Genomic DNA, 57,671 nt, shown 5'->3' on the forward strand with positions numbered 1-57,671 from the left:
AGCAGGTATCTATTTATATATCCAGCTTAGCTGATTTCACGTTAGTTACTTTATCTCTCCATAACAATATATCTCGATCACAAACACCCGCTATTACAGCCTATCTCCATCACAGCGATCGCCATATCAGCATCTCCCCAGCCCACCACCACCCAAAGGGTGAGGAAACTACTCCCAAAGTAGCGCATGCAGTACACGCCACCAGTGCTTAACTTAAAGAGTGGGCTTGGCAGTAATCTCCAATCCCGCTCGATGTAACACTTATAGCAATACTCACAGCAACACTCACCACAGCATGCTTAACAACGCAGGAGAGTTTTCTATGTGGACGAAACCGACTTATCAGGATATGCGCCTAGGCTTTGAAGTAACGCTATATATCTCCACCCGCTAGGCCGCAGCCCCTACCCACCCTTCCTCGGGTAGGGGCTTAACTGGCAATGCACACATGAGAGGCCCGTCTATGCAGGTTTTAGTACTAGGGGCCGCCGCAGGTGGCGGCTTTCCTCAATGGAACTGCAATTGTCCAAACTGTTTCAATGTCCGCCAAGATAGCGCTGATCATCAGCCACGTACTCAGTCATCCATTGCGTTAAGCGTGGATGGAAAACAGTGGTTGCTATGTAACGCTTCACCCGATATCCGCGCCCAGCTCAACGCCAACCCAGAACTATGGCCGGGCGAGCTGCGTGGCAGCGGCATTCGAGGTGTGCTGTTAGTAGATGCACAGATTGATCATGTCACCGGGTTACTTTCCCTAAGAGAGGGCTGCCCGCTGGATGTGTGGTGTACCCCTAATGTACATAGCGATCTGTCTAGTGGGTTCCCGCTGTTCCCCATGTTGGATCACTGGGGTGGGCTGCGCTGGCAGCCAATTGGCTTGGAAGATAACCGCGATGTTGCTGAGTTTTCGATTCCTTTTCTACCCGATATCGCGCTAACCGCCTTTGCGCTACACAGCAATGCCCCACCCTACTCACCGCGACGCGGTTCGCCCTCCTGTGGCGATAATTTAGGGCTGTATATTGTCGACCGACGCAGCGGCAAGTCACTGTGTTATGCCCCTGGGCTTGGCAACCCCACACCACTGGCCATGCGTTTTCTGAACGCCGCTGATGTGGTGATGGTAGATGGCACCTTATGGGAAGACGATGAAATGCAGAGGCTAGGCGTTGGCACCTCAACTGGTCAGCAGATGGGCCACTTAGCGCTCAATGGCAGCGGTGGTATGTGTGAGCTGCTTAACGAGTTACCCAGCAGTACACGGCGCATTTTGATTCATATCAACAACACTAACCCGATTTTAGACCGCGCGAGCCATGCGGCAAAAACACTCCAGGCCTCAGGCATCGAAACCGCTTATGACGGTATGAAATTTACGCTTTAGCCGTACCTTGCATAGCAATGAAACCCGTGAAAATAGCCATCAGGAGGCCAAACATGGTGCTGACAGCGATAACTCCCTGTGGTTCTTCTGCTCCACTCAGCCGTGAGGCGTTCCGTGAAGCGCTGATGAGTAAAGGGCAGTACTACCACCTTCACCACCCCTTCCAGCAAGCGATGGCCAACGGAGAGCTTAGCCGCGAACAGCTCCAAGGTTGGGTGGCTAACCGTTTTTATTATCAGTTGATGATTCCCCAAAAAGACGCCGCGCTACTGGCCAACTGCCCAGATGCCGCTACTCGCAGACGCTGGGTGCAGCGTCTACTAGACCATGACGGCCATGCAGGAGATGAGGGCGGGATTGAAGCATGGCTGGCGCTCGGCGAAGCAGTGGGCCTCCCCCGCCATACGCTGCTCTCCCAAGAGCACGTGCTACCTGGTGTTCGCTTTGCGGTGGATGCCTACCGCCACTTTGTGGCCAGCGCGCCCTGGCAGGAGGCAGCGATCTCTTCGCTTACAGAACTGTTTGCCCCACTTGCCCACCAAAACCGCTTGGACACCTGGCCTCAGCACTACCCGTGGATTAACGAGCAGGGCTATCGCTATTTTCGTAAGCGGCTAAGTGAAGCCCGCCGAGATGTGGAACACGGCCTGGAAATTGCGCTCAACGTATGTACCACGGTAGCACTGCAACAGCGTGCACTGGAAATCCTACAATTCAAACTGGATGTGCTGTGGAGCATGCTGGATGCCATGACCATGGCCTATCAGTTAGACCGCCCTCCCTACCACACCGTCACTCAGGAAGCGGTGTATCACCGTGGACTTGAACGCTCAACTTATTAAGCTTTGATTGACCGGCTTTGGGGAATTCACCATGTCACAGCAGCTTACTCAGACACAAAAACTCGCCCAGATACAAAAGAACCCAGTAGCCCAGCAAGACATTTACCAACTGCGACGCGGCTGGCGATTACAGTGGGAAGCTATACAGGGCTGCCACGTCATTCTCTATCCCGAAGGCATGGTCAAGCTCAGCCCAACCGCTGGGGCGATTCTTGAACAGCTTGATGGCCACCAAACCATCGCCGATATTATTGCCATACTGCAACAGCGATATCCGGATGCCGATAGCCTGGCAGACGATGTGTTGCAGTTTATCAATGAAGCCCGTGACAACGGCTGGCTGGCCGTGAAGGAGGTTCATTGTGGTCAATGAAAAAAACACAGTGACTCATAACGGCGTTAATCCAAGCGCTGAACCCACCTCACCTCCCTTATGGTTGTTGGCTGAGCTTACTTACCGCTGCCCGCTGCAGTGTGCTTACTGCTCTAACCCGTTGGCCTTTACCCGCTACCAAAACGAGCTGGATACCGAAGCGTGGTTTAGTGTGCTGCGCCAGGCACGGGCCATGGGTGCGGCTCAGTTAGGATTTTCCGGCGGCGAGCCTCTGATCCGAAAAGATTTAGAAGTGTTGGTCAGCGAAGCGCGCCAGCTAGGGTTTTATACCAATCTGCTAACGTCTGGCGTGGGTCTTACTACCCAGCGGGTAGACGCCCTTGCAGAGGCGGGTCTGGATCATATCCAGATTAGCCTGCAAGCTGCCGACCCCGAACTGGCCCAGGCACTAGCAGGCTCTGCCAAGGCGCACGCCAACAAATTAGCCATGGCCAAAGCCGTCAAGGCCGCTGGCTATCCCATGGTGCTCAACGTTGTACTGCATCGGCATAATATTGATCAAATTGGCGCGCTAATAGCACTCTGCGATGAGCTTGGGGCAGATGCTGTTGAGCTGGCCAACTGCCAATATTACGGCTGGGCGTTTTTGAATCGCCAAGCGCTGATGCCCACCCGTGAACAGCTGATACGCGCTGAAGCGGAAACCAACCGCTGGCGGGAAACACTGGCAGCACGGGGCCGTGATATGTCGCTACTGTTTGTAGTGCCCGACTACTTTGAGCAAGCACCCAAAGCCTGCATGGGAGGATGGGGTAGTATCTTTATGACGGTTGCCCCCGATGGCGCAGTGCTACCCTGCCATAGCGCTCGGGAGCTACCTATGGCATTTCCCAACGTAAAAGAGACCTCACTGCAGGACATTTGGTACCAAAGTGATGCCTTCAACCGCTTTCGCGGCACTCAATGGATGCCGACGCTTTGCCAACAGTGCGACGAGCGCGATAAAGATCATGGTGGCTGCCGCTGCCAAGCCTATTTGTTAACCGGCGATATGACCGCCACCGACCCAGTGTGCCAGCACTCTCCCCAACATGGGCTGCTAGAAAACCTGATAGCGGATAATCTCCAAAGCACGCCGGATCAAGCACCTCTTATTCCCCGTAATGCCCGCCAATCAAAGCACTTACAGTCGCAGGATGGTTCAGCGATATCCACCCACCGCCAAATACCCGAGCTGATTTATCGTCAATAACCGTGTTATCAATAACTTTGCCATCAATGACTGTGCTATCAATAACCAGGCCATCATTAACCAGGCCTGACTGATTAAGGCCCGCAGGTTTCCCACTCAGCATGAGCGGGTAACTGTGGGCAAACCGCCGCTAAAGCGCCGCCACTCGCCTGCCAGCCATCCACCCCGTTGGCATACCAATAAACCTCTTCATAGCCCAGCGCTTGGGCACGGCGAGCTGCGTTCCAAGCCAGCCAGCAGTCGGCACGACAGAAGAATACCAGCGGTGCTGCCGGGGTTTGCTCACGCAGTGCATCAAGTGCATCGGTGAAGTAGTCGATCCACTCATCAGCTAAAGCAGGGGAGCCAACGTTGGGCAGCCAAATACTGCCAGGGATGGTTAAGTGGGGACGATCTTGTAAAAACATGCCGTCATGCCAGGTCAGCATGTAAACATCCACCAAGATGACCGGCGGTGACGCCACTAATTCATGAAAAGCACCATCGTCCAGCTCGGTAACCCCGGGCAACGGCGCAGTCACCGGCGTACGATAAGGCGGCAGGCGGTAGCCTTGCTGGTTAAACAGCGCTGATGGCTCTTCGGCAGTTGCTGTCACATTGACAAGCATTCCACTTAGCCAAACAACCAACGCCACGTTGCGGCGCACTACGTGCGCCGTGCGTTTGGTCGCCATACGCTATTCAATCCCAATCAAATGGGCAGGCAGTACACCCCTCCATTTGCGCTAGCTGGAAGTTACCATAGTGGATGCGTGCACCGGTCATATCGGCATTATTCAGGCGGGTAATATTCATTTTAGCCTCCTGCAGATTAGCATCACGCAGATCGGCACCGATGAGATTGACCTTATTCATCCAGGCCATTTCCAAATTACTGCCTAACAGAATAGTCTCTTGCATGCTGGCCCCCGTTAGGCGAGCAAACTCAAGATTGGCACCGGTTAAGTCGGCATGGTCAAAGGTCGCGCCTTGGGCGTAAATACTCCAGCTATCTAGCCCGACTAAGCTGGCGTATGAGAGATCCGCACCACGCAGGTGAGTGTTGGGCATACGCGCCCGGTTGAGATTGGCATGGCGTAGCGACGCACCTTCGAAATCAACGCTGCGTAGATTACTGTGGCGAAAGTCCGCATTATCTAAATTACTGCCCGCAAAGTTAGCACCTTGCAGATCGAGGTTGGAAAAATCACCGCCGGATAGATCCATATTGGCGCACTGCGTACCAGGCACCAGTTCACAGCCATTAAATACCGGAGGCTCAAAATCATCATAACTACTATAGCTATAATCACTATCACTACTGGTTGCTGAAGCGCTGGCGGCAGTGCCGACCGCCCCTATACAGAGTCCCCCTATACAGAGTCCCCCTATACTGAGTAAAAAACCTACTAGGGGACGCGCTAGATGTCGAGCAGTGTGGCAGCGGTATGGATGTTTGGCGTTACGATTTTTCATTATTATTCTCTCCATCTAAAAAAGGGCGGCTAATGCCGCCCAAGCACACGCAAATAGCTTAACGATTAGCCAAATCTTGGACGAAGGAAGGCAGCTTAAAGACCCAGAACGAGCCACCTTGTGCAATCGGCCGTGTCAGGTCAGCCATATCACCACCCCACAGCGGGACAGCACCGCCATAGCCTGCTGTGACACCGATATACTGCTCACCATCCATTTCCCAGGTAATGGGTGGTGAGATGATGCCGGTGCCTACCTGGAATTTCCAAAGCTCCTCGCCAGTTTCAGCATGGAAGGCTTTGAAGTAGCCATCCCCAGTGCCGGTAAATACCAGATTACCGTGGGTAGCTAACACCCCTGCCCACAGCGGCATCGGCTCTTTGTGCTCCCAGGCGAACTCACCTGTTAGCGGATCAACGGCACGTAAAATACCGACATGGTCGTCGTACATACGCTTAATACGGAAGCCCATGCCCAGGTAAGCAGCCCCTTCCACGTACTCAACCTCTTCGGTCCAGTAGTCTTCCTTCCAGTGGTTACCCGGTACGTAGAACAGTCCTGTGTCTTGGCTATAGGCCATGGGATTCCAGTTTTTGCCGCCAAGGAACGGTGGCGACACCTCAACGACTTCAGAGCGGGTTTCACCCTCTTCAAGACGCGCTGGACGCTGACCCTCCACCTCCACCGGGCGCCCTGTTTCCAGGTCAATGTGGGTTGCCCAAGTGATGTTATCGACAAACGGGAAGGCATTAATCAGCTCGCCATTGGTACGGTCGGTGATATAGAAGAAACCATTGCGATCCGCGTGGGCACCCGCATTGACCGTTTGGCCACTTTCATCTTCATATTCAAACAGCACGATCTCGTTATTGCCTGAGAAATCCCATGTATCATTGGGCGTGTGTTGGTAGAACCACTTCACTTCACCGGTTGATGGGTCAATTCCAAGCTGGCCTGACGTATAGAGGCTGTCATAGTCAGCCGGGTCGCCATCTTCCGAGGTGCGTGCCCAGCCATTCCAGGGCGCAGGGTTGCCTGCACCGATAATGATCGTGTTGGTATCGGGGTCAAAACTGGCACTCTGCCACGGCGCACCACCACCTTGGCTCCAGGATTGCACTTTGCCGGTTTCGCTATCTGGGTCATCGGGCCAGGAAGGTGCACTGGCATCACCGGTTGGCGTGCTCTCTTCACCGTTCAAGCGCCCCACATGGCCTTCAACGAAGGGCCGCATCCAGATCTCTTCACCAGTCTCGACGTCACGGGCGTAAAGCTTGCCGACAATGCCAAATTCGTTACCTGAAGAGCCATGTATAAGCATTACACGGCCTGTTTCCTGGTCTTCCACAACGGTGGGCGCCCCGGTCATGGTGTAACCCGAACGATGATCGCCAAAGCGCTCGCGCCATACCACATCCCCCGTATCTTTATTCAGCGCCACGATGCCCGCATCCAGCGTACCGAAGAACACCTTATCGCCGTATATGGCCGCGCCGCGGTTAACCACATCACAGCAGGGGCGAATATCACTGGGTAGGCGGTGGTTGTAGGACCACAGCCGCTGGCCGGTACGCGCATCAATGGCGAAAATACGAGAATAGGATCCGGTAACGTAAATCACCCCGTCATGGATTAGTGCTTGGGACTCCTGGCCCCGCTGCATTTCATCACCAAATGAGTGCGACCAAGCGGGGGAAAGCATTGCTACGTTGTCAGCATTAATTTGATCAAGTGGGCTGTAGCGCTGCGCTTTCACGCCCATGCCATACATCAACACGGTTTCAGTGTTGTTATGGTCATTGAGAATATCATCCCAGGTCACTTGGCTAGCGTTAGCTGTCATGGCAACGCCGCCTACGCCTAGCGCAGAGGCATAAGCAACGGCGGCGGTGAGCGTACGCAGGCGAAAGGGCCACGAAATTTTGCGAACTAACGTGTTGTTATTGGAAGCGTATGTCATGGGTTTTCCATCCGAGTAATGATCACAATGCAATGGCTATCAAGCGGCCAAGCTGCTGCTTGCGTGGTGTTTGCAAGACTAAGCTCAGCTTAGAAGCTCGGATAAAAAACCAACCTACCCCTCCAGTCGCGTTCTCATCCTGATTTAGCACTACTTCCAAAGGAGGAGGCTAGCGATGCCTAAGGTGCTATAGGTGTTGCAAGTCGGCCTGCCTATGCTCACTCAAGTGATGTGACACTGACCCCTTGAGGAGTTTTCCCATGACGCTACTTATTACAAAAACGCTACTTACAAAAACAGCATGTACAAAAACAGCACGTACAAAAACGGCGCTTATAAAAACCATACCGACAACAACGCCACCTACGAACAGCTTCACAACTGCTTCCCAGCGCTTCACAAACCTATCCGGCCAAGTAGCTGCTATCGCCCTTGCTACTCTGCTGGCAGCCCCGCTGGCTTGGTCACATGGTGATGTCACCCCCCAGCCAGTTGATATTAAAGGGCTAGAGCTCCTTGGTGACGAGTGGCTGGAAGAGAACCCCTACCGTGAAGACCATCCCCAGCACGAACTAGCGGTGGATATCGGTGCCCGTGCCTATAACAGTAATTGCGCTGCTTGCCACGGGCTAGAGGCAAAATCCGGTGGCATTGCTCCTGATCTACGCGAGTTGGAAAACGGCACGTGGGGCGATGAGTGGTACAAAGAGTTGGTCACCAACGGAGCCGAACGCAACGGTCGCGTACTGATGCCACGTATGTCCGATTACGTTAGCCAAGAAGGACTATGGGCCATTCGCACTTGGCTGGAAACGGTCAGTATGGAAACTACTCAAGGCCAATAGCACACATAGCGGGAGGCATCATGGCTCTATCAACCCAGGCGTTTATCCCTTATCGACTCGCCATGACCTACGTGGCGCTGACCTGCTTATTGGTCACCTCATTGGCACCGATGGCTCACGCAGCATCGGCTAGCAGCGCCGAGCAGGACCCGCTTAATTCGTTTATGTGGCCCGTCCACCGTGAAAGGTTTCTGGGTGACTCCCCAGTGGTATTTGATGAGCGAGTTATCGTTAACGCGCCAGGGTTCGCCGAGGACTCAGGACAAGTGCCTATTGAGTTAGACGCCAGCGCTCTGGAAGTCAGTGACGAGCCGATTACCAACATCGTCGCCTGGGTGGATCTCAACCCTATCCCTCAGCTGTTTAGCTACTCACCAATGAGTCACGGCCTAGCCAAGCTATCGCTGAATATTCGCTTGGAACAAGCTTCCGCCGTGCGGGTAGCGGTGAAACAGGGGGGGACCTGGTATGTAGGAGGCACTTACATTGAAGCAGAAGGCGGCGGCTGCACCACTCCCGGTATCGCCACCGCCGACAACGACTGGGAGAACACCTTCGGCGAGCTACAGGGCCGCTTGTTTGCCAATGACGCAGAACAGCGCCTACGGGTGCGGCTGTCTCACCCGATGGATAGCGGCTTGATTCCCAGCCAGCCGGCCTTCTACGTGCAGTCCTTTGAGCTGCTCGACCAACAGGGCCAGCAGGTTGCTACACTGGATATCGAAGCATCGGTGAGCGCTAACCCAACCTTAGGGTTACATATGCGCCCCTCCCCAGGCGGCTATGTGATTGGCGCCAAGGACAACAACGGCAACCGCTTTGCCATTGGTTTACAGCCATGAAAGCATGTTTTCTGGCCGCCTTAAGCACACTGCTGATCACGCCGCTGGCGGCCAGCGAATCCGTCATGTTTTGCGAACGTCCACTCATGGCGCAACAGGTCGCGGAAAACACCTGGATGGTGGAAGGCTTAAAAGAAGAGCTTTCTAGCAACAACTGCGGCCATATCGGTAACCAAGCGTTTATTGTCACGCCCAACGGCGTCATTCTCATCGACAGCGGCAGCAGTCCGGCATTTGGCGAAGCATTAAAAACACTGATTGCTCAATACACCTCCCAACCCGTACGCTGGGTACTCAATACCCATCACCATCCCGACCACTTTTTTGGTAACGCCGCCTTTGGCGAGGCACAGCATCTCACCTTAGCCAGCACTCGCGCGTTAATGTCACGGGATCGTGAAGCACTGATTGATAACGTAGAGCGACTGACCGGACGCACCCTTGAGCGCTCCCACATCGCGTTGCCCGACGTAGTCGAAGCAGGCGAACTCATGCTGGAGAGCTACCCACTCACGCTTTTCGCTCTGGGCGGCCACAGCGGTGGAGACTTGGTCATTATGGATGACTCCACCGGCGTGCTGTTTCTAGGTGATATGGGTTTCTACCAACGCGCGGCTGCCACCGCTCATACCCCTGGCCTCCACCAGTGGCAGGAAGAACTGAACGAACTACGAACCCTAGATGCCAAAATTGCTATACCGGGCCACGGCCCCAGCGCGCATCCCGACACAATTATTGATCAAACGGCGGGCTATCTCGCCTGGTTGGACCAACACTTAAGCGCAGTGGCGAGCGAAGGGTTAGGGGCAAATCACGCACTGGCCGTCGAGATCCCCGGCGCGTTCAGCGCCCTGGCACTCGCCGAATACGAGCTCACCCGCAGCATTATGCAGCTTTATCCCCGTTACGAAGCTCGGCTGCTGTGGGACACTCCACCATAAGGAGCACACCAATGCTGCTTACCCTGGCAGATGCCGCCGAACCCACCGACACATTGGCCGAGCTGCACAGTGACGCCCAGGCTATTTACTGGCTGGCCCGTTGCCCACTGACCGGCACCATGCAGCTTTGGCAATGGCGTGCCGACAGCAGCGAGCCGCCGCACTGCTTGGTAAACGATGCGGTAGGTAGCCGTGTGAACCAGTATGGTGGCGGCAGCTATACGCCCCTGCTAGGTGATGTCATATGGGTACGCCAGCATGACCAGGCCATCATGCACACCGACGACCAAGGTGTCAGCCACTGCTGGCAGAAGCGCCCGCAAACCGCCTACGGCGGACTATGCGCTGACCCTAAACGCCAACGGATATTGGCGGTGGAAGAAGATGTCCATGGGCAGCGTCTGGTGGCCATTACAGGCAGTAATCGACAGATATTGACAGAAGGGGCTGATTTCTACGGCGCGCCGATATTAAGCGACGATGGCAACTATTTAGCCTGGGTACGTTGGTCACTACCCCATATGCCTTGGCAGCGCAGCCAAATATACCTCGCCCAGATGACACCCAGCGGCCAGCTCACAGAGACTCAGCATTGGGATTTTGGCGCAGCACTTAGCCAGCCGCAATTCGGCCCTCGCAACGCGCTGATCTGTATGAGTGACCACACTGGCTGGTGGCAACCCTGGCAGGTTAACTTGACCACCCCACGTTGCCTCAGTGATGACCCCGTCGATCACATCTCCACACCGTGGCAGTTGGGCGAACGTCAGCACGCCTGGCGAGACCATCGGCAAATCTACTGCCAGTTGCACCAGGGAGCGGCTCACCTTTACCGGCGCACCGGCGAGCAGAAGGCAACTCTCCTAACCGAGCCTGGCCGCGTGGCGAGCATCGCGCTGGCCGAGCACGGCGACTACGCGATTGTGCAAAGCGCTACCAGTGGCGCCCAGCTTATACGCTTTGCTGAAGAGCACTCACACCATCGCCTGGTGGGCCGGCCATTGACACTGACGACGACCCCTGCCCAGTGGCTGGAAGCCCCGGTTGGCAACGCAGGCGAAACGGTTCAAGGTTTTTTCTACCCAGCGCTTGCCGACGACTCTGCACCACTAATCGTGCGCGTTCACGGCGGACCAACCGCCGCCACTTACCCGATCTACGACCCGCTGGTCGCTTATTGGCAGCAGCAGGGCTTTCATGTACTGGATATCAACCCACGGGGCAGCGGTAACTTTGGCCGCCATTACCGAGAGTGTTTAGCAGGCCAGTGGGGCATCAGTGATACCGACGATGTGACTGCCCTGGTTGATGCTGCCTGCACACGCTTTCCGATAGACTCAGCGCGCTGCTTTATTCGTGGCCAAAGCGCTGGCGGGTTCACTGCACTCAATGCCCTGGCGGCCACCTCGCTATTTGCTGCGGCGACGAGCCTGTACGGCGTGACCGATGCGTTAACGCTAGCGGCAAAAACGCACCGTTTTGAGTCCGGCTACTTGAGTTGGCTAATTGGCAACGACTCTCTGCTCACCCAGCGCAGTCCTGCCTATCAGCTCACCCGCTGCAAACGCCCTTTGCGGGCACTGTTTATTCAGGGTGGCCAAGACACTGTCGTGGTGCCGGAACAGACCCACGCCATGGCGCGGCACATTGAGCACTATGGTGGCCAAGCTCACACGCTGCTGTTTGCTAACGAACGCCACGGTATTCGCCACCCGACAGCCCGCCAAACCATGCTGGACCGTGAGCTACGCTTTTATCAACATTTCTAACAACGCTTGCCTTAGTACTTGCATCAGTACTTGCATCAGTACTTGCATCAGTACTTGCATCAGTACTTGCATCAGTACTTGCATCAGTACTTGTATGAGCACTTGTATCAACGACGCACGTTTACCCTATAGCGACAGCACCAAGGTCGTAGCGCCACAACCCCCGAAGGTGCTTAAGATAATGGTTAACAACGATAAGCAGGACCGACCCATGACATCGCCACTCACACAGCTGCGTAAGTTTGTCGCTCCTGAAATTATTTTTGGCGACGGGGCACGCCACGCTGCAGGCAACTACGCCACCACCTTTGGCGCAGAAAAGGTGCTCCTGGTATCCGACCCAGGCGTGCTGCTGGCAGGCTGGGTTGCCGATATTGAAGCTAAACTGCTGGAAGCCAACATTGCTGTTGAACGCTTTACTGCCGTATCGCCCAACCCACGGGTCGATGAGATTATGGCCGGTGCCGAGATCTATCGAGAAACCGGCTGCAAGGCGATTGTGGCGATAGGCGGCGGCAGCCCCATGGACTGCGCCAAGGGGATTGGCATCGTCACCGCCCACGGCGGCCACATTCTCGACTTCGAGGGTGTGGATACCATTCGCGTGCCGATTCCTCCACTGATTTTTATTCCTTCAACGGCGGGCACCTCGGCGGATATTTCTCAGTTTGCGATTATTTCCGATCAGCAGCGCCGCATGAAGTTCTCAATCATCAGCAAGGCAGTGGTGCCGGATGTGTCGCTGATCGACCCTGAAGTCACCATGACCATGTCGCCCTACCTCACCGCCTGCACCGGGGTTGACGCGTTAGTGCATGCCATTGAAGCCTTCGTTTCAACCGGCAGTGGCCCACTCACTGATGCCCATGCTTTAGAAGCTATGCGTTTGATTAGCAGCCATCTCGAAGCGCTGGTCGCCAACCCCGCCGACGGCGAGCTGCGCGCCCAGGTAATGCTGGGCAGCATGCAAGCGGGGCTAGCATTTTCTAATGCCATCCTGGGAGCGGTACACGCTATGTCCCATAGCTTGGGCGGCTTTTTAGATTTACCCCATGGCCTGTGCAATGCGATGCTGTTAGAACACGTGGTCGCCTATAACTACGAAGCCGCACCAGAGCGCTTTAAACGGGTCGCCGAGGCAGTCGGCATCGACTGCCGGGGGCTGTCACAGCAGCAGGTCAAACAGGCGCTGTTCCAGTACCTAGTCGATTTAAAGCACGCAGTTGGCCTAGGGGGGACGCTTGGCAAGATGGGTGTCTCACGCAGCGACGTGCCGTTTCTTACCAACCATGCGCTAGGCGATCCCTGCATATTGACCAACCCTCGCCGCTCCAACTCACGAGACGTGGCAGTGGTGTACGAAGAGGCGCTATGAAAAAAGCCAACGACCCGTCAGGTTTTTCGGTCAGCGACCTGCTCGGGCTCGGTCAGCAGTCAGCACGCAAAAGCTACTATCGTGAGCTTTCTGTGCGTTTAGAAGAGCTTGAGGTTGAGCGCAACCGCTATAAATGGCTATTTGAAAACGCGCTACACGGTATTTTTCAAGCATCGCTTTCCGGCACGCTGCGCGCTGCTAACCCCGCGCTCGCCGCCATGCTCGACGACCCTAGCGTAGCGCATACGCTAGAGCGTTGTGCGCGCTTTGACGCGCTATTTGTCAGTAGCACAACTGGCCAGCAGCTACGCGACCTGCTGATCGTTCAAGGACACGTAACATGCCAAACCACCTTGCTACAGGGGGCTTCTGGTAACCAAGTGCCCGTCGCCATTACGCTGATCAAGAAGCCCGCCGAACTTGCCGGCGACGAAGACCTGATCGAGGGCTTTGTGGCAGATATTACCGAACGTGAGCGTGCCCGCCAGCATTTAGAAACACTCAATGCCCACTTGGAAGCACGGGTAGCTGACCGCACCCAGGAACTTGAACGGCTCAACGAAGCGCTTAGAAGCGCCCGCGATGCCGCTGAGTTTGCGAATCAGAGCAAAGACCGCTACTTAGCCGCCGCTAGCCACGACCTATTGCAACCGATGAACGCTGCACGGTTACTCGTGGCTTCGCTGCAGGAACGGCTGACCGACAGCGATAACTTAGCCTTGATTGAAAGCGTGCAAAATTCATTGGAAGGTGCCGAAGCGATTCTTTCCGACCTGCTGGATATCTCCCGTCTGGACCATGGTCAAGTGCAACCCCAACTGCGCCACTTTAAACTCGACGATATCCTGTGCAATCTCGCCGATGAGTTTGCTCCAGTAGCGCAGCGCAAGGGGCTAACGCTGCGCTATGTACCTTCACATCAAGCGGTAACCAGCGACCCTTATCTACTCAGCCGTATTGTGCGCAACTTTCTTGCTAACGCCTGTCGCTATACTCAGCGCGGCGGCATCTGCCTAGGCGTTCGCCGTCATAGTGACGATAGGCTGGCCATTCAAGTGGTCGATAGTGGTATCGGTATTCCCGAAAGTGAATATCAGCTTATTTTCCGTGAGTTTCACCAGCTCAACGCCACCCGCGCACGGGATCGCCAAGGTGTAGGTCTGGGGCTTGCCATTGTGGAACGGATTAGCCAGCGCCTCGAGCATCCGCTTGCTGTACGTTCAGCGCCGGGCCAGGGCTCCTGTTTTGCAGTTGAGGTGCCCCGAGCCAGCGGCATCTCCTTTAGCCAAATACCCTCCCCCAGCGCACCGCCTTCGGCTGGCGATGAGTTCGAAGGGCTTCGCGTACTGATACTGGATAACGAGCCGACTATTCTCGAAGGTATGGCACTACTGCTAAGCGAATGGCAAATCAGTTGCGATACCGCACTGGACCTGGATGCTGCAAAAGCCTGCCAGGAGGCACCAGATATGCTGTTAGTAGACCTGCACTTAGACGACAACGTCACTGGCCTGGAGGCCATTCGACAGCTGCGCCAGCACTGGCATGACCCACACTTACCAGCCGCTATTCTCAGCGCCGACCGCTCCGACCACTGGCAACGCCGACTTCGCCATGCGGGCGTGCCGCAGCTAAACAAGCCGGTACGCCCTGGAAAACTACGCGCACTGCTGCGTAGTCTGCTCAATGGCTAGGCTGAGCTTTCCCCAGGCTTATACCTCACTGCCTAACGGAGCGCAGGGAGTACTGGCCCACGCGCCACACTTAGCCCGCGCTCACGTCAGTATCGCTATTTCGGCAGGCTATCTGGATGAGCCACACGCCCTACCAGGGTTGGCCCACTTGCTGGAGCACGTGCTCTCCACTGCCCCGCTGGCTGCATCACCTAATACCAGTCTGCTAGCTTGGTTTACCCAGCACCAGGGCAGACTGAACGCCCGCACGGATGACTACGTCACCGATGTGCACTTTTCGATACCGGTCAGCAAGCTAGCAGCGGCAGCGATAACGGTTGCCGCCCAGCTGGCCAACCCACGTATGCCCCTACCGACTATTCACGCCGAGGTCGCGGCCATTGATGCCGAGTGGCAAGCTCGCCAACATAGCCGCCAGATGCAGCGCCTGGATGCTCTCGCGGCATTGGCTAACCCACAGCACATCGGTGCAGGCTGCCGTCACGGCAACGCACAAACGCTGGGCCAGGACGCAGAGGCACTATTAAAGATGCTGACCAGATTTCACCGCGACCATTACCACGGCGGCCGCGTTAGCATCGCGATGATCAGCTCCTGGCCCATGGAAGAGATGGGCAGCCTTGCCGAACACATGGCAGCGTTGTTTACCCCACCGCCACCTCAAGCACCAACGCTAGCCATAACGCCCCGCTGGGGCCGCTTACCCAACGCAAAGGTGAGAGAGTCTAACGAGAGAGGGGCTAACAATAACGTTGAGTATTTCTGGCCACTGCCGTCGGTCACTTCATATCATCAGTTTAGCGCCCTTATCAACTTAGCTGATTCGCTAAACCAGGGCCACTTAGCTGAGCAGCTGCCTGATTCGGTTACTCACTACCACGCCACTACCGCCCCTGCTGGGGCAACGGATAGCTTTAGCCTGCAGCTTAGCGGTGCTTTACAACCAGACGCAGTGCTGGCACCGCTGACCGACCAGCTCAACCAATGCATCAGTGGTCTAGGCTTTGACATACTTCGCGAACGTGGCAACGCTTGGCAACCACCTACCGATACCGTACAGCTAGCCCCTGCTTGGTTTGCACACGCCCGCCACCAAGCAGTTGCTCGCCGCTACGCCACGCTACCTGCTAACCACCAGCCATTAGCGGGTTCTATGTTCACCATTGGCAATGCTCGCTGGCTAATAGGAGATGCGCCAACGGCCCCTGCTGCTGCCACTTTTGACATAAAGCCAACACCTCCCCCCACAGTGCAGTGTTGGTATGGCCAGTACGATGTTCAGGCTGATTTCAATACGCTTACCGATGATGCCTGGGCGGCCTGCTTTATACCTGGAGCAGTGATCGTACCCAGCCCACTAATCGCTCAGTGGCTAGCCCGTCAGGGTATGGTCTTCAAGCAGGAGAACTCGCCTCGCGGCAGTTGGGTGATGGTCGTCGGCAGCAGGGCGAACCATGCCATGCTGGCGCTGTTGGAAGCAGCGACATTAGCGCTACCCGCAGCCCAAGAAGGGCTGCTAGCTCAACAATTGATACAGCGCCTAATGTCACTGCCTGCCACGCCAGCGGTATGGGTCTCCCATCAGGCGGAGTCAGGCACAATCACTCAGGCAGTTGCCGACCTCGTTAGTCGCTTACCAACCTATGCTGGCAACATATCTGGAGGCACTCCATCAGCCGCCGGTTCCCACCCAGCGAGTACCGCAGTAATGCGCACGCTGCGTTTACCAGGCACGCCTGTTCAACGCTGGCTATTAGCGGTCGCGGAAACGCATCACAGCGCACTATTTTTTCAACAGGCACGCGACAAACATCGCTTGGGCTATGTGGCAGCGGTTCGTAGGGGCGATGGTGCGCCCTGCTCGCTGGGCTATGTGGTGCAAACCCAAACCAACGAAGACGTAGGCTCTATTGAGGAAACGCTTAAGGCGATTACCGGTGCCCTATGGCAAGGGACGAATAGCACTCAGTGGAAACAACCAGCCACTCCAACAGCGCCTGAAACGCCGTTGGCCGCGCTGATCATCCAGTGGCAAAGCCTACTTTCCGGTGCCGTTCAGCCGTTACATCGGCTAGCGTGGGAAAACCTTACCCCGGAAGCATTTACCGAGTTACTAACTCAGCTAAACACCTTCGGACGCTGGCAAACCCACCGACTGGATAGCACTGGCCACTATCTCGTCAGCGATTGAGGAACTGTGAAAAATCGATATCGTTAGCCGATAAAACTGCCTGTACGCGGCTGGTAACCCCCAGTTTGCGCAAAATAGCCGACACATGGGCCTTCACCGTGGTTTCGGCAATATTCAGGTGATAAGCAATCATCTTATTGGATTCGCCACGGGTCATGTGCTCTAGCACTTGCAGCTGTTTACGGGTGAGCAGTCGTAGCTGCTCTGCAGTAAAGCCCTGCTCCTGGTGACGGCGCTTGTGAATGCTATCTGGGGCACGCATGGCCTCGGCAGGCAGAAAGATATTCCCCTCCAGCACCTGGGCAATGGCGAGGCACATCTGATCACGAGGCAATGACTTGGTAATAAACCCCGCCGCACCACAGGAGACCGCCTGAAGGATAATCTGCTTATCCTCTTCAGCCGAGACAATCACCACTGGAATAGTGGGTTGCTCGTTGCGCAGCTGCAAAAGTCCCGTTAAGCCGTTCATTCCCGGCATATTTAAATCTAGCAATATCAAATCAATATCAGAGTCTTGCTGAGCATGGGCGAGGGCCGCATCGAAGTTTTCCACTTCGATAACGTCAGCATCTGCATAAGCCTCACGGACCACACGTGCCATAGCCTCGCGCACCAGGGGATGGTCGTCGGCAATCAGGAATTTGTAAGTCGCTGTCATTATTATGGTTGCCTATGGTTAAGCTAAATCCCGCTTACGGTATCCTGTTTAACACTTTACTGATTCGCCCGCTTTTATTGAAGTAACTTCCACGCCTTTATCATGCACTAACGCTGGCCTGTGGTGGCTTCTACTGGCTGGCGGACACTACTATGCAGCGCCAGGCCATACTGGAACAGGACCGCAGGGCGGTTCGGTTCCAGCTTGTGTCCCGCACAATTGGCGGAGGTTTACGCAGAATTTTGCTACATGCACTCTCGGCTCTGATCACTCTCATCAACAGTTTTGTTTAAAAATAATCTTCCGAGCTGGTAAATATCATGCATATACATATCAAGCCTTGAAATAACATAAGTTAATAAGATCAGTGCATAAATGGATAGCATGACTATTAACGGATCATTCAGCCAGACCAACAGGGGCATCGACACTTCATAATGAACGGTATAGATACTCATAGCACCTAGCAATTGGATCAAGAAGCAGTTCACAATCACCAGGGTAATTAACATCCCGCGAACATCCACGCTAGGTAGTCTGGTCCTCCAGAAAGGAAGATGACGAACTTTCACATTACCGTTATAACTTAGTCTTGCTTTCCTTCGTAACAAGGGGATCGCATAAGTACTCTCCTCTTTTTCAGTAAATGCCTTTAATGCTACTTTCCGGTCAAACTGAGGACCGAAAATATTATCAATCATTTGGCCAAAATCTGAATACACACTTGGTTGCGTGGTAACTTTTGCCTTTTCAGAGAGCTCTTTTAAATAGTTTTTATCAGTATCTGACAACCTCTTTTGATTACCAGCATTTATACTGTAGTGCGTTTCATATACTTGGTATAAAGCGGTCGTCACACCCACAAATATCATGAAAAAAATAGCGAACATCAGCATATTACCGAATACCTCCTGAACACAAATTCAGCCAGCTGGTAAAACCAGCTGGCAATTTGACGGCAATCTCTACACACCGACCATACCGACACGCACACCATGCCCACACCCCTATCACATGTACAGGATCAGAACGCCTTTATAAAAGCGGATCAGATCCAGTGATCGCAGGCCTTCGATAAGATTCATGGCGTCAGGAGGTTACGCACCTGGGCTTCACCACTTTCACCACTACTCTTCACGTGCCAGAGCTACATCAAAAGAGACGTCAATATCCATCGTATCACTGTGGTCATGCCCCTCTGACATAGAAGTCACATGGGTAAGCGAAGCCGTAATGTGCCCTTTTGCTCGGCCAGTATCGCCGTCAATATCGAGCAATTCTAACTCGATTGGCACCTCATCCTCGGTTCCATAGTGGGGCAGGATTGAGCTTTCTGGGAAATAAGTCACCACGGCACTGTTGGCTTCACCGTCCATCACCATAAAGCTAATGCTCAACGTGCCCTGAGTTGCGAATTCCTGTTCTCGATGGCCTTGGATGGTGACATCCGTCATGCCTGGCATCAGTTCACTAAAATTAGCGGTTGAACCATCTGCATGAGTAATAACATGCCACTGCTTAGGCTCTCCACCCAGTGTTCCACTGATCTCATCAGCCAGCACATGCCCAGCCGCCAACATCAAACCGCCCATTAGTAGTGCACAACTCATAAGCCGTTGTTGATTTATCATTGCACTGCTCCTCTTTGATAGTCTGTTTAGTCAGTGGTTAGATACTCTGACCAGCGTCCCTAGCGAGCGCTTTGCTCACGCACAGCAGCAAGATCCCAGTCACGCATCAGATCAATCGCAACATCCTGTGAATCGAGGTTTTCACCACTCACCTGCAACATGATGCGCCCATCGAGCATTAGTGTAACCTCTGCGCGGGAGCGTTCAGGTTCCCATTTCACTACGGCGGCTTCACGCCCCAGGCGAATACGCTCCATATCGGGTTGAGCGGCAATCATTGCAGGATTGTTGAACAGCGCCCCCATGCTTTGTATCAGAGGACTATCAAGCATCATGCTGGCCGTTAACTGACCATTGCCGTCATTCTGCTGATAAATACGTTCAAGTGAAGTACCGCCAGCGCCAAACATGGCCGCTGCTCCACTACCTGCACTACTTGACGTTGCTTCCTGTGCCGTCCAACCATCCGGGGCATCCGGGAAAGTTTGCGCAATCTGCCCAGACATCAATTTGCGCATATCTTCAATGGCAAACTCCAGCTCGGTAATCGCTGCGCCATACTCTTGTTCGTTATACAACTCAAGACCCAGTTCGATCTGTTCAACAATGTCATCCGCCAGGACACTTTGTGCGGCTGGAAACATTAGGACGCTAGCCAATGCAACAGCCTTGAGACGGTGAGTTAATAAGGTAGTATTAGTTTTCATGGCCCTTCCCTCTTTAGTTGGTTTTGTTGGGTATTTCGAGCACACCAAGCCATTTTGCTACTTTTATCTGACGCCTCTTTCCTCTGCCTACCTCACATCATTTGCTTGTGTTACTTTCTCAATCTTCTCCATAGCCACTTTTAACATTAGCTGGTGAATTTTGTTTCGACATTTCCTTTAGCTCCAACGCCTTCTCTCCTGGTAGTGAAAATATTGATGAAATATTGGATACAGTGCACGAGCAATCACATGAAAACATGCTCAGCAGCAACGTCCCTTGGTAGGCAGACGCCCTGCTGTTGTCGGTGTGCTACTGGAAGTGGACCGCGCGTGCAACGGCACATGATCGCGGCATCAATGCCGCGATCAGGCAGGGGATTATCCAATTACAGGCCGAAGGACTATCGGTTCCTGCCAATGGAGGCTTGCCCACCTGGGAAGGAAGCAGTCACATAAAAAGCGTCGGCAGCTAACTGCTAAGTCAGAGGTGCTCTACCCTTGAGAAGCCGCTAGAGCTTGATCAATATCCGCCAGCAGGTCGTCGATATGTTCAATACCGATCGACAAGCGCACCATATCCGGAGTGACGCCAGCGGCCTTTAATTCTTGCTCATTTAACTGGCGGTGCGTAGTGGAGGCCGGAATAGAAGAACAGCTCTTGGCATCACCAATATTCACTAAGCGCAGAATGAGTGATAGAGCATCGTAGAAGCGCTCACCTGCGGCCTGCCCACCTTCAATACCAAAGCTAAGAATCCCCGAGGCATGGCCATTCATGTAATGCTGGGCCAACGCATGATCGGGGTGATTTTCCAAGCCTGCGTAGTGCACCCACTTCACTAACGGATGACTTTCCAGGTGCTTGGCAACGGCTAACGCATTGGCACAAATGCGTTCAATGCGCAGCGACAGCGTTTCTAGCCCCTGCAGCAGGTTCCAGGCGGCCTGGGCAGAGAGCGCCGCGCCCATATTGCGTAGCGGCACTACGCGAGCCCGGGCAATAAACGCCGCTTCTCCCACATCACGGGTATAGCTAACCCCATGATAGGAGATATCCGGCTCGTTAAGCAGCGCGAAACGTTTCGCATTTGCCGCCCAGGGGAATTTACCTGAGTCAACAATCACACCGCCAACCGTGGTGCCGTGGCCGCCAATATATTTGGTCGCAGAGTGAACGACAATATCTGCTCCATGTTCAATTGGCCGACACAAAAACGGTGTTGCAGTCGTATTATCAACAATCACCGGCACCCCATGGCGATGCGCTGCTTCAGCCAGTTTTTGCAGGTCTACCACACCACCAGATGGATTACCGATGCTCTCGCAGAAAACCGCTTTAGTGTGCTCATCAATCAGCGCTTCAATGCCACCGATATCGTCCTTGTCAGCAAACCGCACCTCAATGCCTTGGCGTGGCAAGGTGTGGGCAAACAGGTTGTAAGTACCACCATACAACTCGCTAATCGAGACGATATTATCTCCTGCTTCAGCGATGGTCTGGATGGCATAGGTAATCGCCGCCATGCCAGAGGCCACCGCCAAACCAGCAATTCCCCCTTCCAGCGCAGCCACTCTCTGCTCCAACACAGCGCAGGTTGGATTCATAATGCGCGAGTAAATATTGCCTTCCACTTTCAGATCAAAGAGATCCGCTGCGTGCTGGGCGTTATCAAATGAAAACGACGTTGTTTGATGAATCGGCACGGCAACAGCATTTTGTGAGTCAGGCGAATAGCCATGATGGAGGGCAATAGTTTCAGGCTTCATGAGAGCGGCTCGCTAGTTTTTTATTAAAGGACAGCATTAATCCTAAACAAGCGTCACACTGAAGGCCAGCAATCGTTCATCAATCCCTTATTAACACTCAATGGCATTAACGGCTAATCCGCCTTTGGATGTTTCTTTATACTTATCCAACATATCTCTGCCTGTATCGCGCATGGTCCGAATTACCTTATCTAACGATATGAAGTGAGTACCATCGCCACGCAAGGCCATTTGAGCGGCATTAATCGCCTTTACCGTTGCAATGGCATTGCGCTCAATACAAGGAACCTGAACCAACCCACCAACAGGGTCACAAGTTAATCCTAAATTGTGCTCCAAGCCGATTTCGGCCGCATGCTCGACTTGTTCGGGCGTTCCCCCCATCACATCAGCCAAGCCAGCAGCTGCCATGGCACAAGCTGAGCCAACCTCTCCCTGGCAGCCTACTTCGGCTCCGGAGATCGAGGCATTTTTCTTGCAAAGAATGCCAATGGCGCCTGCCGCCAATAAAAAATCCACCACGCTTTTCTCACTGGCATTGGGCTGAAACTTCATATAATAGTGTAAGACGGCTGGAATAATGCCCGCCGCACCGTTGGTGGGCGCCGTTACCATGCGCCCCCCTGCAGCATTCTCTTCGTTAACGGCGAGGGCAAAAATATTCACCCACTCCATCGCTGAGAACGTTGAGGCTATCAGGCAATCGTTCTGCTCTGCCGCTTGAAGACGCTGGTGAAGCAGCTTAGCCCTGCGCTTAACTTTTAACCCGCCCGGCAGTATCCCTTCGTGGGTTAATCCATTGTCGATGCATTCACACATCACTTGCCAGATACGCCACAGTTCGTTTCTGACCTCTTCCTCCGTCCGCCATACTTTCTCATTTTCCAGCATCAGCCGGCTGACACTTAGCTGCTCTTTTTTACATAGCGCCAAGAGTTCGTCTGCCGTATCGAAGTTGTAAGGAATGGTAACGCCACCCAAATCGTCTAGCGGCATATCCACCTGGGCTTGTTCAACCACGAAGCCGCCACCCACCGAGTAATAGGTATTTTCATACACCAATTCGCTCTGGTGCGTAAAAGCCGCCAGCTTCATGGCATTAGGGTGGTGAGGCAAGCTCTCTTCATGGAAATACAGGTCACTCTCCCAAACAAACTTCACTGCTTTTTGTCGGCCAAGCTGTAGTGATTGGCTCTCTTTAAGCGCCTGAATGGATGGCTCAATAATCGAGGGGTCTATTGTGCTAGGGCGTTCGCCCATCAATCCCATAATAATCGCGTTATCGGTGGCATGTCCGATACCCGTGGCGGATAACGAGCCATAAAGATGGACTTCAAGATGCCCTACCTCATCGAGCAGGCTGTTTTCGCGCAGGGTTGTTACGTACTTAAAAGCTGCCTGCATGGGCCCGACGGTATGGGAACTGGAGGGGCCTACTCCAATCTTAAAAAGGTCGAAAACACTGATAGGCATTGGAGCACCTCTTGACGTATAAACAGGGGAAAATCAGGCGGCGCCTGAAAAGTTTAATAAGTTATTGATATGATAATAAATGAAACTTAACTATCTTCTATTTATGTTATTTTTATACTTATCAAATAACACTTTTAAGTAATACTTATCACGATTACGCATAACAAAGGGCTACTTAGTGCACTGGAAAAAGCTTAGCAGCAACAGCAACCCAATTATAAAAGCGCGCTCTAACTGTTTACGTTTACCAACAACAGCATTATGTAGAAAGCGTTAGTTCTTAAAAACTAGTTACCAAAAACCACCGTGCGCCCTGAATAAAAAAACACGCGCCGTTCTAAGTGATAGCTAATCGCTCTGGCCAGGGTTAGACACTCAATATCACGTCCCTTGGCAACCAGATCCTCGGGATAATGGGTGTGATCCACAGGCTCGACCCCTTGGGCAATTATCGGCCCTTCATCAAGGTCATTATTAATATAGTGCGCCGTTGCACCAACCAGTTTGACCCCCTTTTCGTAGGCCTGATGATAAGGCTTGGCGCCCTTAAAGCCGGGTAGTAGCGAGTGATGAATATTGATCGCCCGTCCAGCTAATAGCTCACACATGGAAGGTGAAAGCACTTGCATATACCTTGCCAGCACCACCAGTTCAGCATCGGTATCCGCGATGATTTCGCGTACCTGGGCCTCCTGCTGCAGTTTCGTCTCGGGTGTGATCGGCAGATAGTGGTAGGGCAAATCATGCCATGCGGCCAATGGCTCCAGATCAGGATGATTGGAAATCACCGCTTTGATATCCAGAGGAAGCTGCCCTGTCCGATAACGGTAGAGCAGATCATTCAAGCAGTGATCGGCCTTGGAGACCATAATCACGGTGCCGGTGCGTTTGCCAGGGGCCGTCAATTCGAACTGCATATCGAATTCGCTTGCCCGCGCTGAAAAATCGGTGTGAAAGCGCTCTTCATGAAACTCATCTCGCTCTGGGCGAAACTCGGCGCGAATAAAAAAGCGCCCGCCAAGCCGGTCATCGAAAGAGTTGAGTTCAGTGATGTAACACTGCTGCTCTTTTAAAAAGCGTGTGACGACATCCACCGTCCCCAAACGACTTGGGCACTGGGCGGCAAGAATCCAGGTATCACTCATTCGGCTCATAGTGCATGTATCTCTATTAGCGGCAGATGATAGCGGCCGGAACGCTGTTCCGGCCTGCCTGCTTATGGTTGTACGTTGACGTCATACTCTGCTGCTGCATCCAGTAGCCAGCGGTAGCAGTAGTCGGCAAAACTGCGCCGTACCACTAACTCCCAGCGCTCTTCACTAGGGCGACGAAGGATAGTAGTCGCCTTAGCGAAGACAGTAGTGACGCCCTTCCCCACCGGGAAATTGCTAGGATGAACATCGTAGACCACCGTTTTCATCAACAGCTCTCGGGCCGCCTCACCGGAAAGCTCTAGCAATGTCTGGCCACCGCTGACATCACTAATCGCAAAATGGGCGTCCCCCAGACGCTCACGCAACTGCGTCTCTAATGGGAACTCCTCGCCACCGGGTACGATGACCAGCCACTCATCTGGGGAAAGCCACTGGATAGAACGTTCACCGCTGGCATCTTGCACCAACGCCTGGGGTTGGCCTGGTAAACTAATTCCCAGCACGTCGCGCACCGCCTCGTCGAGAACGATGGCGCCCCCCCGCAGGATCAGATGCCCAAGCATTGCCCTCTCGCGTAGCTGAAGTCGGCTTGAGCTGCCGGCCCGAGGAGCGCCGCTATGACGATAGCTATAAGCTAACGGGGACTCTACCGGGATAGCGGTATCAGTACGGGTGTCGAAGGTGGCCGCGTTAGACATTCTGGCGCTCTCCCTTGGGGTCATAGAAAACGGTGCTGACAATTTCGGCTTCAAAGGTCTGGCCGTCCGCCATCGGTAGGTAGACTGTTTCGCCCAACTTCTGGAGGCCACCCTTAACCACCGCTAGCGCAAACCCTGACTTCAGTGTCGGGCTGTAGTAGCTGGAAGTGACATGTCCGACCATCGGCATAGGGATCGCATGCTTAGGATCAAGCACGATCTGGGCTCCCTCTTCGAGTACCACCTTCGGGTCCTTCGGCCTGAGCCCCACCAACTGCTTGCGATTTTCGCGTTTGGTATCACTGCGCGTCAGGGCTCGCTTGCCAATCCATGAGAAGGGCTTGTCGTAGCCTACGCACCATTGCATACCCAGGTCTTCCGGAGTAACGGAGCCGTCGGTTTCCTGACCAACAATGATGAAACCCTTTTCAGCCCTCAGGACGTGCATGGTTTCGGTACCATAGGGCGTTAAGCCATACTTCTCACCATGCTTAAACAGAGTCTGCCAGACGTGCATGGCATAGTTGGCTTGCACGTTGATCTCGAAGGTCAGCTCACCAGTAAAGGAGATGCGGAAGACTCGGGCAGGCACCCCCGCCACTTTCCCGGACCGCCAATCCATAAACTTAAAGCTATCGCGGTCAAGATCAATATCAGTGATCTCAGCGAGCAACTTGCGCGCTTCCGGACCAGTGATGGTCATGGTGGCCCAGTGGTCAGTCACTGAAGAGAAGTAGACATCCAGTTCCGGCCACTCGGTCTGATGCCATAACTCCAACCATTCCAGGATCGCTGCAGCGCCACCGGTGGTGGTGGTCATCAAAAAGTGGTTTTCAGCAAGACAGCTGGTCACGCCGTCATCGGTGACCATACCGTCATCTTTGCACATCAGGCCGTAGCGGCACTTGCCGACTGCCAACTTCTCCCACTTGTTGGTGTAAATCCGCGCCAGGAATTCACGCGCATCTGGCCCTTGAATATCGATCTTGCCAAGCGTCGAGGCATCGAGGATACCGACCTTCTCGCGCACGGCCAGACACTCACGAGCCACCGCCTCGTGCATCGTCTCGGTCGTGCCATTCACCTTCTGTGGATAGTACCAGGGGCGCTTCCACTGACCGACGTCCTCAAACTCAGCCCCGCGTTCTACGTGCCACTGATGAAGTGCGGTGTAGCGTTCAGGGTCGAACAAATCACGACAGTGGCGACCGACGATGGCACCGAAGGTGACCGGGGTATAGTTGGGACGGAACACCGTAGTGCCCACTTCTGGGATGGATCGCCTCAGGCTGCGGGCTGCAATCGCCATACCGTTGATATTGCCCAGTTTTCCCTGATCCGTACCGAAGCCCATCGCGGTGTAGCGCTTGATATGCTCAATGGACTCGAAGCCTTCCCGGGTCGCCAGCTCGATACCCGCCGCAGTAACGTCGTTCTGCAAATCGACGAACTGCTTGGGGCCGCGCAGCGTTGGCTTCTCGTGAGGCACCTGGAAGAGAGCCACCGCTGGTCCCTGCTGGAGCCGTTCGACGCTAGGCAGATTGACTGCCTGAGCAGCATGCCCCGTGGCAGCTGCTGCTTTGATGCCCGCCTCAACACCTTCGGCGAGTACCTCACCCAACGCATAAGTACCATTAGCACCGCCACACGCCTGCACGCCCTTCACCAGCCCCGGCACAAAGCCGATAATATCGTCACGCCAAGTAGGCCGCGCGCCGGTGTGGGAAGCCAGGTGAATCACCGGACTGTAACCTCCGGAGCTGGCGATGGTGTCGCAGGCCAGTTCCTGAACCGGGCCGCTCACTTTGAAAGCTTCAATATCGATCTTGGCGACTCGTGCTGCGGTGACCCGATTGCTGCCCTTCGCCTCGATAACGGCGCTGCCGGTAATAATCTTGATGCCCTGGGCGCGCGCGGCATCGACCCAATCGCCCGCCGGTGCCTCGCGGGCATCCACGATAGCGACAACCTCGCAGCCAGACTCTTTCCAGTCCAGGGCAGCGCGGTAGCCATAGTCGTTGCTGGTGGAGAGTACCAGTTTACGGCCCGGTGCCACGCCGTAACGGCGAATGTAGGTCGATACAGCGCCAGCCAATAGGTTGCCCGGCACATCGTTACCCGCATACACCAATGGCCGCTCGTGAGCACCTGTGGCCAGAATCACCTGACCAGCACGTACCCGGTGCATGCGGGAGCGCACCGGGCGATGGCCATTGATCACAGAGGCCGTTTCACCCAAGTGCTCAGTACGCCGCTCATGCAGAGTCACAAAATTGTGATCGTGGTACCCGTTAACGGTAGTGCGTGGTAGCAGCGTGACATTCTCATGCTCGGCTAACTCCTCAAGCACTTGAGCAACCCACTGATCTGCCGACTTACCATCCAGAGTTTCGCGACTATCCAGCAGCGATCCGCCCACCTCCTCCTGCTCATCGGCAAGCATCACTCGTGCACCACTGCGAGCAGCAGCCAACGCCGCAGACAAGCCAGCCGCACCAGCGCCAACGACCAGCACATCGCAGTGCTGATTAAAGTGATCATAGCTATCCGGATCAGCTTCCATGGGACTACGGCCCAGACCAGCCGCCTTACGAATATACTTTTCGTAGGTCAACCACATCGACGCTGGGGCCATAAAGGTCTTGTAGTAGAACCCCGGCGGCATAAACTGCCCCCCAAGCTTGCCGAACAGGCCCATCAGGTCACGTTGAACATTAGGCCAGCCATTGGTGCTTCGAGCAGTCAAGCCGTTAAACAGCGTCTGCTGAGTGGCGCGCACATTAGGCACCTGGGCCGCTTCACTGCTACCCAATTGAACAATGGCATTGGGTTCTTCAGCACCTGCGGCAACGATGCCTCTGGGGCGCGAGTATTTAAAGCTGCGGTTAACGATATCAACACCGTTAGCCAATAGCGCTGAAGCCAGGGTATCCCCTGGATGCCCTTGGTAATGTTGACCGTTAAAGGTAAAGCTCAGCGTGCGGGAGCGATCGATACGGCCGCCTGCGTTAAGGCGGAACACTTGTTGCTTGGACTGGCTCATGCCCGCACTCCTTCTTTTTGGCTTACCGCGGCGGCCTCACGAGACGGGCCCTGGCTGTCGGCGGTAATCGACGGCTGCTCGCCCATTTTGTAGGTCTCGAGAATTTCGTAGCTCACCGTGTGGCGCGTTACGTTGAAGAATTTGCGGCAACCCACAGCATGCACCCACATTTCGTGATGCACACCTCGGGGGTTGTCGCGGAAGAAGAGGTAGTCCCCCCACTCTTCGTCACTACACGCCTCGGGCTCCTTGGGTCGCTCGATATGCGCCTGGCCCTTGGGGTGGAATTCCTCTTCCTCACGGTGTTCGCCGCAGTAGGGGCAGTAAATATAGAACATGCGGATACTCCTCTCGTATGAACCCTAGTGGGCCACGCCGGCAGCGCCGTGCTCGTCAATCAGCGCACCGCTATGGAAGCGGAACATGGAGAACGGCTCAGCGATGGGGTGCATCTCACCCTTGGCCAGGCTGGCGGCGAACACATGCCCCGATCCTGGAGTAGCTTTGAAACCACCGGTACCCCAGCCGCAGTTGAAGTACAGACCCTTCACCGGCGTTTTAGAGATAATCGGACAGGCATCTGGACAGGTATCAACAATACCGCCCCACTGACGGTTCATGCGCACCCGCGAGAAGATCGGGAACATTTCAACGATAGCCTGGAGAGTGTGCTCCACAGTGGGATAACTGCCGCGCTGACCATAGCCGTTATAGCCGTCAATACCCGCGCCGATGACCAAGTCGCCCTTATCTGATTGGCTGATATAGCCATGCACGTGATTGGACATCACTACAGTATCGAGGATTGGTTTGATTGGCTCAGAGACTAGGGCCTGGAGCGGATGGGACTCCAGCGGCAAATTAAAGCCACCCATCTTGGCCAGCACACTGGAATTACCCGCAGCCACGCAACCCACCGTCTTGGCCTCAATGTCGCCACGGTTGGTATGGACACCATAGATCTGACCATCACGAATTTTGAAGCCAGTGACTTCGGTCTGCTGGAGAATATCCACGCCGTGAGCATCGGCGCCGCGGGCATAGCCCCAGGCTACGGCATCGTGGCGTGCCACACCGGCACGCGGTTGCCAGGAGGCTCCCATCACCGGGTAGCGAGCGTTCTTGGAGCAGTCCATGATCGGTACAAGCTCCTGCACCCCTTTGGCGTCTAATACTTCTCCGTCAATGCCATTCAGCCGATTGGCATTAACTCGACGCTGGATATCACGCATATCCTGCAGGGTATGCCCTAAGTTGAGCACCCCTCGCTGGGAGAACATGACGTTGTAGTTAAGATCCTGGGAAAGCCCTTCCCATAGTTTCATGGCGTGTTCGTAAAGGGCAGCCGCTTCGTCCCATAAATAATTGGAACGCACGATGGTGGTATTACGGGCGGTATTACCACCGCCCAGCCAGCCTTTCTCAATCACCGCCACGTTCTTGACGCCGAACTCTTTGGCCAAGTAATAGGCCGTGGCCAAGCCGTGACCGCCACCACCGACGATGATTACATCGTACTGCTTCTTGGGTGTGGGGTTGCGCCACTGGCGCTCCCAGTTCTCGTGGTGGCTCAGCGCGTGCTTGACCAGGCCGAAGCCGGAATAGCGTTGCATAGTGGTCTCCTTAGTTCAGCCGCGCCGGGCCCTGCCGGCAAGCCGATTCAAGCAATAGATACGGCGGTTTCAGCAACAGCTTCAGCATAAACAGGATGCCGTGCACATATATCGGTCACCTTGGCCCGTACCTCAGCCTCGATGGCATCGGTATCACTACCTGCTGCCAAGGCATCTAGAATGTCGCAGATCCATCCAGCCAGCTCGTTACACTCCTGGGCATCAAAGCCGCGAGTAGTTACCGCCGGGGTGCCGATACGCAACCCAGAGGTTACGAAGGGGCTTTGGGGATCGTTGGGTACCGTATTCTTATTAACCGTAATATGCGCACGACCCAAGGCAGCATCCGCATCTTTACCAGTCACGCCCTGCTGGATAAGCGACACAAGGAAGAGATGGTCATCAGTTCCGCCAGATACCACATCATAGCCACGCTCGACGAACACCTTGGCCATAGACTGAGCATTATCAATCACTTGCTGCTGATAGCGCACAAAGTCCTGATTCATGGCTTCCTTAAATGCCACTGCCTTAGCGGCAATCACATGCATCAATGGGCCACCCTGCTGGCCTGGGAAGACCGCACCATTAAGCTTTCTGTAGAGATCTTCGTCGCCATGAGCGGAGAGAATCAGACCCCCGCGTGGGCCACGCAGCGTTTTGTGGGTCGTCGTGGTCACTACATGGGCGTAAGGCAGCGGGCTCGGATAAAGGCCAGCAGCCACCAGGCCTGCGACGTGTGCCATATCGACCATCAACCAAGCGCCTACCTCATCGGCGATGTCGCGAAAACGCCGCCAATCCACTACTCGAGAGTAGGCAGAGAAGCCAGCGATAATCATCTTAGGCTGGTGTTCACGAGCCAAACGCTCAACCTCTTCGTAGTCGATCTCACCGGTTTCCGGCTTAAGGCCGTACTGTACAGCGTTGTAATGCTTGCCTGAGAAGTTAGGGGCGGCGCCATGGGTTAAGTGCCCACCGTGGGCCAAACTCATACCCAAAACTGTATCGCCTGGCTTAACCAGCGCCATAAATACAGCGGCATTGGCCTGGGCACCGGAATGCGGCTGCACATTGGCATAGTTGGCACTGAAAAGGCTGCAAGCCCGCTCAATGGCCAACGCTTCAACCTTGTCCACGAACTCACAACCGCCGTAGTAGCGACGGCCTGGATAGCCTTCTGCATACTTGTTGGTCAGTTGTGTGCCCTGCGCTTCCATAACAAGTTTACTGGTATAGTTTTCGGAGGCGATTAATTCAATATGTGCTTCTTGGCGAACTGTTTCTTCAGCAATTGCTTCGGCAAGCAGACTGTCGTAATTGGCCAAACGGGCTTTGGGGGAAAAATTATTCTGAAGCATTACCGCCTCCTCATTAGTCACTTTATTATTAAGTGCCGGACATACTCTTTAATGCTGATGAACCCAGGTCGCTATCAACCAAAGACCCTATCAACGCGTTCTTACCGCGATACTATCGTTGGTTCCTGAGCCCAAGATGCTTACCGACGTCACCACTCGATGTATTTGCGACATTGGCATCAATTAGTCAGGCTGCGTAAATAGAGCTTCATTTATTACCAATAAAAATAAAGCGCCCTAAACGGCAAAAACCATAAAGGGCGCTTTACTATCTGTATTAAAAATACTGTATTAAAAATCTGTATTAAAAGCGTCTGCCAGCGCTAGAAATCGACGATGAGATCCCCTTTCGGACGACTACAACAAGACAGAATATAACCTTCCTCAACATCCTCATCGGTAATACCACCGTTATGTTCCATTTCAACCTCACCCGATTTGAGCTCAACTCGGCAAGTACCACAAATCCCCATACCACAGGCCTTGGGAATATGCAGACCAAGCTTCGCTGCTGCTGCATGAACAGTCTCGCCCGGCTGAATACGCACGCTTTTTCCTGAAGACTCGAACTCTACACTGTACAGGTCACTGCTATCGATATTTTCGGCGTCAACTTCTGCTTGCTCAGCCAGCTCAAGGGCCTCCTCCTGTACCTCCACTGGGGTCGCTCCGAATGACTCCTCGTGGTACCGGGTCATATCGAAACCATTATTCTTGAGCAGGTTCTTGACGGCATTCATATAGGGCGTGGGACCACAGCAGAAGATCTCCCGATCCATGAAATCAGGGGCCATCAGATCCAGCATGGCCTGACTCAGGTAGCCGCGGAAGCCGGCCCAGGCCTCGCCCAGCTCATCGCTACGTTCACAGACAATATGCAGTTTGAACTCGGGGATTCGCGAGAAGATATGCTCCAACTCGCGGTGAAAGATGATATCGCGGGGCGAGCGAGCACTGTGGATAAACTCCAGGTCGACCAGGGAGTTGGTGTCAAAGAACCAGCGCGCCATGGACATCAGCGGGGTGATACCGACGCCGCCGGAGAGCATCAGCAATTTCTCCGCCGGGTAGTCAATAGCATTGAAGTTACCCACCGGGCCATGCACTGCTAGCTCATCGTTGATCCTGAGGTTGTCATGTAGCCAGTTAGAGACACGCCCCCCGGGCACCCGCTTGACAGTGATAGAAAAACTGTAGGGCACCGAAGGAGAACTGGAGATGGTGTAGGAGCGCATCACCTGCTCGCCATCGATCTCCAGCTCAAGGGTCACGAACTGCCCTGGTTTGAAGAAGTACAGCACCGGCTGCTCGGCCATGAAGCAGAAAGTACGCACGTCCCAGGTCTCCTGGATCACCTTGACACAGCGCACCAGATGGCGGCCATTGGTCCAGGTTTGGGTCGTGACCGGATTGAAGAAATTAGTTGTCATTATCGCCTCTGCCTGACCAAGCCACCGTCTTATGCATCACCGGCCCGTATCTGTTACATGGCCAGCACCTTTGATGTGCATTTTGGGGACGCACCTCCTAGCCGACTTACCTGACAGCGACGCACACTTACCTCGTGCCACTCTTTATCGTTTAGAAACCTTTGTTTTAGTCGCCACTACGCCATCTGATGTCGCGGGCAGATAATTGATAGGGGTTAGCCTGCAACACAATCTGTCACTGACATCAGATCTCAGCTGAATAAAACGCCAGGTTACGCAACAGAACAACAAGATATGCAATCTTGACTAACGGCCGTATCGCAGCCCTTGAGGGGGAAGCGGTGGTTTATGAGGATACTGGTATGGAAAAAAGTGTTTCTATGATGGACGACCCACTCGCTGCGGCTCGTGAATCAATGGCCAAGATGCTGCAAGAAAGGGCGCACACCTTCTCGCTTCCGCAGCCGTTTTATAACGACGCTCGCCTATTCGCTCTTGATATGCAAGAGGTTTTCGAGAAAGAGTGGCTGTTCGCGGGCATGACCTGTGAGATCCCTAGCAAGGGTAACTTCATGACATTGGATATCGGTGATAATCCAATTGTCATCGTACGCGGCAGTGAAGGCACCATTCATGCGTTTCACAATGTGTGCCGCCACCGAGGATCGCGCCTTTGTGTGAAGGATAAGGGCAAGGTGGCAAAACTCGTATGCCCCTACCACCAGTGGACCTACGAACTGGATGGCCGCTTGTTGTTTGCCGGCAGCGATATGGGCAGTGACTTCGACCTCGATCAATTTGGACTCAAACCGGTCAGCGTGTGTACAGCCGGCGGCTTCATCTTTATCAGCCTTAGCGATGAACCACCCGCTATTGATGATTTCCTGCAAACGCTCGAGCATTATCTTGAGCCGTACCAGATGGACAACGTCAAGGTCGCCGCAGAGTCCAGTATCGTCGAGCAAGCCAACTGGAAGCTCGTCATCGAAAATAATCGTGAATGCTATCACTGTAACGGCTCTCACCCTGAGCTGCTTAACTCGCTGCAAGAGTTTGATGACACCGAAGACCCGCGCGCAACGCCTGCCTATAAGGAACTGGTGGCATGCAAACAAGCAGATTGGGATGAGGAACAAATTCCCTATCAGTTGAAGCGCTTTGGCAAACGTAATCGCCTGACCCGCACTCCGCTGTTGGATGGCATTGTGTCGATGACGATGGATGGCAAGCCCGGCTGCAAGAAGTTAATGGGGCGTTTATCAAGCCCTGATATGGGTTCACTGCGTATCCTGCATCTACCCAACTCATGGAACCACTTCATGGGTGACCATGCGGTGGTATTCCGCGTGCTACCACTTGGCCCGCAGCAGACCGTAGTGACCACTAAGTGGCTGGTTCACAAGGATGCAGTAGAGGGTATTGACTACGACCCCGATCAACTTCGTCGAGTATGGGATGCCACCAACGACCAGGACCGCCAACTCGCTGAAGAGAATCAGCGTGGCATTAACTCGAAGGCTTACCAACCCGGCCCTTACTCCAAAACCTATGAGTTCGGTGTTATCGACTTTATCGACTGGTATGCCACCCGCATACTTGAGAACTTAGACCGCGAGGCTCCCACGCTACAGTTAGCCAAAGGTTAGAGAATACATCCAACGCAATACAGTCAATAAACTGGGCCCGCTGTTGCGGGCCCAGTTTGTTTGAATACACATGATACCTGTTGATCAATCCCCCCCTCTCAGCGTGAAAAGCGCTATGTCACATTTGATTACCAGCTCCTACTTACTGCCTTCCCTGGCATTATTCTGTGGATCCCCCAGTTAATTTAAACAGTTACTTTAAATACTGGTCTCCTCCACCTGCGCCGCTTCCGAGCGGCTCAACCGGCAGGCGGCGTACTTGAACTCGGGTATCTTCCCATCCGGATCCAGCGCCGGATTGGTGAGTAGATTCGCCGCCGCTTCCACGTAGCAGAAGGGCACGAACACCATGCCCTCAGGCATCCCAGGATCCACCCTCGCTTTGAGGGTGATGGAGCCTCGCCGGGTGGCGATTTTCAGATCATCGCCCGGCGCCATCCCAAGCCGAATAAGCTCAGCGGGCGCCAAACTCGCCACTGCTTCCGGCTCCAAGTCATCGAGCACTTTGGCACGGCGGGTCATGGAACCCGTGTGCCAGTGCTCTAACTGACGCCCGGTAGTCAGCACCGTGGGATAGTCGTTATCTACCGGCTCATCAGGTGGCAGCGGGCGCGTAGGTGCGAACTTCGCCCGGCCGCTGGCGGTTGGGAAGGCCTCGCTGAAGACCACGTCTTGTCCCAGTGCGTCCTCCGCTGGACAGGGGTAGGTCACCGACTGCTCACGCTCCAAACGCTCCCAGGAAATATGGTCAAGAGAGGCCATGCCTTGCTTCATCTCAGCGAAGACGTCCCGTGGATGTTGATAGTCCCAGTCCAGGCCAAAGCGTTTGGCGATTTCCTGGATAATCCACCAATCCGGCTTGGCCTGGCCCGGTAGCGGCAACGCCGCACGCCCCATCTGCACCTGACGGTTGGTGTTGGTGACAGTACCATCCTTCTCCGGCCAGGCGGAGGCAGGCAGAATGACATCGGCAAACTGGGCAGTCTCAGTGACAAACAGATCCTGCACCACCAGATGCTCCAGCTTGGCCAGGGCGGCCCGTGCATGAGCCAGATCCGGATCAGACATCGCCGGGTTTTCGCCCTGGATATACATGCCACGAATAGTGCCCGCGGCGATAGCATCCATAATTTCCACCACAGTGAGGCCCGGCGTGGGATCCAGTTTGGTATTCCACAGCTCTTCGAAAGCACTGCGTACCTGAGCATCGCTGACCGGCTGGTAGTCCGGCATCACCATGGGAATCAGGCCAGCATCCGAGGCCCCCTGAACATTGTTCTGGCCGCGTAACGGGTGCAGACCAGTACCCGGGCGCCCAGTCTGGCCACAGGCCAACGCCAGCGAGATCAGGCAGCGGGCGTTATCAGTGCCATGCGTGTGCTGGGAAATCCCCATGCCCCAGAAAATCATCGCCCGCTCGGCATTGGCATAGAGCCTGGCCACTTCTCGGATGGTCTCTGGTTCAACACCGCACAGGCCGCTCATCGCTTCGGGGGTCATATCCACCGTATGCGTTTTGAGCGCCTCAAAGCCTTCGGTATGCTCGGCGATATAGGCCGTGTCATAAAGCTCTTCGCTGATAATCACATTGAGAATGGCATTAAACAACGCCACATCGGCGCCGGGTGAAAAGCGTACGCTCAGGTGGGCATAGGCATCCAGCGCCTGACCACGAGGGTCGAGAATCACTATTTTGGTACCGCGCTTGGCGGCCTGTTTAAAGAAGGTAGCCGCCACCGGATGGTTTACCGCCGGGTTACAGCCGGTAAGTATCACCACATCGGACTGGCTGGCCTGCATAAAGGAGGCGGTTACCGAGCCTGAGCCAATACACTCCATGAGTGCCGCCACCGAGCTGGCATGGCACAAGCGAGTACAGTGATCTACATGATTGGAGCCAAAGCCGGTACGCACCAGCTTCTGAAACAGCCACGCCTCTTCGTTAGAGCACTTGGCGCTACCGAACCCCGCCAGGGCATCAGGGCCATGGGCCGCTTTAAGGTTTACAAGTCTGCTGGCGGCAGCCTCCAGGGCTTCATCCCAGCTCGCCTCGCGGAAATGAGTCAGGGGATTGGCGGGATCGAAGTCCGGGTCGATCCCCTTCGCGACACCCTCGCGACGAATCAGCGGGGTAACAAGCCGGGATGGATGGCGCGGATAGTCATAGCCAAAGCGGCCTTTGACACATAGCCGATTCTCGTTAGAGGGGCCATCGCGGCCCTCCACATAAAGGATCTCATCGTCCTTGATATGGTAGGTGAGCTGGCAGCCTACGCCACAGTAGGGGCATACCGAGTCGACCTTACGGTCGGCCACGGCAGAATCGCCGCGGCCCGTCTGATCGATCAGGGTAGCGGGCATCAGGGCGCCGGTGGGGCAGGCTTGAACGCACTCGCCACAGGCTACGCAGGTGCTATCCCCCATAGGGTCGTCGAAATCAAACACGATCTTGGACGCCGCCCCACGGTGAGCCAATCCAATCACGTCGTTAACCTGTACTTCGCGACAGGCACGCACACACAGGTTGCACTCGATGCAGGCGTCAAGATTGACGCGCATGGCAGAGTGGCTGCTGTCCTGCGCTAGGCTATCCGCCCGGGACGCCACATGGTGCACGGTGGGCGTCTCGCGTTCTTCGCGCTTGGGCAGCTTGCGGCGCACCGCCGTGGCATCAATGGCCAGCTGGTCAGCCATGGCCCAGAAATGGCTTGAGCTGTCGGGGCTCTCTTCCCTCTCAGGCTGGTCGACCAGCAGCATTTCCATGACCATCTTGCGGGCCGTGTAGGCTCGTTCGGAGTTGGCGCTCTTGACCACCATACCGGGGGCCGCTTCGCGCAGACAGCTGGCCGCCAGTGCCCGCTCGCCCTCGATTTCCACCATACAGGCGCGGCAGTTGCCGTCGGCGCGGTAACCGCTGGCGTCCTTGAAACACAGGTGGGGAATGGTCTCGCCTGCGCGTTTGGCCACCTGCCAGAGGCTTTCACCTGGCTGGGCACTCACTTCGATGCCATCCAGGGTCAGGGTAAAGCTTTGGTTTAAGCTCTGTTCACTCATGCTCATCTCCCTTATCCCTTGACGATAACGTTCTGGGCAGCCAGTTCACTGCGAAAATCCTTGAGCAAGCCCAATACTGGGTTAGGTGCCGCCTGACCCAGTCCGCAAATAGAGGCATCTATCATCACTTGGGAAAGCTGCGTCATAAGCCCAGCATCCCATTCATTACGCTCGAGCAGGGTGAGCATTTTTTCCGTGCCCACTCGACAGGGGGTACATTGACCACAGGACTCATCGGCAAAGAAAGCCAGTAGGTTGGTAGCAACCCCGCGCAGATTGTCCTGATCAGAAAGCACGATCACCGCAGCGGAGCCAATAAAACAGCCGTGCTCCTGGAGGGTATCGAAGTCGAGAGGAATATTAGCCTTGGTGGCAGGCAGAATACCGCCTGAGGCGCCACCGGGTAGGTAGGCAGCCAAACGATGGCCTTCAGTCATGCCGCCGCAATACTCGTCAATTAACTCGCTTAGCGTGATCCCAGCAGGTGCCAGATATACGCCAGGATGCTTGACCCGCCCCGAAACCGAGAAACTACGCAGCCCCACGCGGCCGTGGCGGCCCTGGCTAGAGAAAGCCTCTGCGCCGCGCTGCCAGATCATCGGGATCCAGTAGACGGTCTCGACGTTATTGACCAACGTTGGGCGGTCAAATAGCCCCTTCTGGGCGACAAAAGGGGGACGATGGCGGGGCTTGCCTGGTTTGCCTTCCAGGGACTCAATCATCGCCGACTCTTCACCGCAGATGTAAGCACCCGCGCCGCGGCGTAGCACGATATAGCCCGGCGTCACCAAGCCAGCAGCCTCAAGCTCGCCAATGGCCTCGCGCAGCACGCTATGCAAGGCAGGGTACTCATCACGCAAATAGATATACAGTGCCTCAGCCTCTACTGCCCAGGCACTGACTAAGGCTCCTTCAAGAAACTGGTGCGGCGAGCGTTCCAGATAATAGCGGTCCTTGAAGGTACCGGGCTCGCCTTCGTCGGCGTTGATCGCGCAGTAACGGGGGCCAGCCTCCTGACGTACGAATGTCCATTTTTTGAAGGTAGGGAAACCCGCGCCACCCAAGCCACGCAGATTGGCCTGCTGCATCGCCTCCATCAGCGCTTCTACTGTAACGCTGCCGTCGTGACAGGCCTGGAGCAACGCCATACCGCCCTTGCGGCGATAGTCGTCCAACCGCTGCCAGTCGACGGGGGCGGGGTGAAAGTGACCCTTTTCGATCACCGACGAGATACGCGCCTGGGTGGCGAACAGCACATGATGGTGCCCTACTTCAACTACTGGCGCCGTGTCGCAACGACCCATGCAGGGCGCCCGCAGCACCCGTACCTGTTCGATATCCACGTTCGCTTCAAGCTGTGCCTTAAGCGCCTCGGCGCCAGCTAGCTGGCAGGTTAGGGAATCGCAAACGCGAATGGTCACTGCCGGCGGCGGCAGCTGATCGTCGTGAATGACGTCGAAGTGAGCATAGAAAGTGGCCGTCTCGTAGACGGTCGCCATGGGCAGGTTCATATAAGCCGCCAGGGCACGCAAATCCGCCAGCAGTAGATGGCCCCGGGCATCCTGAATGGTATGCAGATGTTCAATTAATAGGTCGCGGCGGCGCAGCGTGGCGTTCTGTCGCTCGTCGCCCAGCAGTTCACGCAACCCCTCAAGAAGACTGGGATCGAGATCACGGCCGCGGGGCTTGCCGCGAAAGCGGCGCTTGGGGGTCACGGTCTGGACGGTCATGGGGTACTCATTATTATCTTGATCGGTTTTATACCGGATGAACAAAAACGGCACCCCTCGGGGCGCCGTCTAGGGTCGCACTAACCTACCCTCAGGCAGGGGGTCGGGGCTTATTACTCAGTATTTATTACTCAGTACTTATACTGGGTACTTATTAAATAAGTTATTAAGCCACGCTGCCATGGGGGTCAATGACGAATTTCTTAGCAGCACCACCATCGAAGTCGGCGTAACCCTGGGGTGCCTGATCCAGCGTGATCATCTGGACGTTAACTGCATCGGCGATCTTAACCTTACCGAACAAGATCGCCTGCATCAGTGGGCGATGGTACTTCATCACCGGGCACTGTCCAGTATGGAAACTATGAGACTTGGCCCAACCTAGGCCAAAGCGCATGCTCAAAGCACCCTGCTTGGCGGCCTCATCAGCGGCGCCGGGATCTTCAGTTACGTATAGACCCGGAATGCCGATCTGGCCACCCGCACGGGTCAACGACATCGCTGAGTTCAGTACTGTCGCAGGCGCTTCTTTGCCGTGATTACAACCACAGGCGTGGGCTTCGAAGCCGACGCAGTCGACAAAGGCATCGACCTCGCGCTCACCGAGGATCACCTCAATCTTATCAGCCATGTCACCGTCCTGGGTCAGGTCGATGGTCTCGCAACCAAAGCTACGGGCCTGAGCTAGACGCTCTTCGACCATATCGCCGACAATCACACAGGCTGCACCCAGCAGTTGAGCGGAAACGGCCGCTGCAAGTCCTACTGGGCCAGCACCGGCAATATAGACAGTGCTGCCGGGGCCGACACCGGCAGTAACGCAACCATGAAAGCCCGTAGGGAAAATATCGGAGAGCAGGGTCAGATCTTTGATCTTCTCCATGGCCTGATCGGCATCCGGGAACTTGAGCAGGTTAAAGTCGGCATAGGGAACCATGACATATTCAGTCTGGCCGCCGACCCAGCCGCCCATATCCACATAGCCGTAGGCGGCACCAGGACGGGCTGGATTGACGTTGAGGCAGATACCGGTGCGGCCTTCTTTACAGTTACGGCAGCGACCACAGGCAATATTAAACGGCACCGAAACCAGGTCGCCGGGTTGAATAAATTCGACATCGCGACCGCACTCGACCACGAGGCCAGTGATTTCATGGCCGAGCACTAGGCCGGATGGAGCGGTGGTGCGACCACGGACCATATGCTGGTCGCTACCACAGATATTAGTGGTGACTACCTTAAGGATCACGCCGTGATCGCACTTGCGATTTCCGATGGCGAGCTCAGGATAGGCAATGGATTCAACGGCGACTTCACCCGGCCCTTTGTAGACCACTCCGCGATTGGCTGCATTCATGGCTGGCTCCTATTGTTTATTGTTCTACTCAAAATCATTAATGGTCCTTCCCACCCTATCCCCTCCACACCTTAGGACTTACCCCATAAAGGCATCTACATATCTATTCAAGACATCCTAGCCAAGATGAATAGATGAAGGTCGTTTTCACGACACTCATCCTCCCAAACAGGCTCAACAATTCGGGGCGTCGGCGATGGTGACGCATATCCGACATCTAACAAGAACCACCAAGGAACCCCTATGAAGAACAATGACGACCCGGTTCTGTCGCCTGGACAGGATAATACCCAGATAATGGGGTTAGACTTTCATAACCCTGTTTTTCCACTCTCCGCTCTCGCCATTCTGCTGTTCATTCTTTACGCACTGGTATATCCAGATGCTGCTAATACCCACCTGGGACTTGCCAAGAACTGGTCGATTGAACACTTCGACTGGCTCTTCATGATTGCAGGCAACGTTTTCGTGGTGTTCTGCCTCGTACTGATCTGCTTACCACTTGGGCGGATTCGTCTAGGCGGCAAAGATGCGAAGCCGGAATATTCGCGCACCTCTTGGTTTGCCATGCTGTTTGCGGCGGGCATGGGCATCGGCCTGATGTTCTGGAGCGTTGCTGAGCCAGTGGCCTACTACACCGATTGGTACGGCACCCCACTGAATGCTCCTGCTGGCACGCCGGAAGGCGCTAGTGCCGCCATGGGCGCAACAATGTTCCATTGGGGGCTGCACCCCTGGGCAATCTACGCAGTAGTTGCACTCTCGCTGGCCTTCTTTGCCTATAACAAGGGCTTACCACTTACACTGCGCTCCGCCTTTTATCCGATTCTAGGCGAGCATACCCGCGGCTGGGCAGGCCATATCATCGATATCCTTGCCGTACTGGCCACTATTTTTGGCTTGGCCACCTCGCTTGGCTTTGGCGCTACCCAAGCGGCTGGCGGCCTAGCCTATCTGTTCGATATCCCCAATACCATCGGTACGCAGCTGGCGATTATCCTAGTGGTCACGGTGATCGCTCTGTTCTCGGTATGGAGGGGGATCGATGGTGGCGTTAAGCTGTTTTCGAACATCAATATGGTCATTGCGGTGGCGCTGCTTCTGTTTGTGGTTGTAGCGGGGCCTACCTTAATGATTCTGACAGGCATTGGCACCACGGCACTGGACTACGCGGGCCACCTTCTGCCGCTATCGAACTGGATTGGCCGCGATGATGACATTTGGTATCACGGCTGGACCATCTTTTACTGGGCGTGGTGGATCTCCTGGTCACCGTTTGTCGGCATGTTTATCGCGCGCGTATCCCGCGGACGCACGGTGCGTGAGTTCCTTATCGCCGTACTGCTAGTACCGACACTGGTCACGCTGGTGTGGATGAGTGCATTTGGCGGTACGGCACTTTTCCAAGCCTCCAACGGCGTGGGTGAGCTGGCCAACGGAATTAGTGATGTCTCACTTGCCATGTTCCATATGCTGGAGCAGCTGCCCTTGACCAGCATCACGTCGACACTGGCAATTATTCTGGTGCTAGTGTTCTTCATTACCTCGTCAGACTCCGGCTCGCTGGTCATCGACAATATCACCGCAGGTGGCAAGACCGATGCACCCAAGGGTCAGCGAGTATTTTGGGCGGCGTTGGAAGGCGTGATTGCCGGTGTGCTGCTATACGGCGGAGGCAGTACCGCCCTTAGCGCGCTTCAGGCGGGCGCAGTGGCCACAGGGCTACCCTTTACGCTAGTGCTCCTGCTGATGTGCTTCAGTCTTTATAAGGGACTTCACAAGGAGTGGCGTGAAATTAACGCGGTGCCAAAAACCGCTAGGTAATCACATCAAGTATCTGTTGATTTCAGGGGCGCCAATTTCATGGTGCCCCTTTTAGTTTGCGGATATCGTGTCGTGATTCCTGCACTGCGTGCCGCTAATGGCAATGAGTAGACAGGCAAAGCGCTGCACCATGGCTAAACAACATCAACAACCCCACGGCTTATTTCAATGATCTACACCATCGCAATACTGCTTAGTCTGGTTGGCTATTTTGTTATCGGACATCTGGCTGGGAGACGCGTCAAAGGACTTGATGACTATCTGGTAGCCGGTCGTAATGCACCCACCTTCTTTATTCTCGGCACGCTGGTGGCAAGCTATCTAAGCACCAGCGCCTTTCTCGGCGAAACGGGCTTTGCCTATCAGGGCTATCCGTTTGTGATGCTGATCTTTGCGGCGGTCAGCACTTCGGGCTGCCTACTTGGCGCACTGGTGTTTGGCCGTTATCTGCGCCGCAGCGGGGCGAGAACCGTGCCGGAGTTTTTTGGCAAGCGGTTTGCCTCACGCCGGGTGCAGATCATTGCCGGGCTGACCACGATCATCGGTCTGGGCGCTTACTTGCTAGGCGTGATGCAAGGCGCGGGCATTATGTTTTCGGAGCTGACCGGCATGCCCTACTGGGTGGGCCTGGTGTTGGTGTGGGCGACCTACACCGGCTTCATTCTCTATTCTGGTTCACCCGGTGTGATGCTGACCGATACCATCATGTTCGTGATTTTCTCGCTGGCCGCGGTGGGCGGGTCGCTCTACGTGATTCAGGATCTGGGCGGCTGGAGCGGAGTAGTAGAGGGGCTTCTGACCCAGACCGACAAGCCCGGCATTGCCCTGTGGCATGGGGTGCTGGAAGGTCCCAATGCCAGTTTCTCCTCCCCGGGCGAAGCGCTTACCTGGGGTTTGACACTTGGCCTTGTGTGGGCGGCGGTGCTGGCGGCCAGCCCCTGGCAATCCAGTCGCTACCTGATGGCACGCAACGAACACGTGGTGATGCGCTCAGCCATGTTGACGGCGGTAGCGCTGGCCATCTTCTACGCACTAATGATGATGACCGGCGCGGCGATCAACCTTTACGACCCGAACCTTGATCCGGAGCGCTCCATGATCTGGGTGGCGCTCAACGTACTGCCGACCTGGCTTGGCGTGGTCATTCTTACCGGCGTCTTCGCGGCTGGCCTCTCCTCCTGCTCGACGTTTCTGTCGATCATCGGCTTCAGTCTTTCCAACGATATTCTGCCCGCGTCGCTAGACGAAAAGTCAGCGATGCGCAAAAGCCGTATCGCGGTGCTCTCAGCAGGCCTGATTGCCCTGCTGCTGGCGCTGTTTCAGCCGCCAGCGGTCATGTCGGTAGTGTGGTTTGCCGCGACACTGTTTGCCTCCTCCTGGGGGCCGGTGGCGCTGATGAGTATCTGGAGCAAACGAATCACTGCGACAGGCGCCGGCTGGGGGCTGGCGGTAGGGTTTATTGGCAACGTTGTACTATCGATGATGATTCAAGCCAAGTGGCTTAGCCTACCGGTGTATCTGCACCCGGTGCTGCTGAGTACGCTGATGGCGCTTGTCGCGATTACGCTGGCCTCCCGGGTATCCCGCGTCAGCCAGGCCGAGAAAGAGTATCAAGCGTTTCTGCACACGTTTGATGCCCAGGCAGTTAGCGGTTGGGTAACGGGCACACGTTTGATCGCGCTTTGCACGATGCTGTCCGGCGTGGCCATCGGGGTGTTTCTATGGCAGCAGTATGCAGTGACGCTTGACGGATTTGCCGCACAGTTCAGCGTAGCCGCTGGTGCCGTGCAGGGCGGCTACGCTCTGGCAATCGGCTGCGGCAGCATGCTCTTGATGGCCGGAGCAGTGGGCCTTTGGGTGGCTTGCCCCCGCCAGCAGAAGACCTCTGCAGAGCGAATGGTCATGTCGAATGGCCGTTAGCCAAATGTACATGCGATGAGACGGGGCTCCGCTGCAACGTGTAACCACTCTCCATTGGGAGAGTGGTTATCTTTTATACCAACCGGGGGTCAATATCATGCAGTTAAGTGTTTACCAGCGCGGTCTGCTAATGGTGGTGCTGGGCGTAGTGCTTCTGAGCTTCGATGGCCTATTGATCCGCCTTGCCGATACCGACGGCTGGACTATCGTGTTCTGGCGCGGTTTTCTAATGTTCTGCGTACTGGGGATAATGTGCTGTGTCGGCAATCGACTGACGGCGCTGAGAAGCAACCCGTTCCCCTCACTGGCCTCAGCGCTGCTTCTGGGCCTGATCTCCAGCCTTTTTGTGCTGGCAGTCATGAACGCCAACGTGGCCAACGTGGTAGTGATCCTGAGTACCGCGCCGCTGTTTGCCGCGCTGTTTTCGCGGATTTTCCTGGGTGAAAGAGTCGCGCAGCGAACGCTAGTGGCCATTGCCGTCTGCATGTTGGGAATGAGCCTCGTGTTCATGGGCGAGGGGGACATGGGGATGCTGGCAGGTAACCTCTATGCCTTGGCGACCGCGGCGGCTATCGGCGGTAACCTGACCCTGTTGCGCCGCTATCCAGCGATTGATCCCATGACGGTGATTGCCGGTGGCGGGCTGCTCTCCGCAGCAGTTGCTCTGCCCATGGCCTCGCCGCTAGCATTGGATGCCCAGCGCTATGGCGTACTGGCGCTGATGGGACTGGTGCAGATGCCCTTGGCCACGGTACTGATCAACAGCGCCACCCGTTACCTGCCTTCTACTGAGGTGGCGCTGTTTTATCTGGTCGAAACCGCATTGGGTACACTGTGGGTCTGGTGGCTACTAGGAGAGGCTCCCACGGCCACAACGCAGCTCGGCGGTAGTGTGGTTATTATGGTGCTGGTATTGCATGCCTGGATAGGTTTGCGGCTTGAGAGGCAGCGCCTGCAACTTTACCCGGGCTTTATCGGCAAATAGCCAATAAAGCCATGTGGGCCATTGCCCACCGTTCAAGCCCGCCGAGTGGCGGGCTTGAACGGTGGTTAGAGGCGTGATGAACCAGACCTTCAGCGCAGCACCTCCTCTTCCTTGAGTAGTTTATAGATCGCCTCGGCGCCCTGCTCAGGGGTAACGTCGGTGAGTACCTGCCCGCCCTTGCCCTCGGCTTTTGAGGCTGCCGCCTTGAAGCGATCCCTGGCCGAAGCGGCTTTGACGATTTTCAGGCGCTTAGGCCGTTTACGTGCAGGGGCCAAATGCCACTGGGCCAGCTCGCTGTCGGCTTCAGGGGTAGTGGGCGTGATCGCAAAGGTGGCTCGACGAGCCGGGCCGAAGGCGCTCTGGCGCGCCGCCGGCGCTGCTTCATCCACGCTGATGATGGCAGGCAGGCGCACCTTGAGACGACGACGCTGGCCCCGTGGCAACGCCTGAAGCAGCGTTACCACGCCATTTTCCACTTTCTCTACCGAGGCCAAGCTATTAACCAATGGCCAGCCAAGATGCTCTGCCAACGCATAGGGCAAAAGCCCAGAGCCTTCACCACGCTCTGCCCGGGCACCGGTAATCACTAGCTGAGGCGAGGTAGCGGCCAGGTGTGCCGCCAGAGCCGGAATGGCGTCACTGCCCTCGGGCTGCTCTAGAAGGGTCATAGACTCAAGCCCCATGCCGACGCCTGTGGCCATACCTAAGTAACCGCGCAGAGCTGCCTCGCTGCCATCGCCCTGGGGACCCGCATGCAGCATGCTGATCCGGGTGCCCGGCAATTCGGCTTCCATGGACAGCGCAAGCTCCAGGCCCCGGGCATCCTGTTCGGCGCGCCTCGCACGGCCGGTGGTAGGGTGACGGCCGATGGAGACCAGCACCGCCACGTCGATCCCTTGTTGCTGTTGCTTCTGCTGTTGATCAGGCCGCATCGCGCTGCCCTCCCCGCTGCTGTTCCACCATAGCCACTAACGCGGCAAGGATTTGCGCGCTGTCGCCAATCACCGCCAAGTCGGCGCGTTTGATCATGTCGCACCCCGGATCGAGGTTGATCGCCACCACCTTGTCGCAGCGCTGAATGCCCTGCAGATGCTGGATAGCGCCTGAAATACCCACTGCCATATAGACTCGGGCGGTTACCCAGGTGCCAGTCGCCCCTACCTGACGATCGCGGGCCATAAAGCCGTCGTCCACCGCAACACGCGACGCCCCCTCGGTAGCGCCGAGCACTTTCGCAGCATGGTGGAAGGCATCCCACTGTTTGATGCCATTGCCGCCAGAGAGGATAAACTCTGCCTCGGCCAGCGCTACCCCAGCGGGATCCACCGCTACCTGCCCCAGATCTTCAATACGTGACAGGGTGGTGGGAAGTGACGCTGCAAGGGTCAGATGCTCAGCCGCATGCCGGGTCTCATCCACTGGCTCAGCGCACTCGGCCAGCGCCAGCGCCACCCTCGGCAGCGGGCGTTGAATATCCAGGCTCCCGGCGCCGCCACGAGCCGTACAGCGCCACCCCCGCGGCGCCTCATTGTCAGCTTCAATCTGCCAAACCCCCGTGGCAGCGCGCTCGCCCAAGCGCACGGCCAGCCGCCGCCCCAGATCGGCTCCGCCCAGGGGTGAGTCCGGCAATAACCAGAAGCGCGGCGTCATCTCCCGCTCGACGGCGCTTAAAGCCGCTAGACGCGCTTCGGGCGCAAACCCTGCGTAAAACTCATCATCAAGATGCACGACGCGATCGATACCGGCTTCGCCCAGTGCCTCTTCCTTATGCTCACCAAACAGGATCGCCACCACGGCGCCCGGCTGTTCAGTATCGGCATCCGCCACACGCCGGGCCAAACCTAGCAGATCCTTATCATGCCCGGAGAGACGTCCGCCGGTCAGGTCGGGCACCACGGCCACCAGGAAGGCGGGCTGATCAATGGTCACCATGCGGCGGCTATCGCGGGCCGACGTGGTGGTCGCGGTGGTCTGCCCGCCTTGCTGGAGGCCACTACGATCAATCCGTTTGATGCCATTGGGGCCGATAAAGCCGATGGCACGAGGGTCCTTGCGAACCACGCCATTGGGGCCCAGCCACTCGCTGACCGCTCCGCCGCTTACACCAAGGGCAGCAAGCACACTGGCGTGCTCGGGATGCAGGCGGTTTCGGGCGATCCATTCACGACGCGGGTCGCGGCGAATAATCTCACTCATACGATCGCCTCCTCAGCAGTTATCATCTCAGCAGTCCCTTGGGATCCGCCAGACGCATTCCCCGCGGGACGCTCTACCAGGGCATCGGCCACTAGCTCGGCAATATCGCGCACCTCAGCGCTGGCATCTACCACGCCTTCCAACATAGCGGTGCACTGCGGGCAGCCCACCGCGACCAGCTCGGCGCCGCTCTCCTTGACGTCATTCATGCGCATATCGGGGATACGCCGTTCACCAGGAATATCGGTGATAGGCGCACCACCGCCACCACCGCAGCAGCGCGAGCGGAAGCCAGAGCGCTCCATCTCATTGACCTTAATGCCCAATGCCTTAAGCACTCGCCGCGGTGCCTCGTATTCACCGTTATAGCGTCCCAAGTAACACGGGTCATGATAAGTAACGCTGCCGCCTTTCCAGGGCGCGAAGGCCAGCCGGCCAGCGTCATACAGCTCAGCGATAAAGGTGCTATGGTGGTACACCTCATAATTGCCGCCCAACTCGCCGTATTCATTGCCCAGCACATGAAAACTGTGGGGATCACAGGTTACGATCTGTTGGAAACGGTACTTGGCCAGAGTGGCAATATTGCGCTTAGCCAGGGATTGGAACGTCGCTTCGTCGCCCAGACGTCTTGCCACATCACCACTATCGCGCTCTTCAGCACCCAACACCGCGAAATCTACTTCAGCGGCGCGCAGCACTTTGACCAATGCGCGCAAGGTGCGCTGGTTGCGCATATCAAAAGCGCCATCCCCTAGCCACAACAGCACATCGACCTGCTTAAGATCTGCCATTAGCGGTAGGTTAAGATCCGCCGCCCAGTTGAGTCGCGAGCCAGGATCGAAACCACCGGGATTGTCGGTGGCGATCAAATTGTCGAGCACCTCAGCGCCTTTATTGGGCGTTTTGCCACGCTCCAGGGTCAGGTGGCGGCGCATATCGACAATCGCATCCACATGCTCAATCATCATCGGACACTCTTCCACGCAGGCTCGGCAGGTCGTACACGACCAGAGCGTATCGGCGTCGACCAACGCCTTTCCTTCCAGCGCCACGATAGGCCCGTGGGGCGCTCCCGCGTGCTCACCCACCGGCTTGCCAGGGTAGGCGGAGCCGGCATAGGCGGCATCACTGCCCCCCGCCATACCCACCACCATGTCCTGGATCAGCTTCTTGGGGTTAAGCGGCTGACCGGCGGCAAATGCCGGGCACACCGCCTCGCAGCGACCGCACTGCACACAGGCGTCGAAACCCAGTAGCTGGTTCCAGGTAAAGTCGGCAGGCTTTTCCACGCCCAGAGGCGCCGCTTCATTCTCCAGGTTGAGCGCCTTGAGGCCCGTTGACCGGCCGACGCCGCCTTTTTTCGTGGAGAAGCGCTCGGCGCGGCGATGGAAAGCCAGATGTAAGGCGCCAGCGAAGGCGTGCTTCATGGGCCCGCCCCAGGTCATGCCGAAAAACATTTCCCCCAAGCCCCAGGCCACAACGCCCGCTAATACCAGCGCCAGCAGCCAACTACTGCCCCCTTCAAGCAAACCTTCAGGCAGCAGACCTACCGTGGGCAGTGTGATCAGGAAGACACCTATCGAAAACGCCATTAGGCTCTTGGGCAGGCGCATCCAGGGGCCCTTGGAGAGCCGAGCAGGAGGGTTAAGCCGCCGCCGCGCCACGAAGAGGCTACCGACGAACATGGAGGCGCTAGCCAGTAGCAGTAATCCACCTAGCAATGGGTTGGCAATACCCAGACCGTGCACCAGGGTCATCAGCACGGCAGCGGCCACGAAGCCACCGGCGGTGGCCACGTGAGTGTTGGAGATCATTTTGTCACGCCCCACTACATGGTGCAGATCCACCAAATAGCGACGTGGCAAGGCCACCAGCCCCTGGAACAGGTTAACCCGCGAGGGGCGCCCCTGACGCCACAGGCGTATACGGCGTACAGCGCCGATTACCGCCAGGGCCAGGGCAGTAAAAATCAGTATCGGCAAGAGCGTTTCGAGCATGGTGCTCACCTCATCTTTGGTGCCATTGGCTTCGGCGGCGGGGCTGCTCTGGCGCCCCGCATTATTGTTGGCTTTTGCCTAAGTCAAAAGTCCTTGCAGATTCGCAGGGCGTCGTAAATGGCCGCATGGGTGTTACGTGGTGCCGTGCAGTCGCCCAGGCGGAAGAGTAGGAAGCCATCTCCTTCTTCGCCGTTCTTATCAATCAGGCTCGGCTGAGGCTGAATGGCGTAGAGCGCCTCCAGATCCACCTGCCCTTTATTGCGGGACTGCTCTTTGAGGGCGTAGTAAAGCGCCTCATCAGGGCGTACGCCGTTCTCGACCACTACCTGATCCACCACACGCTCTTCCAAAGCACCGGTGTACTCATTTTCAAGCACCGCCACCAGGCCATCGCCCTCGCGGTAAACCTTATGCAGCATCAAGTCGGAGGACATGATCACCTCCTTCTCGTAGAGGCTGCGGTAGTAGGTGGGGAAGGTGGTGCCGCCCACCGCCGCGCCGGGCTTGATATCGTCGGTGACGATCTCTACCTTGGCGCCCTTGTCGGCGAGAAAATCCGCCGCCGAGACGCCGGAGAATTCGCAGATGGCGTCATAAATCAGCACGTTTTTACCTGGCGCCACTTTGCCTGAGAGAATATCCCAGGTGCTGACCACCAGGCTCTCCTCGGCATTCTCCGAGTAGCCCCACTCTGGGTACTGGCTAAGGAAGGGCTGGCCACCGGTAGCAAGCACCACGATATCCGGGCGCAGATCGAGCAGCGTTTCCTCATCGGCGCGAGTACCCAGACGCAGGTCGACTTTAAGACGCGCCAGCTCCAGCTGGTACCAGCGGGTGATACCAGCGATCTGATCACGCTGGGGCGCTTGGGCGGCAATCGTAATCTGCCCGCCCAAGGCGTCAGCGGCCTCAAACAGAGTGACATCGTGACCGCGCTCGGCGGCTACCCGCGCTGCCTCCATACCGCCGGGGCCACCGCCTACTACGACGACTTTGCGTTTGGCGCCCTCAGTTTTCTCAATGATGTGGGGCAGCCCCATGTACTCCCGGGACGTCGCCGCATTCTGGATGCACAGTACATCCAGGCCCTGGTACTGGCGGTCGATGCAGTAGTTAGCGCCCACGCACTGCTTGATCTGATCGATCTGGCCCATCTTGATCTTGGCGATCAAGTGAGGGTCGGCAATATGTGCCCGGGTCATGCCCACCAGGTCTACGTAGCCCCCTTCGAGGATACGCTGGGCCTGATTGGGATCCTTAATGTTCTGGGCGTGGATCACCGGTACGTTTACCACTTCCTTGATCCCCGCCGCCAGGTGTAGGAAAGGCTCCGGCGGGTAAGACATATTAGGGATAACGTTGGCGAGGGTGTTGTGAGTGTCGCAGCCAGAACCGATAACGCCGAAGAAATCCACCATGCCGGTGGCATCGTAGTAGGCGGCAATCTGCTTCATATCGTCGTGAGAAAGACCATCCGGGTGGAACTCGTCGCCACAGATACGCATACCAACAACGAAGTCGTCACCCACTTCAGCACGTACCGCTTTAAGCACTTCCATACCAAAGCGCATACGGTTCTCGAAGCTACCGCCCCACTCATCCTCACGCTTATTGACCCGTGGGCTCCAGAACTGATCAATCAAATGCTGGTGCACGGCAGAGAGTTCAACACCATCAAGCCCGCCTTCCTTTGCCCGCCGCGCAGCCTGGGCAAAGTCACCAACAATACGCCAGATCTCTTCTTCCTCAATGGTCTTACAGGTAGAGCGGTGCACCGGTTCACGGATACCGGAAGGCGACACCAGCGTCGACCAGTCAAAACCGTCCCAACGGGAGCGGCGCCCCATATGGGTAATCTGGATCATGATCTTGCCGCCATGCTTATGCACGGCATCGGCCAAATTCTGAAAGTGTGGAATAATGCGATCAGTAGAAAGGTTTACTGAGCTCCACCAGCCCTGAGGGCTATCGATGGAAACCACCGAAGAGCCACCACAGATACATAGCCCACAGCCGCCCTTAGACTTCTCTTCGTAATACCTAACGTAGCGCTCAGTCGTCATGCCACCGTCAGTGGCATGCACCTCAGCGTGAGCGGTACTAACCACACGATTGCGGATGGTCAATTTGCCAATCTGTATCGGCTCGAAAATTGCGTCGAATGCCATGTTTGTCTCTCCTCGTACCCAGGTTAGCGGGCAGCGTCGGTCATCGGCTGGACAGTAAAGATGCCTACATCACAGCCGTGTTCGGCGGCACTTTGCGTCTGCTCAGCAACGGTACGCAGTGAACTTCCGCGTGCAGCGAGGATTTGGTCCATGGCACCGGCAAACCAGCCGGTGAACATGTATTCAACCTTACGGCCTACCTTGCCCAGCTGGTAAACGAAGGCGCTGTGCTCTAGCCGTACTCTTGCTGTACCGGCATCAAGATCGATCTGCTCCGTAATAAAGAGCCCCCAGCCACGCTGGGAGAGGCGCAGCATATAGTGTTCAAAAACGTCCACGCCCTCGAGCCCATGGCATTCGGCCTCTTTCTCGCACCAGTGCCAGGCGCTCTTGTAGCCAGCGTGGTAGAGAATTTCAGCGTACTTCTCGACACCTAGCGCCTCCTCTACCGCCACATGGTTGTTAATAAAGAAGTGTCGCGGCACATAGAGCATAGGCAGGGCATCGCTCGTCCAGACGCCGGTTTCGCTATCCACTTCGATGGGCAGTGCGGGGGCTAGTTTGGTCACGGTTGTTATCCTCTACATCATTATTCTTGGCTAAGGAGCAGGGTATGCCGTCGCCCCTATCAATCAATCTTATGGAGCTGGCGTTTAGGCGCCCCACACGTCCTTGAGCACGCGCACCCAGTTCTCACCCATGATCTTGCGCACCTGGGTCTCACTCATGCCACGCTTGAGGAGCGCCTCGGTGAGGTTAGGGAACTCCCCAATGGTGCGGATTCCTTTGGGATTGATAATCTTGCCGAAGTCAGTAAGGCGACGGGCGTAGCCTTTGTCGTGGGTCAACCACTCGAAAAACTCTTGGCCATGCCCTTGGGTGAAATCGGTACCGATGCCAATGGCATCCTCACCGACGATATTCATGACGTACTCGATCGCCTCGCAGTAGTCTTCGATGGTTGAGTCGATGCCCTTTTTGAGGAACGGCGCAAACATGGTTACACCAACAAAACCGCCGTGGTCGGCTATGAACTTGAGCTCTTGATCGGATTTGTTACGCGGGTGCTCTTTGAGGCCGGAGGGCAAGCAGTGGGAGTAACAGACCGGTTTTTTGGATTCGAGAATCACCTCTTCAGAGGTCTTGGCACCGACGTGAGAGAGGTCGCACATGATGCCAACCCGGTTCATCTCAGCAACGATTTCGCGGCCAAAGCCAGACAGACCACCATCACGCTCGTAGCAGCCGGTGCCCACCAGATTCTGGGTGTTGTAGCACATCTGTACGATACCCACGCCCAGCTGTTTGAAGATCTCAACGTAGCCAATTTGGTCTTCAAAGGCATGGGCATTCTGGAAACCGAAGATGATACCGGTCTTGCCCTCTTCTTTAGCGCGAGAGATATCAGCGGTGGTGCGAACAGGGCGTACCAGATCACTACACTCCGCCATCAGCTGGTTGGACTTGACGATATTATCGACCGTGGCCTGGAAACCTTCCCACACTGAGACTGTGCAATTGGCAGCGGTAAGGCCGCCGCGGCGCATGTCTTCGAGTAGCTCACGGTTCCATTTGGCGATAATCAGACCATCAATGACGATGGCGTCATTGTGCAGTTCAGAGGGGGTCATAGCTAAGCTCCAACATTAGTTAATGTAGCGAGCATAGCGCTGACGTTGGATTGGACTGCTCTTGGAAACGACGGCGGAAATTCCAAAAGCGTCATTGCGTCGTGAACACGACAACTACGCATGCTCCTGCAAACACTGCATCGAAGTCGTATTAGCTGAGGGAGTAGCGACCATTAAAAAAACGTGCTGCCCGAAGAGTGGCAGCACGTTTCAAACCTTGGTGTCGCAAGGGGTATCAGTTCAATAGCTGCACACTGGCAAAGGTGGGTTCACCCTGAGCGCAGGCTAGCGCCTGCTGGGCGCTTGAAAGAGGCTCACTTTTGTAGGGCTCGCCTCCCCATCGCTTGATTGACGATGGCGAATTACTGTTACTTCCCTGGCGATCCAATCCACCCAAGCGTTCATTTCTCGGCGGCACACCAAAGTATTCACGATAACACTTAGAAAAATGGGGCGTTGACACGAAACCGCAAACAGAAGCGATCTCTATAATCGATAAAGGCGTTTGCTTGAGCAATTGCCGAGCGCGGACTAAGCGCAATTTGAGGTAATAGCGCGACGGTGAACAGAGTAGGTAGCGTTGAAACAGCCGCTCTAACTGGCGACGCGAAACATTGACATAACTTGCCAATTCGTCGAGCTCTATGGGCTCTTCAATGTTAGCTTCCATCAAGGCGACGATTTCCAACAGCTTAGGTTGGGTAGTGCCCAGCACATGTTTAAGAGGAACTCGCTGCTGGTCTTGCTCGTTACGCACGCGCTCATAGATAAACATCTCAGAAATGCCTGCCGAAAGCTCACGTCCGTGATCGTGGGCAATCAGATTGAGCATCATATCGAGCGGTGCAGTGCCGCCAGAGGCGGTAAAGCGATCACGATCAATAGAGAAAAGATGCGGTGTCAGAATAACGTTAGGGAAAGCCTCCTGCATGGATGCCAGGCATTCCCAATGCACACTGGTTTCATAGTGATCCAGCAACCCCGCCTGCCCTAGGGCCCAACTGCCTGTACATACTGAGCCTAGTCGTTTTAGCTGGCGTGACTGGGACTGAAGCCAGCGTATGTGTTCACGGGTAACGCTGTGTTGTGGGCCTACCCCGCCACACACGACCACCCACTCAAGCGATAGCGGGGTATGCATAGAGGCATCAGGCGTTACCTGCAACCCATCACTAGCGCGTACGGGGAGGCCATCCTGGGTCAGGGTATACCAGCGATACAGCTCACGGCCGGCCAACTGATTAGCCATCCGCAAAGGGTCTATCGCTGACGCAAGAGAAATCAGAGTAAAATTATCTAACAGTAGAAAGCCAAGGGTTTGCGGTTCGCCCGCACGATTGGTATTTGCTGCCGGGTCTTTTGCTTGGTTTGATGTCATGGTCCTACCCTCCGTCACCTTTTAAATCATCAATTTTTTCTTATTAGAATATTTTAGGTGTCGCTGGCGTCTTTTAGTTTCCTATCACAGAAGTGAACACTCACTCGCGCAGGGGTTGCATTGCTATTTGGTCGTATATTGGCACGAATAGGGCGGATAGCGACAAAACAAATGCTCCAATTCAGCAACTGGTCGCAAATAGGACACTAGAGGTCGCCCCAAAGCTCTTTAACGGATTACGAAGGGCACGGTTCAGAAGGTAGTGGAAACAGGGTGTATTAGCCATTGCGTATCAGAAAAATAAGGCAATCAAGCAAAGGGCGTTTCTGCCACACGCGGCTGGGTGTCTAGGGTTATATATCGATATACAGTATAATTAACGAGTGCTTATGTATGCAGAATGCTTACTTAGCGACTCATATAATTGTTAAACACATAAATCGACAAAGGAACTGGCGATGCAAACAACGCCTCTAGTACGCAAAACATCTTGTATTTTAGGACTAGCCACCGCCCTGGCTCTCAGTGGCTGCCAATCAGGCGCTGATATCGGAGGCCTGATGTCGGCGGGCAGCAGTTTAGCAGGTGCTGCCACCATGACAGATCAGCAAATGCATCAACTTGGGGATCAAACTATTGCCCAACTTGATGCCCAGCATCACGTTGTCTCTGCCGACAGCGATTATGCAGAACGCCTAGCCCGTCTTACCCAGGGATGGGAAGTCGTCGACGGACACACTTTGGATTACGACGTCTACCAACTGGACGAAATCAATGCCTTTGCAGTCCCTAACGGCGCTATCCGGCTGCATACTGGGCTGATGGATGAAATGACAGATGATGAAGTGAGTTACGTGATTGCCCACGAAATTGGACACGTTGTGTTGGGGCACTCCAAACGCGCTTTTCAAGTTGCTTACGCCGCATCTTCCGCACGTGAAGCTGCTGCCGCCAGCGGAAGCGCCACCGCTGCTGCACTTTCAAGCTCTGAACTTGGTGAGTTGGGCGAAAAGCTGGTAAATGCCCAGTTCTCCCAGCGTCAGGAAAATGAAGCTGATGACTACGCCATCGAGTTAATGCAGCGTCACGATATGGATGCAAGTTCTGCCGTCACCGCTCTACGTAAACTAGAAGATAAATATGGCAACAGCAGCAGCTTCTTCTCCAGCCATCCAGCCCCGGGAGCTCGTGCCGAGCGTCTGGAAACAGCGCTTAACTAATTATTTAAGTTAATTACTGGCTAAGTAAGCTAATCATTGGCTTCTAAACACTCAGTAATCGCACCGCCTTGCCAAGTAAGTTCTAACGAGCCTTACTTGGCAAGGGTAGAAGCTAAAAAGGTAGAAGCTAAAAGGGTAGCTGTTGTCTGCACGACAATGGCAGGCCTAACAGCTATCAATGCACTCAGCACTCAGCACCCCGCAAAGGCTCATTACAAAGAGGGGCACTTGTACCATTAAATTTCTTTATCATTAAACTTCTTTATCATTAAACATAGACAGGCGACGTTTGATGGCTTGAGCCACTCTAGGAACCGCTACTAAACGAATCAGATAGGCAATAACTAGGCCAGCGATAATCGAAAATAGCATGCCCATCCCTACACGAAACATCAGTGCCGTAAAAAAAGCAGCCAGTACCGCGGTTAGAATTTCTTCTAGATGACCTTGAATCCATTCTCGCCAGCTGGGTTGCATAAACACCTCCTGATTAGTGAAGTCGTCACAATGACTTACCATAGCGACTGAGCATGCCACTCTAAAGCAGCCCACACACGCCCGCAAATTATCCTATATATCACCTTACCCGCTTTCAGAGCCTACTGGTTATCTTGGCGATTGCCTGCTCACTCTACGAACAACTCACCCTACGCCCCCCTTCTTACCAATGTCTGTTGGTGTGCTTAGTCATCTAGCCAAGCGATAATTTCTCTACCAACAAGCTCAGGATGCGTCATGTGAATACAGTACCCGTCGCTTGCTATGATGCGCAGTGTGCTTTAGACATAGGCGCATGAACATAACGACCCGCTTCGGGGCTGGCAGGGTGCCGGCCTGACTAGCGAAACGCTCAGGGCTTGCAATTGCTGGCTATGTTTCATTCTTTTATTAGTACGTTCGAACTCCCCCTCAGTTTTTTAATTAACCACACCTTTAAATTTCTTTTGAAACTCCCACTGGTGCCATTCGGCAATCCACCGTCCAAAATCTTGAGCAGGCATTGGGCGGGCAATGAAATAACCTTGCCCACATTCGCAGCCTAGCCCAATGAGCTGCTGACTATGCTCTAGCACTTCAACACCTTCAGCGACTAAATCACAGTCGAATGCTCGTGCAAAACCAATAACGCCTTTAAGAATGGCGAGGTCACCCGTGCTAGTTAGCATGTTCTGCACAAAACTACGGTCGATTTTGAGCGTGTCGACCGATAGGTCTCTGAGATGGCTTAAAGAGGAATAACCAGTACCAAAGTCATCTAATGAGATTCGGATACCCATCCCCCTACAGGCATTAAGGACGGAGTAAACATGCTTCACATCCTCGATGGTGCTTGTTTCCAATACTTCAAGCTCAAGCCGCTGTTTGGGCAGGCCTGGAAAACAGGCCAGTATATTACTTAAAGCGTGAAGAAACTGAGAGTGCTGTAAGTGGTACCCATCAACATTGACACTAACATGCAAGTCCAGACCTTGCTGAAGCCACGTCTGCAATTGACAAAGTGCACTAGTGATAACCCACTTCCCTAGCTCCACCCCGGTAGGGGTATTATTGAGAGCAGGTAGAAAAGTTGCCGGCGATTTCAGCCCTTCACTGGGATGATTCCAGCGTATTAGTGCCTCAGCCCCCAGCACTCTCCCGGTAACCATGTTAACTTTAGGCTGGTAATAGAGCTCAAACTCACCAGCTTTCATGGCTGCCCTAATAGCAGATAGCTCTGCGTGTTTTCCTTTCTGGATTCGCTCGTTATCCACATTAAATAGGCAGACTTGGTTCTTTCCCGCCAGCTTGGCTTGATACATTGCTTGGTCGGCTTGGCGAATTAATTGATCAGGTTCAACCTCTTTCGGTTGTGGGTAGAGCGTAACGCCGATACTTGCAGAGAGCTTTAGCCGTACTGAATCTATATCGAAAGGTTCAGCGAGTTTCTTGATAAGCCGAGAGAGTGACTCCTCAACTAGACCCGCACTAAAACGACCATTTAAAAAAATAACGAACTCGTCACCACCAAAGCGGGCAATTAAGTCATCAGCTCTTAGATTGCTGGATAACCGCTTTGCGACTAACTGAAGTATCTTGTCACCCAAGTGGTGCCCATGGAGATCATTGACCTCTTTGAAGCCATCAAGGTCGACAAACG

The 57,671-nt window shown here is 55.2% G+C and carries 45 protein-coding genes (1 of these 45 only partly in view); 17 read left to right on the forward strand and 28 right to left on the reverse strand.

Annotated elements, in window-relative coordinates:
• Positions 1-322 precede the first annotated feature (322 nt).
• The 5 genes from pqqA (at position 323) to pqqE (ending at position 3,815) form a co-directional block, all read left to right on the forward strand.
• Positions 323-394, forward strand: a complete 72-nt coding sequence (gene pqqA, locus CPA45_RS11830) for a pyrroloquinoline quinone precursor peptide PqqA (protein WP_009722990.1) — start codon at positions 323-325, stop codon at positions 392-394.
• A 69-nt stretch (positions 395-463) separates the two neighbouring features.
• Positions 464-1,387: a pyrroloquinoline quinone biosynthesis protein PqqB gene (pqqB, locus tag CPA45_RS11835; protein ID WP_096651751.1), complete on the forward strand. Its 924-nt coding sequence runs from the start codon at positions 464-466 to the stop codon at positions 1,385-1,387.
• A gap of 53 nt (positions 1,388-1,440) precedes the next feature.
• The gene (gene pqqC, locus CPA45_RS11840; RefSeq protein ID WP_096651752.1) at positions 1,441-2,229 is read left to right on the forward strand and encodes a pyrroloquinoline-quinone synthase PqqC; all 789 of its coding nucleotides are present in this window, start codon (positions 1,441-1,443) and stop codon (positions 2,227-2,229) included.
• A gap of 31 nt (positions 2,230-2,260) precedes the next feature.
• Positions 2,261-2,602 carry a pyrroloquinoline quinone biosynthesis peptide chaperone PqqD gene (gene pqqD / locus CPA45_RS11845; RefSeq protein ID WP_096651753.1) on the forward strand — a complete coding sequence of 114 codons (342 nt, stop codon included), beginning with the start codon at positions 2,261-2,263 and terminating at the stop codon, positions 2,600-2,602.
• Complete coding sequence (pqqE, locus tag CPA45_RS11850; RefSeq protein ID WP_422822035.1) at positions 2,592-3,815, forward strand: pyrroloquinoline quinone biosynthesis protein PqqE; 1,224 nt, start codon at positions 2,592-2,594, stop codon at positions 3,813-3,815. Before pqqD ends, pqqE begins: the two co-directional genes overlap by 11 nt.
• 74 nt (positions 3,816-3,889) lie before the next feature.
• Here pqqE and CPA45_RS11855 read toward each other — a convergent pair whose 3' ends face one another.
• Genes CPA45_RS11855 through CPA45_RS11865 form a run of 3 tightly spaced genes read right to left on the reverse strand, consistent with a single transcriptional unit; the run spans position 3,890 to position 7,113 of the window.
• Entirely contained in the window at positions 3,890-4,489 is a 600-nt protein-coding gene (locus CPA45_RS11855) for a rhodanese-like domain-containing protein (protein WP_096651754.1), read from the reverse strand.
• A 7-nt stretch (positions 4,490-4,496) separates the two neighbouring features.
• Entirely contained in the window at positions 4,497-5,270 is a 774-nt protein-coding gene (locus tag CPA45_RS11860) for a pentapeptide repeat-containing protein (RefSeq protein WP_244287594.1), read from the reverse strand.
• A 58-nt stretch (positions 5,271-5,328) separates the two neighbouring features.
• A complete protein-coding gene (locus tag CPA45_RS11865) occupies positions 5,329-7,113 on the reverse strand; it encodes a methanol/ethanol family PQQ-dependent dehydrogenase (RefSeq protein ID WP_244287596.1) in 1,785 nt (594 codons plus the stop codon).
• Between the two features lie 542 nt (positions 7,114-7,655).
• Between CPA45_RS11865 and pedF the strand changes: the two genes are divergently transcribed.
• The 7 genes from pedF (at position 7,656) to CPA45_RS11900 (ending at position 16,887) form a co-directional block, all read left to right on the forward strand.
• On the forward strand, positions 7,656-8,075 hold the full coding sequence (gene pedF, locus CPA45_RS11870) for a cytochrome c-550 PedF (RefSeq protein ID WP_096651819.1): 420 nt from the start codon (positions 7,656-7,658) through the stop codon (positions 8,073-8,075).
• Positions 8,076-8,095: 20 nt separating this feature from the next.
• Entirely contained in the window at positions 8,096-8,917 is an 822-nt protein-coding gene (locus CPA45_RS11875; RefSeq protein WP_244287595.1) for a quinoprotein dehydrogenase-associated SoxYZ-like carrier, read from the forward strand.
• Complete coding sequence (locus tag CPA45_RS11880) at positions 8,914-9,858, forward strand: quinoprotein relay system zinc metallohydrolase 1 (RefSeq protein ID WP_096651756.1); 945 nt, start codon at positions 8,914-8,916, stop codon at positions 9,856-9,858. The genes CPA45_RS11875 and CPA45_RS11880 overlap by 4 nt, the downstream gene beginning before the upstream one ends.
• 11 nt (positions 9,859-9,869) lie before the next feature.
• Complete coding sequence (locus CPA45_RS11885; RefSeq protein ID WP_096651757.1) at positions 9,870-11,627, forward strand: S9 family peptidase; 1,758 nt, start codon at positions 9,870-9,872, stop codon at positions 11,625-11,627.
• Between the two features lie 211 nt (positions 11,628-11,838).
• A complete protein-coding gene (gene ercA / locus CPA45_RS11890; protein ID WP_096651821.1) occupies positions 11,839-13,002 on the forward strand; it encodes an alcohol dehydrogenase-like regulatory protein ErcA in 1,164 nt (387 codons plus the stop codon).
• The gene (locus CPA45_RS11895; RefSeq protein ID WP_096651758.1) at positions 12,999-14,696 is read left to right on the forward strand and encodes a PAS domain-containing hybrid sensor histidine kinase/response regulator; all 1,698 of its coding nucleotides are present in this window, start codon (positions 12,999-13,001) and stop codon (positions 14,694-14,696) included. The genes ercA and CPA45_RS11895 overlap by 4 nt, the downstream gene beginning before the upstream one ends.
• A complete protein-coding gene (locus CPA45_RS11900) occupies positions 14,689-16,887 on the forward strand; it encodes an insulinase family protein (protein WP_096651759.1) in 2,199 nt (732 codons plus the stop codon). Before CPA45_RS11895 ends, CPA45_RS11900 begins: the two co-directional genes overlap by 8 nt.
• On the opposite strand, the gene CPA45_RS11905 is transcribed toward CPA45_RS11900, so the two are convergent.
• From CPA45_RS11905 to CPA45_RS11965, 13 genes are all read right to left on the reverse strand, one after another.
• On the reverse strand, positions 16,877-17,548 hold the full coding sequence (locus CPA45_RS11905; RefSeq protein WP_096651760.1) for a response regulator: 672 nt from the start codon (positions 17,546-17,548) through the stop codon (positions 16,877-16,879). The two genes, CPA45_RS11900 and CPA45_RS11905, sit on opposite strands and share 11 nt — an antisense overlap.
• A 245-nt stretch (positions 17,549-17,793) precedes the next feature.
• A complete protein-coding gene (locus CPA45_RS11910; protein ID WP_096651761.1) occupies positions 17,794-18,444 on the reverse strand; it encodes a hypothetical protein in 651 nt (216 codons plus the stop codon).
• Positions 18,445-18,675: 231 nt separating this feature from the next.
• Positions 18,676-19,179 (reverse strand): hypothetical protein, encoded by a 504-nt coding sequence (locus CPA45_RS11915; protein ID WP_096651762.1) that lies wholly within the window; start codon positions 19,177-19,179, stop codon positions 18,676-18,678.
• 59 nt (positions 19,180-19,238) lie between these two features.
• Positions 19,239-19,886 carry a hypothetical protein gene (locus CPA45_RS11920; protein WP_096651763.1) on the reverse strand — a complete coding sequence of 216 codons (648 nt, stop codon included), beginning with the start codon at positions 19,884-19,886 and terminating at the stop codon, positions 19,239-19,241.
• 492 nt (positions 19,887-20,378) lie between these two features.
• Entirely contained in the window at positions 20,379-21,653 is a 1,275-nt protein-coding gene (locus CPA45_RS11925; RefSeq protein ID WP_096651764.1) for an O-acetylhomoserine aminocarboxypropyltransferase/cysteine synthase family protein, read from the reverse strand.
• A gap of 90 nt (positions 21,654-21,743) precedes the next feature.
• The gene (locus CPA45_RS11930) at positions 21,744-23,126 is read right to left on the reverse strand and encodes an L-serine ammonia-lyase (protein WP_096651765.1); all 1,383 of its coding nucleotides are present in this window, start codon (positions 23,124-23,126) and stop codon (positions 21,744-21,746) included.
• 287 nt (positions 23,127-23,413) lie between these two features.
• The gene (gene purU, locus CPA45_RS11935) at positions 23,414-24,280 is read right to left on the reverse strand and encodes a formyltetrahydrofolate deformylase (protein WP_096651766.1); all 867 of its coding nucleotides are present in this window, start codon (positions 24,278-24,280) and stop codon (positions 23,414-23,416) included.
• 62 nt (positions 24,281-24,342) lie between these two features.
• Positions 24,343-24,978 carry a sarcosine oxidase subunit gamma gene (locus CPA45_RS22975; RefSeq protein ID WP_096651767.1) on the reverse strand — a complete coding sequence of 212 codons (636 nt, stop codon included), beginning with the start codon at positions 24,976-24,978 and terminating at the stop codon, positions 24,343-24,345.
• Complete coding sequence (locus CPA45_RS11945) at positions 24,971-28,021, reverse strand: sarcosine oxidase subunit alpha family protein (RefSeq protein WP_096651768.1); 3,051 nt, start codon at positions 28,019-28,021, stop codon at positions 24,971-24,973. Before CPA45_RS11945 ends, CPA45_RS22975 begins: the two co-directional genes overlap by 8 nt.
• The gene (locus CPA45_RS11950; RefSeq protein ID WP_096651769.1) at positions 28,018-28,359 is read right to left on the reverse strand and encodes a sarcosine oxidase subunit delta; all 342 of its coding nucleotides are present in this window, start codon (positions 28,357-28,359) and stop codon (positions 28,018-28,020) included. The genes CPA45_RS11945 and CPA45_RS11950 overlap by 4 nt, the downstream gene beginning before the upstream one ends.
• Before the next feature lie 24 nt (positions 28,360-28,383).
• On the reverse strand, positions 28,384-29,634 hold the full coding sequence (locus tag CPA45_RS11955; protein WP_078089183.1) for a sarcosine oxidase subunit beta family protein: 1,251 nt from the start codon (positions 29,632-29,634) through the stop codon (positions 28,384-28,386).
• 47 nt (positions 29,635-29,681) lie between these two features.
• A complete protein-coding gene (gene glyA / locus CPA45_RS11960; RefSeq protein ID WP_096651770.1) occupies positions 29,682-30,995 on the reverse strand; it encodes a serine hydroxymethyltransferase in 1,314 nt (437 codons plus the stop codon).
• A gap of 323 nt (positions 30,996-31,318) precedes the next feature.
• Complete coding sequence (locus tag CPA45_RS11965) at positions 31,319-32,425, reverse strand: FAD-binding oxidoreductase (RefSeq protein WP_096651771.1); 1,107 nt, start codon at positions 32,423-32,425, stop codon at positions 31,319-31,321.
• A 362-nt stretch (positions 32,426-32,787) separates the two neighbouring features.
• Between CPA45_RS11965 and CPA45_RS11970 the strand changes: the two genes are divergently transcribed.
• On the forward strand, positions 32,788-34,071 hold the full coding sequence (locus CPA45_RS11970) for an aromatic ring-hydroxylating oxygenase subunit alpha (RefSeq protein ID WP_096651822.1): 1,284 nt from the start codon (positions 32,788-32,790) through the stop codon (positions 34,069-34,071).
• Positions 34,072-34,269: 198 nt separating this feature from the next.
• On the opposite strand, the gene fdhF is transcribed toward CPA45_RS11970, so the two are convergent.
• The 3 genes from fdhF to fdhA form a co-directional block, all read right to left on the reverse strand.
• Positions 34,270-37,125, reverse strand: a complete 2,856-nt coding sequence (gene fdhF, locus CPA45_RS11975; protein ID WP_096651772.1) for a formate dehydrogenase subunit alpha — start codon at positions 37,123-37,125, stop codon at positions 34,270-34,272.
• An 11-nt stretch (positions 37,126-37,136) separates the two neighbouring features.
• Entirely contained in the window at positions 37,137-38,855 is a 1,719-nt protein-coding gene (locus tag CPA45_RS11980; RefSeq protein ID WP_096651773.1) for an NAD(P)H-dependent oxidoreductase subunit E, read from the reverse strand.
• A 166-nt stretch (positions 38,856-39,021) separates the two neighbouring features.
• Positions 39,022-40,212 carry a formaldehyde dehydrogenase, glutathione-independent gene (gene fdhA / locus CPA45_RS11985; RefSeq protein ID WP_096651774.1) on the reverse strand — a complete coding sequence of 397 codons (1,191 nt, stop codon included), beginning with the start codon at positions 40,210-40,212 and terminating at the stop codon, positions 39,022-39,024.
• Between the two features lie 243 nt (positions 40,213-40,455).
• Here fdhA and CPA45_RS11990 point away from each other — a divergent pair, with 243 nt between their 5' ends.
• The 3 genes from CPA45_RS11990 (at position 40,456) to CPA45_RS12000 (ending at position 44,941) form a co-directional block, all read left to right on the forward strand.
• On the forward strand, positions 40,456-42,036 hold the full coding sequence (locus CPA45_RS11990) for a BCCT family transporter (RefSeq protein WP_096651775.1): 1,581 nt from the start codon (positions 40,456-40,458) through the stop codon (positions 42,034-42,036).
• Between the two features lie 168 nt (positions 42,037-42,204).
• Positions 42,205-43,956, forward strand: a complete 1,752-nt coding sequence (locus tag CPA45_RS11995; protein WP_096651776.1) for a sodium:solute symporter family protein — start codon at positions 42,205-42,207, stop codon at positions 43,954-43,956.
• Positions 43,957-44,053: 97 nt separating this feature from the next.
• Positions 44,054-44,941 (forward strand): DMT family transporter, encoded by an 888-nt coding sequence (locus CPA45_RS12000; RefSeq protein ID WP_096651777.1) that lies wholly within the window; start codon positions 44,054-44,056, stop codon positions 44,939-44,941.
• A gap of 89 nt (positions 44,942-45,030) precedes the next feature.
• Here the strand turns inward: CPA45_RS12000 and etfB are convergent, their stop codons facing one another.
• From etfB to gbdR, 7 genes are all read right to left on the reverse strand, one after another.
• Positions 45,031-45,873, reverse strand: a complete 843-nt coding sequence (gene etfB, locus CPA45_RS12005; RefSeq protein WP_096651778.1) for an electron transfer flavoprotein subunit beta — start codon at positions 45,871-45,873, stop codon at positions 45,031-45,033.
• Positions 45,863-47,137, reverse strand: coding sequence for an electron transfer flavoprotein subunit alpha (gene etfA, locus CPA45_RS12010; protein WP_096651779.1), 1,275 nt, complete (start codon positions 47,135-47,137; stop codon positions 45,863-45,865). Before etfA ends, etfB begins: the two co-directional genes overlap by 11 nt.
• Entirely contained in the window at positions 47,134-49,137 is a 2,004-nt protein-coding gene (locus CPA45_RS12015) for a (Fe-S)-binding protein (protein WP_096651780.1), read from the reverse strand. Before CPA45_RS12015 ends, etfA begins: the two co-directional genes overlap by 4 nt.
• 83 nt (positions 49,138-49,220) lie before the next feature.
• On the reverse strand, positions 49,221-51,305 hold the full coding sequence (gene dgcA / locus CPA45_RS12020) for a dimethylglycine demethylation protein DgcA (RefSeq protein ID WP_096651781.1): 2,085 nt from the start codon (positions 51,303-51,305) through the stop codon (positions 49,221-49,223).
• 23 nt (positions 51,306-51,328) lie between these two features.
• Positions 51,329-51,874: a DUF5943 domain-containing protein gene (locus CPA45_RS12025; protein WP_096651782.1), complete on the reverse strand. Its 546-nt coding sequence runs from the start codon at positions 51,872-51,874 to the stop codon at positions 51,329-51,331.
• 84 nt (positions 51,875-51,958) lie between these two features.
• The gene (locus tag CPA45_RS12030) at positions 51,959-52,936 is read right to left on the reverse strand and encodes a dipeptidase (protein WP_096651783.1); all 978 of its coding nucleotides are present in this window, start codon (positions 52,934-52,936) and stop codon (positions 51,959-51,961) included.
• 235 nt (positions 52,937-53,171) lie between these two features.
• Positions 53,172-54,314 (reverse strand): choline metabolism transcriptional regulator GbdR, encoded by a 1,143-nt coding sequence (gene gbdR, locus CPA45_RS12035; RefSeq protein ID WP_096651784.1) that lies wholly within the window; start codon positions 54,312-54,314, stop codon positions 53,172-53,174.
• 458 nt (positions 54,315-54,772) lie between these two features.
• Between gbdR and CPA45_RS12040 the strand changes: the two genes are divergently transcribed.
• Positions 54,773-55,534, forward strand: coding sequence for a M48 family metalloprotease (locus CPA45_RS12040; RefSeq protein ID WP_096651785.1), 762 nt, complete (start codon positions 54,773-54,775; stop codon positions 55,532-55,534).
• Between the two features lie 252 nt (positions 55,535-55,786).
• On the opposite strand, the gene CPA45_RS12045 is transcribed toward CPA45_RS12040, so the two are convergent.
• Positions 55,787-56,011 (reverse strand): hypothetical protein, encoded by a 225-nt coding sequence (locus CPA45_RS12045; protein WP_096651786.1) that lies wholly within the window; start codon positions 56,009-56,011, stop codon positions 55,787-55,789.
• Between the two features lie 440 nt (positions 56,012-56,451).
• On the reverse strand, positions 56,452-57,671 hold the 3' portion of the coding sequence (locus CPA45_RS12050; protein ID WP_096651787.1) for a sensor domain-containing protein. It continues 523 nt past the right edge of the window; the window shows 1,220 of its 1,743 coding nt (coding positions 524-1,743); its start codon lies off the right edge, out of view; the stop codon is at positions 56,452-56,454.

Source organism: Vreelandella nigrificans (genome assembly GCF_002374315.1).
In the GTDB taxonomy this organism is placed as follows: domain Bacteria; phylum Pseudomonadota; class Gammaproteobacteria; order Pseudomonadales; family Halomonadaceae; genus Vreelandella; species Vreelandella nigrificans.

Excerpts from the sequence above, each read along its gene's own strand:
- CPA45_RS11855 (WP_096651754.1), bottom strand. The coding sequence starts at position 4,489 with ATGGCGACCAAACGCACGGCGCACGTAGTGCGCCGCAACGTGGCGTTG.
- CPA45_RS11995 (WP_096651776.1), top strand. The coding sequence starts at position 42,205 with ATGATCTACACCATCGCAATACTGCTTAGTCTGGTTGGCTATTTTGTT.
- etfA (WP_096651779.1), bottom strand. The coding sequence starts at position 47,137 with ATGAGTGAGATTATTCGCCGCGACCCGCGTCGTGAATGGATCGCCCGA.
- CPA45_RS11990 (WP_096651775.1), top strand. The coding sequence starts at position 40,456 with ATGAAGAACAATGACGACCCGGTTCTGTCGCCTGGACAGGATAATACC.
- CPA45_RS11885 (WP_096651757.1), top strand. The coding sequence starts at position 9,870 with ATGCTGCTTACCCTGGCAGATGCCGCCGAACCCACCGACACATTGGCC.
- glyA (WP_096651770.1), bottom strand. The coding sequence starts at position 30,995 with ATGCTTCAGAATAATTTTTCCCCCAAAGCCCGTTTGGCCAATTACGAC.
- fdhF (WP_096651772.1), bottom strand. The coding sequence starts at position 37,125 with ATGAGTGAACAGAGCTTAAACCAAAGCTTTACCCTGACCCTGGATGGC.
- CPA45_RS11955 (WP_078089183.1), bottom strand. The coding sequence starts at position 29,634 with ATGCAACGCTATTCCGGCTTCGGCCTGGTCAAGCACGCGCTGAGCCAC.
- purU (WP_096651766.1), bottom strand. The coding sequence starts at position 24,280 with ATGAGCCGAATGAGTGATACCTGGATTCTTGCCGCCCAGTGCCCAAGT.
- pqqB (WP_096651751.1), top strand. The coding sequence starts at position 464 with ATGCAGGTTTTAGTACTAGGGGCCGCCGCAGGTGGCGGCTTTCCTCAA.
- pqqC (WP_096651752.1), top strand. The coding sequence starts at position 1,441 with ATGGTGCTGACAGCGATAACTCCCTGTGGTTCTTCTGCTCCACTCAGC.
- CPA45_RS11925 (WP_096651764.1), bottom strand. The coding sequence starts at position 21,653 with ATGAAGCCTGAAACTATTGCCCTCCATCATGGCTATTCGCCTGACTCA.
- pqqD (WP_096651753.1), top strand. The coding sequence starts at position 2,261 with ATGTCACAGCAGCTTACTCAGACACAAAAACTCGCCCAGATACAAAAG.
- CPA45_RS11905 (WP_096651760.1), bottom strand. The coding sequence starts at position 17,548 with ATGACAGCGACTTACAAATTCCTGATTGCCGACGACCATCCCCTGGTG.
- CPA45_RS12045 (WP_096651786.1), bottom strand. The coding sequence starts at position 56,011 with ATGCAACCCAGCTGGCGAGAATGGATTCAAGGTCATCTAGAAGAAATT.
- CPA45_RS11880 (WP_096651756.1), top strand. The coding sequence starts at position 8,914 with ATGAAAGCATGTTTTCTGGCCGCCTTAAGCACACTGCTGATCACGCCG.
- CPA45_RS11945 (WP_096651768.1), bottom strand. The coding sequence starts at position 28,021 with ATGAGCCAGTCCAAGCAACAAGTGTTCCGCCTTAACGCAGGCGGCCGT.
- CPA45_RS12015 (WP_096651780.1), bottom strand. The coding sequence starts at position 49,137 with ATGCTCGAAACGCTCTTGCCGATACTGATTTTTACTGCCCTGGCCCTG.
- CPA45_RS11965 (WP_096651771.1), bottom strand. The coding sequence starts at position 32,425 with ATGACAACTAATTTCTTCAATCCGGTCACGACCCAAACCTGGACCAAT.
- CPA45_RS22975 (WP_096651767.1), bottom strand. The coding sequence starts at position 24,978 with ATGTCTAACGCGGCCACCTTCGACACCCGTACTGATACCGCTATCCCG.
- fdhA (WP_096651774.1), bottom strand. The coding sequence starts at position 40,212 with ATGAATGCAGCCAATCGCGGAGTGGTCTACAAAGGGCCGGGTGAAGTC.
- CPA45_RS11910 (WP_096651761.1), bottom strand. The coding sequence starts at position 18,444 with ATGCTGATGTTCGCTATTTTTTTCATGATATTTGTGGGTGTGACGACC.
- CPA45_RS11865 (WP_244287596.1), bottom strand. The coding sequence starts at position 7,113 with ATGACAGCTAACGCTAGCCAAGTGACCTGGGATGATATTCTCAATGAC.
- CPA45_RS11930 (WP_096651765.1), bottom strand. The coding sequence starts at position 23,126 with ATGCCTATCAGTGTTTTCGACCTTTTTAAGATTGGAGTAGGCCCCTCC.
- dgcA (WP_096651781.1), bottom strand. The coding sequence starts at position 51,305 with ATGGCATTCGACGCAATTTTCGAGCCGATACAGATTGGCAAATTGACC.
- CPA45_RS12030 (WP_096651783.1), bottom strand. The coding sequence starts at position 52,936 with ATGACCCCCTCTGAACTGCACAATGACGCCATCGTCATTGATGGTCTG.
- etfB (WP_096651778.1), bottom strand. The coding sequence starts at position 45,873 with ATGCGGCCTGATCAACAGCAGAAGCAACAGCAACAAGGGATCGACGTG.
- CPA45_RS11900 (WP_096651759.1), top strand. The coding sequence starts at position 14,689 with ATGGCTAGGCTGAGCTTTCCCCAGGCTTATACCTCACTGCCTAACGGA.
- CPA45_RS11970 (WP_096651822.1), top strand. The coding sequence starts at position 32,788 with ATGGAAAAAAGTGTTTCTATGATGGACGACCCACTCGCTGCGGCTCGT.
- gbdR (WP_096651784.1), bottom strand. The coding sequence starts at position 54,314 with ATGACATCAAACCAAGCAAAAGACCCGGCAGCAAATACCAATCGTGCG.
- CPA45_RS11920 (WP_096651763.1), bottom strand. The coding sequence starts at position 19,886 with ATGAAAACTAATACTACCTTATTAACTCACCGTCTCAAGGCTGTTGCA.
- CPA45_RS12000 (WP_096651777.1), top strand. The coding sequence starts at position 44,054 with ATGCAGTTAAGTGTTTACCAGCGCGGTCTGCTAATGGTGGTGCTGGGC.
- CPA45_RS11980 (WP_096651773.1), bottom strand. The coding sequence starts at position 38,855 with ATGACCGTCCAGACCGTGACCCCCAAGCGCCGCTTTCGCGGCAAGCCC.
- CPA45_RS11860 (WP_244287594.1), bottom strand. The coding sequence starts at position 5,270 with ATGAAAAATCGTAACGCCAAACATCCATACCGCTGCCACACTGCTCGA.
- CPA45_RS11915 (WP_096651762.1), bottom strand. The coding sequence starts at position 19,179 with ATGATAAATCAACAACGGCTTATGAGTTGTGCACTACTAATGGGCGGT.
- CPA45_RS11895 (WP_096651758.1), top strand. The coding sequence starts at position 12,999 with ATGAAAAAAGCCAACGACCCGTCAGGTTTTTCGGTCAGCGACCTGCTC.
- CPA45_RS11950 (WP_096651769.1), bottom strand. The coding sequence starts at position 28,359 with ATGTTCTATATTTACTGCCCCTACTGCGGCGAACACCGTGAGGAAGAG.
- ercA (WP_096651821.1), top strand. The coding sequence starts at position 11,839 with ATGACATCGCCACTCACACAGCTGCGTAAGTTTGTCGCTCCTGAAATT.
- CPA45_RS12040 (WP_096651785.1), top strand. The coding sequence starts at position 54,773 with ATGCAAACAACGCCTCTAGTACGCAAAACATCTTGTATTTTAGGACTA.
- CPA45_RS11875 (WP_244287595.1), top strand. The coding sequence starts at position 8,096 with ATGGCTCTATCAACCCAGGCGTTTATCCCTTATCGACTCGCCATGACC.